Genomic DNA, 56442 nt, shown 5'->3' with positions numbered 1-56442 from the left:
TCCCTTTATCGATTCCATCCGGGCTGAAGATTCCCGAGGACGTCTGCAGTTGCCGCTGCTCGCCGGCAAGCTCCACGGTCAGTGGCTTGCGGGTGAACGGCCCGGCGGGCTGGGCGCTGAAATAGTGTGCAGACTCCATAACTGGCCAGATTAGTTGGCGGTCCGGCGGTATGGGAAACCGGCCCGGACACGCCGGCGACCGGCACAGCCCCGCCGCGCCGTGGCCACCGCACGGTCTGCTAATCTTAAAAACATGATCCTTAACTTCAAGTAACCGGCACGGGCCTTCGATTCGTTGTCGAATGTCCCGTCCCCGCAGCGACGCAGGTAGTTACCTTCCGCTCAGTGCGCCCCCTCCGTGATGCAAATGCCTCACCCGCTGGCGCCAGACCACTTGGAGTCAAGCCTTGAAGCCAAAGGGCTTTAAACCAAAGCAGTGCCCGGCAGCAGTTGCCGCAGTGCTGAACGGACCGTTTCTCCCCGCCACACGGCGCCATCAGACGCCATTCCCCTCCCATATCCACCGCCCCGCTCCCTTGTTTAGCGCTTTGCCAGGGAGCCCCGCCCGGCCAGCGGCGCCGCAGCCGCCAGGCAACCCAGGAGGCACGGATGACCAATAGTCGTCAGCCCAGCGCGAATACCGCGCCACGAAACACCGAACAGCACTATTCTGAAGTTGTAGACCCTTCAAAGGAGACCATGACCAGTCAGCCCAACACCGGACCCGATTCAGCCGCCCAGGACATGAGCCCTGCGGAAATCCAGGCTGTCATCGACCGGATCCTCTCCAAAGACGCCCCTGCCCCGAAGACCGGACGCAGCGCCGACGCCGGGCACCCCGGCGAGTCCAGGGCGGTGTTCGGCAAGGCCCAGGCGATTTCGCGGCTGGATGAGGAACACAGCAGCTACGACGGCGACCAACAGGACCTCGAGGAGCGCCACGCGCTGCGCCGAACCGCAGGCCTGTCGACGGAACTCGAAGATGTCACCGAAGTCGAGTACCGGCAGCTGCGCCTCGAGCGCGTTGTGCTTGCCGGGCTCTGGACAGAAGGCACCCTCGCCGATGCCGAGAACTCCCTGCGCGAACTGGCAGCCCTCGCGGAAACGGCCGGTTCCGAGGTGCTCGACGGGCTCGTCCAGCGCCGCGCCAAGCCCGACCCTGGCACCTTCCTGGGCTCCGGCAAGGCCCAGGAGCTCAAGGACATCGTGATGTCCACCGGCGCCGACACGGTGGTGGTCGACGCCGAACTCGCCCCCTCCCAGCGCCGCAGCCTGGAAGACATCGTCAAGGTCAAAGTCATCGACCGCACGGCCCTGATCCTGGACATCTTCGCCCAGCACGCCAAGAGCCGCGAGGGCAAGGCCCAGGTGGAACTGGCGCAGCTCGAATACCTGCTCCCGCGCCTGCGCGGCTGGGGTGAGTCGATGTCCCGCCAGGCCGGTGGCCAGGTGGGCGGCGCCGGAGCCGGCATGGGTTCGCGCGGCCCCGGTGAAACCAAGATCGAGCTGGACCGCCGCCGGATCCGCACCCGGATGGCCAAGCTGCGGCGCGAAATCGCCGCGATGAAGCCGGCCCGGGAAACGAAGCGGGCCAACCGGCGTCGTAATGCCGTGCCGTCGGTGGCGATCGCCGGCTACACCAACGCCGGTAAGTCCTCGCTGCTGAACCGCCTGACCGACGCCGGCGTCCTGGTGGAGAACGCCCTGTTCGCCACCCTGGACCCGACGGTCCGCAAGGCCGAAACCTCGGACGGCCTGGGGTACACCCTCGCCGACACCGTGGGCTTTGTCCGCTCGCTGCCGACCCAGCTCGTGGAGGCCTTCCGCTCCACCCTGGAGGAGGTCGCCGACTCGGACCTGATCCTGCACGTCGTCGACGTCTCCCACCCAGATCCGGAAGGCCAGATTGCGGCCGTCCGCAAGGTGTTCAGCGAAGTCGACGCCCGCAAGGTGCCGGAAATCATCGTCCTGAACAAGGCCGACGCCGCCGACCCGTTCGTGATCGAACGGCTCAAGCAGCGCGAGCCGCGCCACGTTGTGGTCTCGGCCCGCACCGGGGAAGGCATCCCGGAGCTGCTCAAGGCCATCAGCGAGGGCATTCCGCGGCCCAGCGTCAAGATGGAACTGATGATCCCGTACAACCGCGGGGACCTGCTCAGCAAGCTGCACGAGACCGACGCCGAGATCATCAGCCTCGACCACGAGGAGACCGGCACCCGAGCCGTGGTGATGGTGCGCGAGGGGCTCGCGGCCGAACTGGATTCCTTCGTCAGCAATGACTGAACCAGCGGTGGCCGAGGGGGCGGCCGCGCCGTCCGAAAGCGCGCCGTCCGGAAGCGGCCCGGCTAAAGGCAAGGCTAAAAGCGGTCCGTCCGGCGAGCAGTTCGTGGTTGAACTGCTCGACCGGGCGGTCGCCGGCATGGGCGGCCAGAGCCGCGACGGCCAGCACGAAATGGCACGGCAGGTGGCGCGCGCGATCGAGACCGGCGACCACCTGCTGGTCCAGGCCGGCACCGGCACCGGCAAATCCCTGGCCTACCTGATTCCGCTGATCGCCCACTCGCTGGTCAGCGACAAGCCCACCCTTGTCTCCACCGCCACCCTGGCACTTCAGACCCAGATTGTCGGCAGGGACCTGCCCCGGCTGCTCAAGACCATCACCCCGGCCCTGGAGCGGCCGGTGAAGGTCGCACTGGTCAAGGGCCGGTCCAACTATGTCTGCCGCCATAAGCTCGAAGGCGGCTTCCCCTCCGAGGAACCGTCCGAGGGCCAACTGTTCTCCCTCGGCGAGGACACCTCGGTGCCGCACTTCGCGGCCGCGATGGGCGGCCCGTCCTCGCAGCTCGGCAAGGAAGTGGTCCGGCTCCGCGAATGGGCCGAGGACACCCAGACCGGGGACCGCGACGAGCTCATGCCGGGCGTGACCGACCGTGCCTGGCGGCAGGTCTCCGTTACCTCCATGGAGTGCCTGGGCGCGCAGAAGTGCCCGCTCGCCGCCGAATGCTTCAGCGAACTCGCCCGCCAGAACGCCGCCGACGCCGATGTGGTGGTTACCAACCACGCCATGCTGGCCGTCAGCGCCTTCGAGGGCCTGGCCGTGCTGCCCGAATACGACGTCGTGGTGGTGGACGAGGCGCACGAACTGCAGGACCGGGTCACGGGCGCCGTGTCCGGCCAGCTGTCCGTGGCCATGGTCCACGCCGCCGCCTCCGGCGCCCGCAAGCACGCCGGGATCACGGTAGATGCGCTCAATAACGCCGCGTCCAACCTTGAGCTCGCCATCGAGGGCGTTCCCAGCGGCCTGATGCCGAACGGACTGAACAGCGAACAGCTCGACTGCGTGGACCAGCTGCGCGACGCCTGCCGCGCCGCGCTCTCCGATTCAAAGGGGGACAGCGCCAACACGGCCGACGGCGGCCGGCAGCTTGCGCGGTCCCGGCTGATGGTGATCCTGGAACTGTGCGAACGGCTTCTGGCCGCCAAGGAGAACCGCGAGGTGGTCTGGTTCTCCCGCAACAGCAGCTTCGACCCGCAACAGGGCTACTCGCAGCCCGATGACTCCGCGCCGGCCCTGATCAACATCGCCCCGCTCAGCGTCGCCGGTCGGCTCCGCGAGGGACTGTTCGCCGACCATACAGTCGTCCTGACATCGGCAACCCTGGCGATCGGTTCGGCTTTCGAGCCGGCGGCCGGAGGGCTCGGCCTGGTGGGCCCGGGCGCACCCAGCTGGACGGGCGTCGACGTCGGTTCGCCCTTCGAATATCCGAAGCAAGGCATCCTCTACGTTGCCAAGCACCTGCCCAAGCCGGGCCGGGGAACATCCCCGGAAGCCCTCGATGAGCTCGAGAAGCTGATCCGTGCCTCCGGCGGCGGCGCCCTGTGTCTCTTCTCTTCCCGGCGCGCCGCCGAGGATGCGGCCGAGGCGATGCGTCCCCGGCTGGGCCTGAGCATTCTCTGCCAAGGCGAGTCGACCATGACCGCGCTCGTGAAGCAGTTCGCCGATGAGCCGGACACCTGTCTCTTTGGCACCATGTCGCTCTGGCAGGGCGTCGACGTGCCCGGGAACTCCTGCCGCCTGGTGGTGATTGACAGGATCCCGTTCCCGCGGCCGGACGATCCATTGATGACCGCCCGCTCCCGGGCTGTGGCCCAGTCCGGCGGCAACGGCTTCATGAGCGTCTCGGCGACCCACGCGGCCATCCGCCTCGCCCAGGGCGCCGGCCGGCTGATCCGTTCGACGTCGGACAAGGGCGTGGTGGCGGTCCTCGATTCCAGGCTGTCCACCGAACGGTACGGAGCGTTCCTCCGGGCCGCCCTGCCCCCCTTCTGGCCCACTACCGACACCTCGGTGGCCTTGGCCGCCCTGGAACGCCTCGCCAAGGAGAGCCCCAAGCAGCCCGCCACGTAACCGGTGAAGCGGCCCGCCACGCAGGCTGCCGTCGGCCGGGGCCGGGCCGGGGGTATGTGGGCCGGCGCTTGCGTTCCCGCCCGCTTTTCCGCGCCCGGGACCGGCACTGCCGGGTCACCGCGGCACCGCGCGGGCGGGCGCGCTGTCAGTGTGCCAAGAACCGGGCGGGAGCGCAGAAGGCCCCGTCCGGAACTGCGGACGGGGCCTTCGAGCTGCCGGGAGATGGGCCGGCCGGAGAGTGGTGTGGCAGGGGCGCTACAGGGAGCGCAGCACCGAGACGACCTTGCCCATAATGACGGCATGGTCGCCGAGGATCGGCTCGTACTGGGTGTTCTGCGGGAGCAGCCAGGTGTGGCCGTCCCGCTGGCGGAACGTCTTGACCGTTGCCTCGTCATCGAGCAGGGCGGCCACGATGTCCCCGTTGACGGCATCGTTCTGACGTCGGACGACGACCCAGTCGCCGTCGCAGATGGCGGCGTCGATCATCGAATCGCCTGCCACCCGGAGCATAAACAGTTCGCCGTGGCCCACCAGTTGGCGCGGCAGGGGCATCACGTCCTCCACCACCTGGTCGGCCAGGATCGGCCCGCCGGCGGCGATACGGCCCACGAACGGCACCATGGCCGTGTCCGTGGCGCTGGCAAGCTCCGAGACGGCGAGGCCGCCGACAGCCCGCAGGCCGCTGGACTTCTCCACGCCGGAAATCCTGGTCGTGCCTTCATCCAGTGTCAGCGGCATGAGGACTTCCATGGCGCGCGGCCGCTTGGGGTCCCGCCGCAGGTAGCCGAGCTTTTCCAGTTGCGAGAGCTGGTGGGTGACGCTGGAGAGGCTGGCGAGCCCGACCGTGTCGCCGATCTCGCGCATCGAGGGCGGGTAACCGTTGTCCGTCACGGAACGCTGGATGGTCTCCAGGATCTTTTTCTGCCGGACGGTCAGGCTTTTCGGCGCCCGGCCGGTTTGGGGGCTGCGCTGGGAAGCCCTCCCGCCGGCGGCTTGTGCTGCCATGTTCGCCATGCCTTTCCATTCCGCCCGGCCGCTGTGGCTACCGGGACCTGCCGAGCTGAAAATGTCAGACCCCGCTGATCAACTGATGTTCATCAACACAAGTGGTTGTCCTGTGATTCAAAAGTAGGCCAGCCGACAAGGTTTTTCAAACATTTGTTCTAGCGAGTCTCGACAATGTTCGTTCATAAGTGCTAAAACAGGAACAGCGAAGTTCGAATATGTGTTCGAAGCTTCACCCTTGGGTCGGTCCGCTGGTTTCGGTTCTGTATTCGAAGTTTCGGGTTTGAGGGTTCGCATTCAAGGGTTTTGCGTTTGAAGGTTAGGCCGGTTGGCGGCAGGTACGAGGAGTACGCCGGGCGGCACAGGTATTTCCAGTGGCACAGACAAGTCCAGGAGGGCTCAGCTCATGTCAGCAGTAAGCGCTATTTCCGGTTCGCTGGTTTCCATCCCCATGGAGGCCGCACCCGCGGCACCAGCCCGGCAGGCTCGGCTGCGGCTGACCCGCCGCGGTCGGTTCGTCTTCTTCGGGCTGCCGCTGGTTCTGTTGGCCGTGCTCGTCCTGTCACTGTCCGGCTTCCTGAATGCTCCGGCCAAAGCCGCCGACTCGGCCGCGGAGCTCTCGCTCACCCCGACGGTCACCGTTACGGTCCAGCCGGGGGAGTCACTCTGGGCCATCGCCGGTGCCGTCGCCCCGGAGCGCGACCCCCGTGACGTGGTCGCCGACATCGTTCAGCTCAACAACCTCGGAGCCGGCCGCGTCCTCCCCGGCCAGCAGCTCTACGTACCCTCCAAGTAAGCCCTACCCGGGCGAGTGGCGCGCCGGGCCATCGGTGCCGCCGGGCGGCCATTCGCGGTCACAGTTTCGGGGCGGGGCCGGGTCTCACTTAAACTGGGCAAGTGACTGACCAGCTAGAGCGCCTCAACCGACTGCCCCTCCGGACCAATCTGCGGGGACTGCGCCCCTACGGTGCGCCCCAACTGGATGTCCCCATCCTGCTGAACGTCAACGAAAACACCCACGGAGTCCCGGCGGACGTCCGCGCCGCCATCGCCGAAGCCGTGACGGAGGCCGCTGCGGGACTGAACCGCTACCCGGACCGCGAGTTCACCGAACTGCGGGAAGCCCTCGCCGAGTATCTCGGCCACGGACTGGACGCCACGAACATCTGGGCAGCAAATGGCTCGAACGAAGTACTGCAGCAAATCCTCCAGGCCTTCGGTGGCCCGGGACGGACCGCGCTCGGCTTCCCTCCCACTTACTCGATGTACCCGCTGCTCGCCGCTGGCACAGACACCGAATACATCGTCGGTGTACGCGCCGAGGACTACGGGCTGAGCGCCGACTCGGCGGCCCGCCAGGTCAGGGAGCTGAAGCCCAACGTCGTCTTCCTCTGTTCGCCGAACAACCCCACCGGCACGGGCCTGGGGCTTGACGTGGTCGAGGCGGTCTACGAGGCCGGAGAAGCAAGCCAGACCATCGTCATCGTCGACGAGGCCTACCACGAGTTCGCCCACGACGGGACGCCGAGCGCCCTGGCGCTGCTGCCCGGCCGGGAGCGGCTGATCGTCTCACGCACCATGAGCAAGGCCTTCGCCCTGGCCGGCGCCCGGCTCGGCTACATGGCGGCGGCGCCGGAGGTGACGGATGCCCTGCGGCTGGTCCGGCTGCCGTATCACCTCTCCGCCATCACCCAGGCGACGGCGCTGGCCGCCCTGCACCACCGCGTCGCGCTGATGGCAGACGTCGAGGACATCAAGCGCCAGCGGGACCGGATCGTGACGGAGTTGACCCGGATGGGCCTCAAGCCGGCCGCTTCGGATTCGAACTACGTTTTCTTTGGCGGCCTCGAGAACCCGCACGAGACCTGGCAGGGTCTGCTCGACGCCGGCGTCCTCATCCGCGACGTCGGCATTCCCGGCCACCTCCGCGTGACCGCCGGAACTGAGACGGAAACCACAGCGTTTCTGGAAGCCCTGGAACGGATCCTGACCGGCCACGAAGTACAGTCCGCCTAGACTTAAGCCAGGACCCACGCACACCGCCCCGTTCGCCGGGCGCCCGCCACATCCAAAGGACACCCACATGAGCAACACCGGATCAGCCGCTGCCCGGACCGCACGCATGGAGCGGACCACTAGCGAATCGTCCGTCCTGGTCGAGATCAACCTGGACGGCACCGGCGTCTCGGACATCAGCACCTCGGTACCGTTCTACGACCACATGCTGACCGCGCTGAGCAAGCACTCGCTGATCGACATGACGGTCAAGGCCACGGGCGACACCCACATCGACGTCCACCACACCGTGGAAGACGTCGCCATCACCTTCGGCGAGGTCCTCCGCACGGCGCTGGGCAATAAGGCCGGCATCCGCCGCTTCGGCGAGGCCACGGTCCCGCTGGATGAGGCGCTCGCGCAGGCCGTCGTCGACGTGTCCGGCCGGCCCTACCTGGTACACGCCGGCGAACCGGCCGGCCAGGAATACCACCTGATCGGCGGACACTTCACCGGGTCCTTGACCCGGCACGTCTTCGAAGCCATCACCCTGCACGCCGGGATCTGCCTGCACATGAATGTCACTGCCGGCCGGGACCCGCACCACATCGTCGAGGCCCAGTTCAAGGCCTTCGCCCGTGCGCTCCGGGCCGCCGTGGAGCCGGATCCCCGCGTCGAGGGCATTCCCTCCACCAAGGGCGCACTGTGACCGGCAAGGTGCTCCGGGACGGCGCCATCATCGACCCCGACGCCGCGAGGAAGCCGGCTTCGCCGGAGGGCAAGCCCACCGTCACCGTGCTCGACTACGGTTCCGGCAACGTCCGCTCGGCCGTCCGCGCCCTGGAACGCGCCGGCGCCGAGGTCATCCTCAGCTCCAAGCCCGAAGACGTGCTCAACGCCGACGGGCTCGTTGTCCCCGGCGTCGGTGCCTTCGAAACCGTCATGAACGAGCTCAAGGCCGTTGATGCCGTACGCATGATCGGCCGCCGCGTCGCCGGCGGCCGGCCCGTGCTCGCGATCTGCGTCGGGCTGCAGGTCCTGTTCGAAGCCGGCGTGGAACACGGCACCGTCGCCGAAGGCATGGGGGAGTGGCCCGGCAAGGTCGAGCTCCTCCCGGCCGAGGTCGTGCCGCACATGGGCTGGAACACGGTCACCGTGCCGGAGGGCTCCCGGCTCTTCGCCGGCGTCGAGAACGAGCGCTTCTACTTCGTGCACTCCTACGGCGTCCAGCACTGGGACTTCGACGTGATCCAGCCGCGCATGGCGGCCCCGCTCGTCACCTGGTCCGAGCACGGCGCCCCGTTTATCGCGGCGGTGGAAAACGGCCCGTTGTGCGCCACCCAGTTCCACCCGGAGAAGTCCGGCGACGCCGGTGCGCGCCTGCTGCGCAACTGGGTCGACAGTCTGCGTGGCGGCGCCAAAGCCCGCACCGGCCAGGCCGGCACCCCGGAACAGACCGCCTAGATGTGGTCCCTAGTCCTGATGGGGCTCGCCGGGCTGCTGGTCGGCGGCGCCTTGTCCTTCCGCCAGCAGAAAAGCCCGCTGTGGGTCCAGATCGTCTTCTACTTCCTGGCCGGGATGTCGCTGCTGGCCGCCTGGCTCTTGACCTTGCCGGGAAACTGACCCCTCCCGGGAAACTGGCCCCAGCCGGAAAACTGACCGGCCCGCAAGCACGCTCCCTATCCCGACCTGCCGCCCCAACACCGTGAGGACCCTACGATGACCACCGAAACCCCGCTGCCGGTACTCGAGCTGCTCCCCGCCGTCGACGTCGTCAGCGGCCAGGCCGTGCGCCTGGTCCAGGGCGAAGCCGGCAGCGAAACCAGCTACGGCACGCCGCTGGAAGCCGCGCTCAACTGGCAGGAACAGGGCGCCGAATGGGTCCACCTCGTTGACCTCGACGCCGCCTTCGGCCGAGGCTCCAACGCCGAACTGCTGCGCGAAGTCGTGGGCCGGCTGGACATCAAGGTCGAGCTCTCCGGCGGCCTGCGCGACGACGAGTCCCTGGAAAAGGCCCTGGAGCTCGGCGTCGCCCGGGTAAACCTGGGCACCGCGGCGCTGGAGAATCCCGAGTGGACGCAGCGGGTGATCGAGCGCTTCGGCGACAAGATCGCCGTCGGCCTCGACGTCCGCGGCACCACCCTCGCCGGCCGCGGCTGGACCAAGGAAGGCGGCGACCTCTGGGAGGTCCTCGGCCGCCTCGAAGAGGCCGGCTGCGCCCGCTACGTCGTCACCGACGTCACCAAGGACGGCACCTTGCAGGGACCCAACGTGGAGCTGCTGCGCCAAATGGTGGAGAAGACCGGCAAACCCGTCGTGGCTTCCGGCGGCATCTCCAGCCTCGAAGACCTCAAGGTCCTGCGCTCCCTCGTGCCGCTCGGCGTCGAGGGCGCCATCGTCGGCAAGGCCCTCTACAACGGGAACTTCACGCTGCCCGAGGCCCTCGACGTCGCCGGCCGCCGCTAGGCACGTCCCAGCCATGGAGCACAGCACCCAGCCCGCCGGGCGGCCGTTGCCCGGGCATATCGCTGCCGCCCTCGCCGGTGCCGGCGGCGCGACGGACTCGGCCGGGCAGCCCTGGGCGGGCCGCAGCCTCAGCGGTGACGACGCCAGGATCCACAACTTCGAGGACGACGACGGCGCCGCCGACGCCGGCTACCTGGCGGCGCTGGCAGCGCTGGCCGCCGGCCAGGGCGACGAGGCATCGGTAGTGGCATCCCTGGCGACCGCACGTGTCTTCGTGCCGATCCTCGCCCGGCTCGCCGAAGAAGGCGAGGCTGTGATCGGCCAGGAAGGCAAGGAACAGTACGGCGGGGAACTGCACGGGGACAAGCAGGCGGATATGGCCCTGGTGACCCTCAAGGCGCCCGACGGCCGGACCGCGCTGCCGGTGTTCACCTCGGCCGAAGCCCTGGCCGCGTGGCACCCCGAGGCCCGGCCCGTGGCGGTGTACGCGGCACGTGCCGCGCTCTCCGCCGTTGCCGAGGGCGGCGAACTGCTGGTGCTGGACCCCGGCTCCGCCGCCACCTTCGTGGTGCGCCGCCCGGCCGTGTGGGCGCTGGCCCGGCAGCACGCCTGGACGCCGAGCTACAGCGATCCGGCAGTGGCGGAAGCGGTCGAAGCGGCCGCGGCCGGTGTTCCGGCGCTCCGGCGCGTGGAAATTCGTCCCGGCGGTGGCGTTGCGTCGKCGCAGGCCGGCGGCAGGCAGCTTCCCGGCGGTGGCGCCGGTCCGGAGCTGCGCGTTGTGCTGTACCTTGAAGACGGACTCGACGCCGCCGCGGTGCAGTCCCTCGTGGCCGGCCTCAACGGAGCCTGGGCCCGGAATGAAACGTTTGCTGAACGGGTTGACTCGATCGAAATCAAGTTGCAGCGCGCAGCTCAATAGCCGACGGCCAGTTCGGAGACATCCCGGGGCTGCCGCAGGCAGTACTCAAAGGAATGCAGTTTCGTGAATTTCGCGCTTTACCGGGACCTGCTTGCCGTGAGGCCCATCAGGAACCTCCTGCTGGTCGGCATGGTCGCCCGCATCCCGCACTCCGCCGCAGGCGTGCTGTTGACCCTTCACATCGTCCTCACCCTGGGCCAGGGCTACGCCGCGGCCGGGGCGGCAGCCGCTGTCATGACGATCGGCATCGCCGTCGGCGCCCCGTGGCGCGGCCGCCGCGTGGATACCGTGGGTCTGCGGAGGGCGCTGATCCCGTCTGTCGTCTCCGAGACCGTCATCTGGTCGATCGTGCCGCACGTCAGCTATCAGCTGCTGCTGCCACTGGTCTTCGTGGGCGGCCTGCTGACGCTGCCGATCTTCAGCGTCGTGCGCCAGTCGCTGGGCATCCTGGCCAGCGGCGAGCAGCGGCGGACAGCTTTCGCCCTGGACGCGATCAGCACCGAACTGGTCTTCATGATCGGCCCCGCCGCAGGGGCCCTCGTCGCCACCGCGGGTTTCTCCGTGTTGGGCCTGACCGTGGTGGGGGTCGCCACTTCCCTGTCCGGCCTGTTCCTGATGTGGATCAACCCGCCCACCCGCAGTGCCGCGCCCGGCGTCGAACCGGATCCGGCCTTCGAAGCGGGCCAGCAGGAGGGTGCGGAGACGGCCCTCGTCGCCGCGGCACCCCATGTCCAGGAGGCTGCAGCGGAACTGGCGCCGCTGGCCGGCGCGGAACAGCGGCGGCAGAGCAGGCCCGGCTTGCGGCACAAGGTCATCCACAACTTCGCCTGGTTCACGGCCGCCRTCGCGGCGGTCTTCGCCGTCGCAGCCGGGGCGGGCATGGTGCTGAGCGGCACCGACGTCGGCATTGTCGCCGCCCTGCAGACGGGTGGCCATCAGGCCGAAATCGGCATCGTGTTCCTGTTCTGGTGCGCGGCATCGGTGCTGGGCGGCCTGGTCTACGGCGCCATGCACCGGCCCGTCTCACCGGTCCTGCTGCTGCTGGGCATGTCCGCACTGACCCTTCCAATGGCGTTCGCCCAGGACACCTGGACGCTCGCACTGCTCTCGCTGCTGCCGGGCCTGCTGTGCGCACCGGTGCTCTCTGCCGCGTCCGAGAAGGTGGCGGAACTGGTTGAGGAGGGCCGCCGAGGCGAGGCGATGGGCTGGTATGGCTCCGCCCTTACCGGCGGGGTGGCACTCGGCGCCCCGCTGGCCGGGCTTTTCATCGACGGCGTGGGCCCTGGCGCGGGCTTCGTCTCGGTGGGGCTGGCCGGCGTCGTGCTGTGCCTCGTGGGCCTGGTGCTGCAGCACCGCCGCCGGCGGCGGCTGGCCGCAGCCTGACCTGCCGCAACCCTGATAACGGAGGGTTAACGACGACGGCGGCGGGGGGCCCGCTGTGGTCCGCCCGCCGCCGTGGTCGTTGCCCGTTGGCCGTGGATGCCCGGCAGGTGCCGGCAAACGGGCCCTGTTGGCGGGCCCTGGTTGACTGGGCCTAGTTGACCGGTCCGGTGTACTTCTCGCCCGGACCCTTGCCCGGGGCGTCCGGAATGGCGGATTCCTCGCGGAAGGCCAGCTGCAGGGACCGCAGTCCGTCGCGCAACGGGCCGGCATGCTGGGAGCCGATCTCCGGGGCCGCGGCGGTGACCAGCCCGGCGAGGGCGGTGATCAGTTTGCGCGCCTCATCCAGGTCCTTGAGTTCCTCGGCGTTCTCCTCGGCGGCCAGGCCGAGCTTCACTGCGGCGGCACTCATCAGGTGCACGGCGGCGGTGGTAATGACTTCGATCGCGGGGACCTCGGAGATGTCGCGGATCTGCTGGGAAACATCGGCCTGGGCATCGGCCGGCTGGTAAACGTGTGAATTACTGTCTGGAGTGCTCATGCTGGTAAGCTTGTCACAGACCAACTGAATGTCGTTATTTCTGCAGAAGTCCACAAACGGAACAGAGACCCGGCGGCGCCACGTGCGTTGAGCCGGTATCTTTCTGTAGAATTGGTTTTCAGTTTGCAAGCGGAGTTCTCTCCCACCCGCGTCAGCCGCGAGTATTCCCTAGGAATCAAGGTTGCCGGGTACCTGGTCGGGCATTTTCTCCGGGCATTTAGCCTGGCGGGTATGCATGCCTCCTCCTCGCGGGGACGGCAGTACCGATCTTTGAGGCCTTCGATTGCTCCGGCAATTGGAGGCCTTCTTCATTTGCCGGCGGAGTACCCCTCACGAACACAGGAGCTTTAACATTAGCGAGCCAAGAATCAATGAGCGTATCCGCGTCCCCGAGGTGCGGCTGGTCGGCCCTGCAGGCGAACAAGTAGGCGTCGTCCGTATTGAGGATGCCCTGCGTTTGGCTGCCGAGTCGGATCTTGATCTCGTTGAAGTTGCACCGCAGGCCAAGCCTCCGGTGTGCAAGCTGATGGACTTTGGCAAGTACAAGTACGAAGCCGCCGTCAAGGCACGCGAAGCCCGGAAGAACCAGACCAACACGGTCCTGAAGGAAATCCGCTTCCGCCTGAAGATCGACACCCACGACTACGAGACGAAGCGCGGCCACGCGCTCCGCTTCCTCGGCGCCGGTGACAAGGTCAAGGCCATGATCCAGTTCCGCGGCCGTGAGCAGCAGCGCCCCGAGATGGGCATCCGCCTGCTCCAGCGCTTCGCTGACGACGTCGCCGAAGTGGGCGTCGTGGAGTCAAGCCCGCGCATCGACGGCCGCAACATGGTCATGGTTGTCGGACCGCTGAAGAACAAGGCAGAAGCCAAGGCAGAGGCCCGCCGTGCAACGCAGCGCGCAGAAGCCAAGGCCGAGAACGAAGCCAAGTCTTCGGGCGGAGGCCGCGTTGACACGTCCGCCCCCGAGGCACCCCTGACGCAGTCGCTTGCCGACCTGCTGCCGGAGGGCTACCAGGTCCGGACTGAGGCGCCCAAGGCTGAGGAAGCCGCGACGGAGGCTCCGGCAACGGAAGCCCCCGCCGCTGAGGCGCCCAAGGCTGAGGAAGCCGCGACGGAGGCTCCGGCGACGGAAGCCCCCGCCCAGGAAGAGCCGAAGCAGGAGGCCCCCAAGGCCCCCAAGGCGGCTGCTCCGAAGCAGGCAGCTCCGAAGGCCGCCGCGAAGCCCGCAGTGACCAAGGCGCCGGCCGCTCCCAAGGCTGCAGCACCGAAGGCACCTGCGGCACCGGCAACGCCGGCGGCCGAGAAGCCTGCGCCGAAGCCGGCTGCGGCACCGAAGCCGGTCGCCCGGCCCGCGGCTCCGAAGCCTGCGGCACGGCCGGCGGCTCCCAAGGCCGCCCCGAAGCCGGGCAGCAAGAAGACCAACTAGTTCACGGCTGCCGGACAGCAATGTCCGGCAGCAAGCAACCAGCACGCCGCCCGCAGGGGTGGCTGCACGAAAGACTGCAGACCCCGTCTGCGGATACGTAAGGAGATCGGTTCCCATGCCGAAGATGAAGACCCACAGCGGTGCTAAGAAGCGCTTCAAGCTGACCGGTAGCGGCAAGCTGCGCCGCCAGCAGGCCAACCGCCGCCACTACCTCGAGCACAAGTCCTCCAGGCTGACCCGCCGCCTCGCCGGCGACAAGATCGTCTTCAAGGGCGACGCCAAGGTCATCCGGAAGATGCTCGGCATCTAAGTTCCAAGTTCTCGGATCGATTGCCACCTGGCAGCGGTCCACTACCAAAAAGGCTTCTCAGGCCAGCCGGGTTTTCCGGCAGTAGATGCTTGGGATCAGAATTCTGAAGGAGTACGCACGTGGCACGTGTGAAGAGGGCGGTCAACGCCCACAAGAAGCGCCGGGTTATCCTCGAACGCGCAAAGGGCTACCGTGGACAGCGTTCACGCCTGTACCGCAAGGCCAAAGAGCAGCTGCTGCACTCGTTTGTGTACAGCTACGGCGACCGCAAGAAGAAGAAGGGCGACTTCCGCCGCCTGTGGATCCAGCGCATCAACGCTGCTTCCCGCGCCAACGGCCTGACCTACAACCGTCTGATCCAGGGCCTCAAGGCCGCTGAGGTCGAGGTTGACCGCCGTATGCTGGCCGAGCTGGCCGTCTCCGACGCCAACGCCTTCGCCGCGCTGGTCAAGGTCGCCAAGGACTCGCTGCCTGCCGACACGTCCGCTCCGGCCGTCCAGGTCGAGGCTGCTGCGGCCCCGAAGGCTGCGAAGAAGCCTGCCGCGAAGAAGCCTGCTGCCAAGAAGGCTGACGCCGAGGCCGCAAAGTAGTTCCTCCCGCCGTCGAAAGACAGCGTCGTTCAAGAACTGCTCGCGAGAGCAACTAAGGTTCTTATATGAACGAAACCGGGCGCCCGCAAGACTTTCCACTTTCCAACCCTCGAGCCGATCGAGTGAGGAAGGTGGCACAGCTTGCCGGGCGCCCGGCCCGTTTAAAGCGCAGCGAGTTCCTGGCGGAGGGGCCGCAGGCCGTCCGGGAAGCCCTGGTCCTGCACCAGAAGAGGGTTGCCGCGGGGGAGCCCGGCATCGTCTACGAGGTCTACGCGAGTGAGGCCTGCCTGGACCGGCACCCGGACCTGGAGGCACTCGCGGAGGGCACCAGCGCGTACCTGGCCACCGACGAAGTGCTGGCCGCGATGGCGGACACGGTCACCCCGCAGGGCATCCTCGCGGTCTGCGGCTTCCTGGACGTCGGCCTCGATCAGGTGCTGGACGCGGACCCGCAACTGGTCGCGGTCCTGTGCCAGGTGCGCGACCCCGGCAACGCCGGAACCGTGCTCCGGGCCGCCGACGCCGCCGGGGCGGACGCCGTCATCCTGACTGCCTCCAGCGTTGATATCTACAACCCCAAAGCTGTGCGCTCTACGGCCGGATCCCTGTTCCACCTGCCCGTGGTGCTCGGCGCCGATGTCGAGGAACTGGTGGCACGCTGCAAGGAACGCGGCATCGGTGTCCTCGCGGCGGACGGCCAGGGCCAGCTGAATCTGGACCGGCTCCAGGACGAGAACGCGGCCCGGCGGCTCGGCGCGTCCGCGGCCGAATCAGAGTACGCCCTGGAACAGCCAACCGCCTGGCTGTTCGGCAACGAGGCCCAGGGGCTCTCCGAAGAGGAACTCGCCCTAGCAGACCACCGTGTCGCCGTGCCGGTCTACGGGGCGGCGGAAAGCCTCAACTTGGGCACCGCGGCAACGGTCTGCCTTTACGCCAGCGCCCGGTCGCAGCAGCGCACTGCTTAGCCGGCAACACCTTTAGAAGAACCAACGACGGCGGGGGCCCACCAATTGGTGAGCCCCCGCCGTCGTGCCTTCACCGCTGCGGCATTGCTGCCGGGCGGTGGCGTGAGAGATTTACGTGGTCCGGTTTCGCCCGGTGATGGCGCCGTAGATGCCTGCTACGACGAGGCCGCCGACTATAGCCAGGATCCAGGAACCCAGGTTCCAGAATTCCATCTTGCCGCCGCCGAACAGCAGGTCGCCGATCCAGCCGCCGACAACGGCCCCGACGACGCCGAGCACGAGGCTGGTGACCCAGCCGCCGCCGACCCTGCCAGGCATGATTGCCTTAACGATTGCACCTACAATGAGTCCGAGAATGATCCAGCCTAGAAAGCCCATGTCTCCTCCTACATATTCGTCGGCATTCACCTTAGGAATCCCGATTATGGCTTCAAGCTAACACAGGCGTGATCGCGTGTCAGCAACATCACACTCAATCGTTACGTACCGCAAACCGGCCCCGCCGCGGTGCGGTGGCGGGGCCTAAACGGGTACGGTGTTCCTTGCGGACACGGGCCCCAAGCGCCTTCCGCACGTTCCCCTGAAAAACCTCCAAAGGAGAAGCTCTCTTGGCTGCAAACGGCGGTACCAAGGCGATTGTCGCGGCGTTGGCCGCCAACCTGACGATCGCCGTCCTCAAGTTCGTCGCATTCATCCTGACGCTGTCCTCGTCGATGCTCGCGGAGGCCATCCACTCGCTCGCCGATTCAGGGAACCAGCTGCTCCTGCTGGTCGGCGGAAAGCGCGCCAAGAAGGAAGCGAGCCCTGAACACCCGTTCGGGTACGGCCGGGAACGGTACATCTACGCGTTCATCGTCTCGATCGTGCTCTTTTCCGTCGGCGGCCTGTTTGCGCTCTACGAGGCCTGGGGCAAGATCCAGCACCCGCACGGCATTGAAGGCGACTTCTGGTGGGTCCCTCTGGCCGTGCTGATCGGCGCCATCGTCGCCGAGTCCTTTTCGTTCCGGACCGCGATCCGGGAGTCCAACCCGCTGCGCGGCAACCAGAGCTGGGTCCACTTCATCCGCAACGCCAAACAGCCCGAGCTGCCCGTGATCCTGCTGGAGGACTTCGGCGCCCTGCTGGGCCTGGCCTTCGCCCTCTTCGGCGTGAGCATGACGCTGGTGACCGGCAACGGCATCTGGGACGCCCTCGGCACCGGGATGATCGGCCTGCTGCTGGTGGCGATCGCCGGGGTGCTGGCGGTGGAAACCAAGTCCCTGCTGCTGGGCGAGTCGGCGACCAAGGCCGACGTCGCAAAGATCCGCGGCGCCATCGAGTCCGACGGCACCAGCATCATCCACATCAAGACCATGCACCTCGGCCCCGAGGAACTGCTGGTGGCGGCCAAGATCGGCGTCGGCGCGGCCGACTCGGGCCGGGACATCGCGGCGGCCATCGACGCCACCGAGGTCCGGATCCGCGAAGCCGTGCCCACCGCACGGGTGATTTACCTGGAACCGGACGTGCAGCGCGTCAGCGCCAGCTAGTTCGCGCGTTCCACCCCGGGGCCGCTGGGCCGGTACCGCATCAATCGGCTACCGGACCAGCGGCTTCCTGCGTTCGACCGCACCGCTGAGGGCGGCGACGCCGAGGCCCAGGATGGCCAGCACCGCCCCCACGAGGGCCGGCGCCACGTAGCCCCAGCCCCACGCGATGACGAGACCGCCGAGGAAAGCGCCCAGGGCGTTCGCCACGTTGAGGGCCGCATGGTTCAGCGAGGACGCCAGCGACGGCGCGCCGGGGGAGGCATCGAGGAGCCGCGTCTGCAGCGCCGGGACGAGCATGGAACCGGCGGCCCCCACGACGAAGACCATCACGTAGGCGGACCAGGGCCAGTGCACGGCCACCGCGTAGACCACGAGCGCCACGGCAACGCCGGGCAGGACCCAGTAGATGGTGCCCATGACGGACTTGTCCGCAATCCGTCCGCCGACGATGTTTCCCACCACCATGCCCACGCCGTAAAGGGCGACGACGAGCGGCAGCCACTCCGAGGGAATGCCCGCCACTGAGGTCATGGTGTGCGCGATGTAGGTGTACGTGGCGAAGAAACCGCCGAAGCCGACCACGCCGATCAGGACGGCGAGCCAGACCTGCAGCCGCTTCAGCGCGCCGAGTTCACGGCGGATGCTCGCGTCGGCGTGGGGTTTCTGGAACGGCACGAACTTCCACAGCATGGCCATGGTGGCGATGCCGATCAGGCCGACCAGCAGGAAGAGCAGCCGCCAGCCAAAGTTCTGGCCCAGCCAGGTCCCGAACGGCACACCGATGACGTTGGAAACGGTGAGGCCCGCCATCACCATCGAGATGGCCCAGCCCCGTTTGGTCGGGGCGACCAGGGACGAGGCAATGACCGCGGCAACCCCGAAGAAGGCGCCGTGCGGCAGACCTGCGGCGAAGCGGGACACCAGCATGGTGCCGTAGTCCGGGGCGATGAAGGAACTGAGGTTCGCGAGGCTGAAGAACAGCATGAGCCCCAGCGCGAGGTACTTGCGCGGCAGTTTGGCTCCGACGGCGGCCAGCACCGGTGCGCCGACCACCACGCCCAGGGCATAGGCGGAGATCAGGTGCCCGGCCTCCGGGGTGCCGATGCCCAGGCCCTGTTCCACCTCCTGGAGCAGACCCATCATGGTGAACTCTGTGGTGCCGATGCCGAATCCGCCCATCGCAAGGGAAATGATGGCGAGGGCAAGGTGGCGGCTGCCGGTTTTCGGCGTCGCGGGGGCGTCTTTGGTGGTCGTCATTCATCTACTTTTCGGGAATGATCCCGGCTGGAGCCAGGAGAATGCGGCGCAGTGGTTCGGCGTGGAGTCTCTGAGCAGGGAATGCGGGGCGCAGGCTCCGGTATTCCAATATTCCAACGGCGTACGCCAGGTCTCCCATCATTGTCCCCCGGCAACCACGGCCGCGGCGCCCCTAGACTGGTGGACGTGACTGAACTCATCAACGTCGTCGGCGGCGCAGTAGTGGATTCCCTGGCCGACCCCCGGACCCTCCTGGTGGCGAGGCGGACCGCACCACCCCAGTTTGCCGGCATGTGGGAGTTCCCCGGCGGCAAGGTGGACCCGGGTGAGGCTCCGGAGCGTGCACTGCACCGTGAACTGCTGGAGGAACTCGGGGTGGAAGTCCGGCTGGGGCCGGAGCTGCCCGCTGAGGCACCGGCCGGCTGGCCGCTCAACGACCGGGCCGCGATGCGAGTCTGGTTCGCCGAGCTGGCGGCCGGCACGCCGCAGCCACTTCAGGACCATGACGAACTCCGCTGGGTGGCGCTGACGGACCCGCAGGAAGTCCTGGAGCTGCCCTGGATCCCGGCCGACCTGCCGATCGTGGAAGCACTCCTGGCGGCGGTCGCGGCGGAACCCTCGCCAAACTAGGCGCTGTGTGCCTACGCTGGGGCGAACCGAGAGGAGCTTGGCGTGCAGGTGGGGGTCAGACGGGAACAGCGTGCGGGGGAACGCCGGGTTGCGGCCACCCCTGAGACGGTGCGGCAGCTCACGGGCCTCGGCTTGTCGCTGCTGGTGGAATGCGGTGCCGGCGTCGAATCCGGCTACGGCGACGCCGACTATGAGGCGGCCGGGGCCAGCCTCACACCGGAGCTCCCGCTGGACGCCGTGGATGTCCTGTTGCACGTCCGCCCGCTCTCCCCGGAAACAGCCGGCGCGCTGCGGCCCGGCACCGTCACCATCGGTTTCGCCTCACCGGCTTCGGAACTTCCGGCCGTGGGCGCCCTCGCCGCCGCCGGCGTGACGTCCTTTGCCTTGGAACTCGTGCCCCGGATCTCCCGTGCCCAGTCTATGGACGCGCTCAGCTCCCAGTCCCTGGTCGCCGGCTACCGCGCCGTGCTGGAGGCGGCCCTGCGCTACCCGAGGTTCTTTCCGCTGTACATGACCGCCGCCGGGACCATCCCGCCGGCGCGGGTGCTGGTGCTCGGCGCCGGCGTCGCAGGCCTGCAGGCGATCGGCACCGCGAAACGGCTCGGCGCGCGGGTCTCGGCCAACGACATCCGCGCCGCCTCCGCCGACGAGGTCGCTTCGATGGGCGGCACCTTCATTAACCTGGAGCTCGATACCGGAGCTGCGAACGCGTCCGCTGAGGGCAGCGGCGGCTACGCCCGTGAACTCGCGGAGGACCGCGCGGCCCGGCAGCGTGCCTTGCTGGCGCCACACGTCGCCGCGGCGGATGTGCTGATTACGACGGCGGCGATTCCGGGCCGGGCCGCCCCGCTGCTCGTCACCGCCGACATGGTGGCCGGGATGCGGGCCGGATCGGTCGTCGTGGATCTTGCCGCCGAATCCGGCGGCAACGTCGAGGGAGTCATCGCCGGCCGGGACATTTTGGTTCCGGTCCCGGGCGGCGCCGTGACGCTGGTCGGGATGCAGGACGCGGCGTCTGCCGTAGCTTCCGACGCGTCCCGGCTGTACGCCAAGAACGTCGCCAACCTCCTGGCCCTGATGACCCTGGACGGCAAGGTGGTCCCGGACTTCGACGATGACGTCGTCGCCGGGGCCTGTCTGACCCACGACGGCGCCGTACGGCACGCCGGCACGGCGGCAGCGATGGAGGCCCACAACTAATGGATGCTGTCACGTTACTCACGGTGGTGGTGCTCGCCGTCTTCGTCGGCTTTGAAGTCGTCTCCAAAGTCACCAGCAAGCTGCATACCCCGCTGATGTCCGGCGCCAACGCCATCCACGGCATCATCCTGGTCGGCGCGGTCATCGTGGCAGGCCAGGCCGACGACCCCTGGCTGCTCGCCGTCGCCTTGCTCGCGGTGGTCCTCGCGACCGTCAACCTGGTGGGCGGTTTTGTCGTCACGGACCGGATGCTGGAGATGTTCGGCCCGCGGAAGGCCGCGCGTCCCGGTGCCACTACGGTATCCGGCCCGTCTGCCGGCGCCGGTGCGGCGCGGGAGGAGGGCAAATGAGCGTCCTCGCCCCGGGCTGGACCGCGCTGTTCTACCTCGTGGCGGCCGTCTGCTTCATTCTCGCCCTGAAGGGCCTCAGCTCGCCCCGGACCGCCCGTCGTGGCAACGCCATCGGCGCGGCCGGTGCTGCGGTGGCCGTGGTGACCGTGTTCCTCTCCGCGCGGCTGGAGAACATTCCGCTGATCCTGGCCGCCATCGCCGTCGGCACCGCACTGGCCGTACCGGTGGCCCGGCGGGTGCAGATGACCCAGATGCCGCAATTGGTGGCCCTGTTCAACGGGGTGGGCGGCGGCGCGGCGGCGCTGGTAGCGGTGCTGGAACTCGGCCACAGCGCCGACTCCTGGGTGCGGCTGGCCGTCGTGTTCACCATGCTGGTCGGCGCGGTGTCCTTCGCCGGTTCGGCCGTCACGGTCGGGAAACTGCAGGAGCTGATCAGCACCCGACCATTGCTCTTCCCGGGTATGCCTGCCGTAATGGTGCTCGTCCTGGCGGGCGCCCTGACCGCGGGTGGACTCGTTGTGCTGACGGGGTCGGCGGCCTGGGCCGGGGCGCTGCTGGTGCTGGGCCTGGCCGCGGGGCTACTGCTGGTGCTCCCGGTCGGCGGGGCCGACGTGCCGATCGTGATCTCGTTGCTGAACGCCTTCACCGGCCTCGCCGTCGCGGCGTCCGGGATCGTGCTCGGCAACGTGCTGCTGCTCGTCGCCGGGACACTTGTGGGCGCCAGCGGCACCATCCTGACCAAGGTGATGGCCTCGGCCATGGGGCGCGGGGTGGCCGGCATCATGTTTGGCGCCTTCCGGGGCGGATCCACAGCGGGTTCGACCGCCCTCAGCGACCGGCCGGTGCGCTCCTCCTCGGCCGAGGACGTCGCCGTCCAGCTCGGCTATGCCCAGCGCGTCGTGATCGTGCCGGGCTACGGCCTCGCCGTCGCCCAGGGCCAGCACACGGTAGCCGAGCTTGCCACCGCCCTCACCGCCAGGGGAGTCGACGTCGTCTTCGCCATCCACCCGGTCGCGGGCCGGATGCCCGGGCACATGAACGTGCTGCTGGCGGAGGCAAACGTGCCGTACGAGTCGCTCCGGGAACTCGAGGAGGTCAACCCGGAGTTCGCCAACGCGGACATCGCCCTGGTGGTGGGCGCGAACGACGTCGTCAACCCGGCCGCGAAGTCGTCCCCGGGGTCGCCGATCTACGGGATGCCGATCCTTGAGGTAGTCCAGGCGCAGCAGGTGGTGTTCCTGAAGCGCTCGATGCGGCCGGGCTTCGCCGGCATCGAGAACGAGCTCCTGCATGACCCCAAAACCACCCTGCTGTTCGGCGACGCCAAGGATTCGCTCTCCAAGGTCCTCGGAGCGGTCAAAATCCTCTAGGCGCCGGACTAGGCACCGGCGTCGGGAAGGCGCCCTGCCGGAGAACAGGAAGAGGACGCGCCGGTCAGAAGAGCGTGGGCTGCGCTGTTCCGGCGTTGACGCCGGCACTGTAGGCCGCCGCTCCCGGTCCGGGGATGCTGCCCGCCGGGTACTGGGCTTCCTCCTCCCGCGGATCATCGTTGAGGTCCCGGTGGCTGAACCCCGAGGATCCCAGGAAGCCGTGCCGGGACTTGAAATACCGGATGCGGCCCGCCAGCCACGCGCGGTATTCCTTGGAAGCGTAGGAACCGCTGCCATAGAGGCGGCGGTATTTTCCGGCGAGCTGGGGGTGCTCACGGGCGATCCACTGCATGAACCACTCCCGGGTGCCGGGCTTGAGGTAGAGCGCCCCTGCCGTGACGCCTGTGGCGCCAGCCGCTGCGAGCGAGCCGAAGAGCGAGTCCAACGCTTCGTCGGAGTCCGAGAGCCAGGGCAGGATGGGCATGGCCATCACGCCGCAGGGAAGCCCCGCGTCGCGCAGCCGGGAGACCAGCTTCAATCTGGCCCGCGGGCCCGGCGTTCCGGGTTCCACCGCCTCGGCGAGCCGCTCGTCGGTCATGGCCAGCGAGATCCCAACGCCCACCGGGACCTGGGCGGCGGCGTGCTTGAGCAGCGGGATGTCCCGGGCCAGCAGCGTGCCCTTGGTGAGGATGGACAGCGGAGTGCCGGAGTCGGCCAGGGCGCCGATGATGCCGGGCATCAGCTGGTAGCGGCCTTCGGCGCGCTGGTACGGGTCCGTGTTGGTGCCCAGGGCGACGTGGTGGCGCTGCCAGGAGGGCTTGGCGAGTTCCTTGCGCAGCACCTCGGCGGCGTTGATCTTGACTACTACCTGGCTGTCGAAGTCGAGGCCGGAGTCGAAGTCGAGGTAGGTGTGGCTCTTGCGGGCGAAGCAGTAGACGCAGGCGTGGCTGCAGCCGCGGTAGGGATTGACCGTCCACTCGAACGGCATGCGGGAACCGGCGGCCACCTTGTTGAGCACCGATTTGGCGGTGACCTCATGAAAAGTGACCCCGGCAAACTCAGGGGTGGAGACGGACCGCACGAGTCCGGCCAGCGGCAGCAGGGCCGGCGAGGCGGGCCCTGCGGCGGACCCTGCAGGGAGAGCTTCGCCGCTTGGCTTCAGTGCTTGCGCGTCCCATCTCATGGATACATTCGAATATATGTTCGATCTTAAGTCAAGGACCCGGGGCCAAAGAAACAGCGCCGGCACGGATCATAGCGTTGCTAGGCTGGGCGCATGATTCTCCTGACTGGCTTCGAACCGTTTGGCGGCGAAAGCACCAACCCGTCCTGGACCGCGGCGCGCGGTGCGGCGGCCCTGCTCGAAGCCGAAGGCCATGAGGTGACGGCGATCGAACTTCCCTGCGTCTTCGGGGAGGCCATCACGGTGCTGCACGCGGCCCTGTCGGAGCACCGCCCCGACCTCGTGGTCTGCGCAGGACAGGCCGGCGGCAAGGCACGCATTTCGCTGGAGCGGATCGCGATCAACTGCGATGACGCGCGAATCCCTGACAACGCGGGCAACGCCCCGGTCGACGAGCCTGTGGTGCCCGGCGCTCCAGCGGCCTACTTCAGCACGCTGCCGGTAAAGGCGGCGCTGGCGGCGCTGGGAGCGGCGGGCATTCCCGCCGAGGTGTCACAGACGGCCGGGACCTACGTCTGCAACCACGTCTTTTACGGCCTGATGCACGCCCTGCGGCTCACCCAGGGGGCGCGCGGCGGCTTTGTCCATGTACCGTACGGGCCGGACCAGGTCCCGCCGGGAAGCGGACTGGCCTCACTCCCGCAGGAGCAGATGGTGCAGGCGCTCGCCGTCGTCGTACGGACCGCGCTGGCGACGACGGCTGACCTCAAGCTCGCCGCGGGCGCCACCCACTAGCCCCGCCCCGCACGAAGTCCCGCCCGTCCGGCGAGCTCAGTCGAGCAGCTCCCAGACGACGTCGACAGTCGCCGTGACGCTCGAACCGCCCGCCTCGACGGTCAGCGGCTCGGATGCCGCCACGCGCTGCATCTTGGCCAGCGGGATGGGTGAGGCGGTCCCGGACTGCTGCGTTACCGAGAGTGTCCTGCCTAGCCGGGCGCCCGCCAGCGCGGCGAAGTGCTCGGCCGCGGTGCGGGCGTCGTTCCAGGCCGCCTCCCGGGCGCGCACCTCGACCGCCGACGGATCGGTAAAGCCGAGCTCCAGCCCGTTGAGGCGCACATCGTCCCCGCCTGCCGCGACCGCCGCGGCGATGAGCGCCGACGCGGCCGCCGGCTCGCGGAGCCGGACACTCAGCATGCTGGAGGCCAGGTAGCCGGAGACGAGCTGCCCGCGGCCCTCCTGCCAGCTGACCTCGGCCCGGACGTTCAGCCCCGACGTCGTGATGTCCGCGTCCGGCACGCCGTGCCTCCTGAGCACGGCCGTGATCGCGGACGAGGCGAGGGCGGCGTCGCTATACGCCGCCTCCACGCCGGGCCGGCGGCATTCGACGCCGATGCCGAGGGTCAGCAGGTCCGGCGCGGCTTCCGCGGTGCCGGATCCGGTGACCGCAATGGATCGGGGAGTTTCCGTCATGTCATGCCTCGTTCCGCTCGGGGGGCCTTGCTGGCCGGTTTTCCTGGGGCGCCTTTTCCTGGGGGCCGTCGTCGGGAAGCGCTTGGGGACGGCAGGAGGGGGTAACCGCCGGCGCGGAGCCCGGCGTGCCGTTCAAAGGGGTTGGCCGATCCGGGATTGCCCGTCCGCCACAGGGACCAGGCAGCGGACAGGAAGTACAGCGGCAGGAACGGCATGCCCAGGCACCAGGCGTACTGGGTGCTGTGGCGTTCCTCGTGTCCCAGCAGCACCGGGTTGCCCAGGGCTTCGGCGGGACCGGCCCGGAACAGCACCACGTTGCCCACGGTGAACGCCGCCGCGAACGGCAGCCGCCAGCGGTAGCCGGTGGCGAGGATCAGGCCGCGGGGGCCGCGACGGACCCTGGTTCGGGCGCAGGCTGCCAGCAGCAACCCCAGCGGGGTAGATGCATTCAACAGATTGGCAAGCTGCCGCAGCCGCTGTCCGGAGGTCATGAGGCCATGGTAGCGGGGGAGCCGTGCTGCCCGGCGGTCCCTGTCCGTCACGTTCGGGCGCCCGGACGCGTTCAACTAGACTGGACGGGAGCGCCCGCCGGGAAGTTCCGGTGAGCCCTGACCTTTGTCAATGCACCGGTCCCTGCACCCGTTGAGGCCCTGCGTGCGTTGGCATCACCCGACTCGTAGCTAAGAACAGTAGATGACTGAAACTTTGCCGGGCGCCCCCGTCCCGAACCCTCTGGATGAAGCCGCCATCACCGCCGCCGTAGACCAGGCCGTCGCCGCCATTGCCGCCGCCTCGACGCTCGATGAGCTCAAGGCCGTGCGCCTCGCCCACACCGGGGAGAAATCCGCGCTGAGCCTGGCCAACCGTGAGATTGGCGCCCTGCCCAAGGACCAGAAGGCCGCCGCCGGCAAGCTTATGGGAGCCTCCCGCGGACGCGTCAACAAGGCGCTCGCGGACCGCACGGTCGAACTTGAGGCGGAGAACGACGCCCGCATTCTGGTCGAGGAAACCGTGGACGTCACGGCTGCTCCGCGCCGCCGTCGCGCCGGTGCCCGCCACCCGCTGTCCACGCTGCAGGACCGCGTGGCGGACATCTTCGTCGGGATGGGCTGGGAGATCGCCGAGGGCCCCGAGGTCGAGTCGGAGTGGTTCAACTTCGATGCGCTGAACTTCAAGCCGGACCACCCGGCCCGCGAAATGCAGGACACCTTCTTCGTGGAGCCGCCCGAGGCCCACCTGCTGATGCGCACCCACACCTCCCCGGTGCAGGTCCGCTCCATGCTGGAACGCGAGGTGCCGATCTACGTGCTGTGCCCGGGCAAGGTCTTCCGCACCGACGAACTCGACGCCACGCACACCCCGGTCTTCCACCAGTTCGAGGGCCTCGCGATCGACAAGAGCCTGTCCATGGCGGACCTGCGCGGGACCCTGGAGCACTTCGCCCGCCAGATGTTTGGCGACGAGGCCCAGATCCGGTTGCGCCCCAACTACTTCCCGTTCACCGAGCCGTCCGCGGAGCTGGACATCTGGCACCCCGGGGCCAAGGGCGGCCCGCGCTGGATCGAGTGGGGCGGCTGCGGCATGGTCAACCCCAACGTGCTGCGCGCCGCCGGTATCGATCCGGACGTCTATTCAGGTTTTGCCTTCGGCATGGGCATCGAACGCACCCTCATGTTCCGCAATGAGGTCGGCGACATGCGCGACATGATCGAAGGCGATGTACGTTTCAGCGAGCACTTCGGGATGGAGATCTAACAGTGCGTATCCCACTTTCCTGGCTGCGTGAATTCGCAGCGGTACCGGCCGGAGCGACGGCCGAAGACGTGATGGCCGATCTGGTCAAGGTCGGTTTTGAAGAGGAAGCGGTCCACCGCCCCACCGATGCGCTCCAGGGCCCCATCGTGGTGGGCCAGGTCCTGAGCCTGGTCAAGGAGCCGCAGTCCAACGGCAAGACCATCAACTGGTGCCAGGTCCGTGTGGTCCCCGAAGGCCAGGAGCAGACGCTCACCGGCGACGGCATCGACCCCTCCGGCGTGCAGGGCATCATCTGCGGCGCCCACAACTTTGTGGAAGGCGACAAGGTGGTGGTCACGCTTCCGGGCGCTGTCCTGCCCGGCGACTTCCGGATCTCCGCCCGCAAGACCTACGGGCACCTTTCCGCCGGCATGATCGCCTCGGTCCGCGAACTCGGCATCGGCGAGGACCACGACGGCATCCTGGTGCTGTCCCGGATCGGCCTGGACCCGGAACTGGGTACCGACGCCATGGAACTGCTCGGCCTCTACGACCAGGCCGCGGAAATCAACGTCACCCCGGACCGGGGCTATGCCTTCTCGATCCGCGGCGTGGCCCGGGAATACGCGCACGCCACCGGCACGCCCTTCACCGACCCCGCGTCCAAGGTGCAGGCCCCCGCCGCCCTGGCCGGCGGCTACCCGGTCAAGCTCAACGACGACGCACCGATCTACGGCAAGCCCGGCTGCGACCGCTTCGTGGCCCGCACCGTGCACGGTGTGGACGCCACCCGGCCCACCCCGCCCTGGATGTCCGCCCGGCTCCGCCTCGCCGGCATCCGCTCCATCTCGCTGCCGGTGGACATCTCCAACTACGTCATGCTGGAGCTCGGCCAGCCGCTGCACTTCTACGACCAGGACAAGCTTTCCGGCGAGATCGTGGTCCGCCGCGCCGTCTCCGGCGAGAAGCTCAAGACCCTGGACGGCAAGGACCGCGCGCTCGACGCCGAAGACCTCCTGATCACGGACGGCTCCGGCCCGATCGGCGTCGCCGGTGTGATGGGTGGCGCCGCCACCGAAGTCAGCGACGCGACGTCGACCATCCTGATCGAAGCGGCGCACTTTGAGGAAGTCTCGATTGCCCGTTCGCGCCGCCGCCACAAGCTGCCCTCCGAGGCGTCCAAGCGCTTCGAACGCGGCGTGGACTGGCACGTTGCCCACGTGGCCGCCCAGCGGGCCGTCGACCTCCTCGTTGAACTCGCCGGAGGCACCGATGCGGCCGAGGGCACCGACGTTGGCACCGCGCCCGCTCCGGTTACCGTGCAGTTGCCGGCGGCGTTCGCCGCCGAGCGGATCGGCATCGACTTCACCGAGGAACAGATCCTGACCTCGCTCCAGGACCTCGGCGCCGTCGTCGAAAAGACCGGCACCGGCTACAGCGCCACGGCCCCGAGCTGGCGCAACGACCTGGAAACGAAGGAAGACCTTTCCGAGGAAATCGCCCGGCTGGTCGGCTATGACAAGATCCCCGCGACCCTCCCGGTGGCGCCCCCGGGACGCGGCCTTACTCGAGTCCAGCAGCAGCGCCGCCGGCTCGTGCAGGCCCTGGCCGACGCCGGCCTCACCGAGGTGATGGCGTACCCGTTCGTCTCCAAGGCGGCCAACGACACCTTCGGGGTTCCCGTGGCCGGCGCGGAGCGCAAGGCGCTCAAGCTGGCCAACCCGATCAGCGAAGAGCAGGGCTACCTGCGGACCTCCATCCTGCCGGGCCTGATCGAGGTCGCCAAGCGCAACCACTCCCGCGGCTTCCGCGACCTCGCGCTCTTCGAGTCCGGGCTGGTCTTCCTGCCCGGCGACACGCTGGGCACCGCCTCGATTCCGCCGCTGGGTGCCAAGCCCTCCGACGAGGTGCTGGACGGTCTGTACGACGGCGTCCCGGACCAGCCGCTGCATCTCGGCGCCGTGCTGACCGGCCACGATTCCCCGGCTGCGCCGGCACACACGCCCCGCGCCTGGGACTGGGCCGACGCGCTGGACATCGCCCGGCTCGCCGGCGATGTGCTCGGCGTCGAACTCGTTGTCAGCAAGGGCCAGCACCAGGCGTTCCACCCTGGCCGTGCCGCGCAGCTGGCGCTGCGCAGCGGCGAGGTCGTGGGCTACGCCGGCGAACTCCACCCGAAACTGCTCGCAGCGCACGACATGCCGGCCCGCTCGGTGGCGCTGGAGCTGGACGCCGAGGCGCTCTTCGAAGCCGCCGCCGACGTGATCGTCGCCCGGCACATCTCCAGCTACCCCGTGGCGACCCAGGACGTCGCCCTCGTGGTCGCGGCCGACGTTGCGGCGGACGAGGTGCTGGCCGCCCTGCGCGAGGGCGCGGGAGAGCTGCTCGAGGAGGTGTCCCTGTTCGACGTCTACGCCGGCAAGGGCATCGAGGAGGGTAAGAAGTCGCTCGCCTTCAACCTGCGCTTCCGGGCCGACGACCGGACGCTGACCGCGGACGAGGCCTCGGCTGCCCGCGACAGCGCGGTCGCTGCCGCCCACGAGCGTTTCGGCGCCGTGCAGCGCTAGCGGCCCGGAGGGGAGCCCCTGGCGGGAGAGCCTGAAATATAGGAGGGCGGGACCATGGCATCGCAGCTGATTGTGCGGTCGGTCCCGCCCTTTGGCGTACCTGGCGCACCCGGGTTACCGGACGCCGCCGCCCGCGAACAGCTGGACGACGTCGAGCTCGGGCGCGCCCTGGGCCTGGAGCCCGGTCCGCGGGCGGCGTTCCTGGCCGGCCGGCTGGCTCAGCGGCAGCTTGCCGCCGAACTGCTGGACGTGCCGCCGTCGGAGCTCACAGCCGCCTACGACTGTCCGCAGTGCGGTCCCGGAAGCCCGCACGGCAGGCCCGGCTACACCCTGGCCGGCGCGCCGGCTCCGCTTCTGCTCAGCCTGTCCCGCAGCGCGGGCTGGGTCCTGCTGGCCGCCGTGCTGGATCCTGACGCGGGGCTGCGCCTTGGCGTCGACGTGCAGGACCCGGCGGGTGCTGATTTTGACGGCTTCGATCAGGTGGCGCTGGGCCCGGCAGAACGCCAGAGCCTTCGCGGCCTCTCCGGCGCGGAGCTGTTGCACGGACGTGCCCGGCTCTGGGCACGCAAGGAGGCCTGGCTCAAGCTGTGCGGCACCGGGTTGCGGACCGCGCCCGAGACCGTGGAGGTGCTGCACCAGCCCGGCATCCGGGACCTGCCACCCGATGAATCCGGACTGCCCGCGCAGTTCGCTGCCGCCGTCGCCCTTTCCGCGCTCCCGGCCCGGGATTAGCGCGGTCCCGGGGTCAGCTTTCAGGCGGTCAGCTGGCCGGAAGGGGCGGCAGCGCCTCTTGATAAAGCCAGGGGTGCAGCACAGCCTCGGCGTCCATCCCGGTGACGCGGTCCGCCGCCACGATGAAATCCTCGGTGGTGACGGAGCCGTGCCGGTGGCTGCCGGTCCACTCGTGCAGGAGCGCGAAGAAGGCAAGATCGCCGCAGTGGAGGCGGACCGCGTGCAGTGCGAGGGCGCCGCGCTTGTAGACGCGGTCATCGAACATCAATTCCGGCCCCGGGTCACCGACCAGCAGGTCCTGGCCCTCGCGGTTGAGCATCCGCCAGGCCGCCCGGGCGCGGTCGGCCACACTCATGATCCCGGCCTCCTCGGACCAGATCCACTCGGCGTAGCAGGCGAAGCCTTCGTGCAGCCAAATGTCCTTCCACGACGCTGCCGTCAGCGAATTCCCGAACCATTGGTGGGAGAGCTCGTGCGCGATCAGCCGCTGGGATTCCCAGTCCGGCGTCAGGTGGTTGCGCCCGAAAATGGACAGGGACTGGGCCTCCAGCGGGATCTCCAGGACGTCCTCGGTCACCACAACGGTGTAGTCGGCGAACGGATAGGGACCGAAGCGGCTGGTGAAGGTACGCATCATCTGCGGCTGGCGGGCGAGCCCGGCGCGGGCCTCGGCCGACAGTTCGGCTGGCACCGCGGCGGTCTGGGCGACGTCGCCGGCCGTCCGGTCCGGGTTCAGCGGCAGCAGTTCGTACCGGCCGATCTGGACTGTGGCGAGGTAGCTGGCCATGGGTTCGGACTGCTCGTAGACCCAGGTTTCGCGGCTGGAACGGGCCTGGTGCGAGACCAGTACCCCGTTGCAGACGGCCCGGTAGTTGGCGTCGGTGGTGACCGCGATGCGGTAGCTGGCCTTGTCCCGCGGATGGTCGTTGCAGGGAAACCACGACGCCGCGCCGTTGGGCTGCCCGGCGACCAGGACGCCGTCGCTCAGTTCCTCCCAGCCCACCTCTCCCCAGAGCCCGCGGCGGGGCGCCGGGTTGCCCTCATAGCGGATGTCCAGGGTGAATTCGTCACCGGGCAGCAGCGCCGTGTCCGGCACCACGACCAGCCGCTCAGCCCGCTGGTTGAACTTGCGCACCTTCCGGCCGGGCATCAGCACCTTCGTGGCGCGGAGCCCGGTCAGGTCCAGGACAATCGCGGAGCTCTGGCGCCGGGCGACGGCGTGCAGCGTCGCCCGGCCGCCCAGATGGTTGCTGCTGATGCGGTAGTCGAGCTCCAGTTCGTAGCGCGTGACGCGGTAGACGTCGGTGCCATGGCCCGGCATGTACGGATCCGGAGCGGCTGCGGGCGTTGCGGGCGGCAATTCAGCGGGGAATTCCTCGGCAGCGGCTGAGGCGATGGGACTCATGGCACGGCTTTCGGTCGTTGCGGTGGACGGGAGGCGTCTTCCGGGCGGGGAACTACCCGGGCGGGGCTACTTGGGCTTGGGCGCCGGAACATCCGGGCCGACCCACGGGCTGACCGGATTTCCCATCCAGTATGTGGCGGCCGGGACCGTTTCCCCCCGCATCACGAGTGATGCAGGGCCCACCGTCCCGCCGTTGCCGATCCGGGCCCGCGGCAGGATGACTCCGTGCGGACCCATCGTGGCCCCGTCTTCGAGCGTAACAGTGTCGATGCTCATGACCCTGTCGTGGAAGAGATGGGTTTGGACCACGCAGCCGCGGTTGACCGTGGCGCTGCGGCCCAGGGTGACGAGGTCCGCCTCCGGCAGCCAGTAGCTCTCGCACCAGGTGCCAGCCCCGATCTTGGCGCCCAGGGCGCGCAACCACCAGACGAGGGCCGGGGTGCCGGATGCCGCGCGCGCGAACCATGGGGCGCTGACCATCTCGATGAAGGTGTCCACCACTTCGTTCCGCCAGATGAACGAACTCCAGAGCGGGTGCTCACCGGGGCGGATGCGTCCCACCAGGAGCCACTTCGCGACGACGGCGCTGCCGGCAGCGGCCGCGCCGGCCAGCAGGACCACGACGCCGCCCAGGAGGGCGGCTACGGCGTAGTTGAAGGTGCCGGCCAGCCAGTCCAGGGCCACGAGCACGGCCGCGGCGACGGCGACCGTGAGGACCACCGGGACAAAGCGGCAGAGCTCCCACAGGGCGCGGGCCAGTTTGAGCCGCAGGGGCGGCTGGAAGGTGCGGGTGTCATCGGAGGCGATGGCGGTCCTGCGCAGCCGCACCGGCGGGCTGCCCAGCCAGGAGGTCCCTGATTTCGCCTTCGCGGGGGTCGCGGAGAGGACCGCCACGAGGGAGTTCTTGGGCACGCTGCGCCCTGCGGCGGTCATGCCTGAGTTGCCGAGGAAGGAGCGTTTGCCCACCTTTGCCGGCGCGATCCTCATCCAGCCGCCGCCGAGCTCGTAGGACGCGATCAGGGTGTCGTCGGCCAGGAAGGCACCCTCGCCCACTGTCGTCATTTTCGGGATCAGCAGAACCGTGGAGGCCTCCACGTTCCGGCCGACCCTGGCGCCGAGCAGGCGGAGCCAGGCCGGCGTGAAGAGGCTGGCGTAGACCGGGAAGAGCAGGTCGCGGGCCAGGTCGAGGACCCGTTCCGTCGCCCACACCTGCCAGCCGATCCGGCTGCGCACCCGGTAGTAGCCGGGGCGCAGCCCGGCGCCGAGCAGGCGCGTGGTCGCGAGAACCAGGACCAGGTTGGCGCCGAACCACGCGAGCGCGGCCGGCGGGAGTGAGACGGCCAGCTGCGGCAGGGCCGCGGCCAGCGAGTCGCGGCCCTGGATGAAGAGGAACATCACCAGTCCGGCCGCAGCGGCGGACAGGTAGGGGATCAGGGCCAGGAGAGCCGAGGCGGAGGCGAAACCGGCAAACCAGAGCCGGCCGATCAGATGGTGCTCCGGTGGCGTCGCGGGCCAGCCCTGTTTGGCTTTGCCCCGGCGTTCTGCCGGGGAGCCGGCCACCAAATGGCCGGCCTTGACCCGGCCAAGGACGGCCGAACCCGCCTCCACCTGCGCCCCGGCGCCGATGCTGGCACCCGGCATGAGCGTGCTGCGGGCGCCGACGACGGCACCGGCGCCAATCCGGATCGCGCCGATGTGGACGGAGTCGCCGTCGATCCACCAGCCGGAAAGATCGACTTCGGGTTCGATGTTGCAGCCGTTGCCGAGCGTGAGCAGCCCGGTCACCGGCGGCAGCGAATGGAGCTGGACGTTGTTGCCTATCGTGGCGCCCAGAGCCCGGGCGTAGTAGGGCACCCACGGGGCGCTGGCGAGGCTGACGGCCCCGGCCAGGTCCTGGATTTGTTCGGCCAGCCACAGGCGCAAATGCACTCGGCCGGACCGAGGGTAGCTTCCGGGGGAGACATTGCGCAGCAGGAGCCGGGCCGCGGCCACCGAAATAGCCATCCGCCCGGCCGGGCTGACGAACACCAGCCAGGAGGCTCCCACCCACCACCAGGACAGGGTCGGCGCCGCGGTGAACCCGGCGAGGGACGCGAGCAAATTGTTCGCCACCATCAGGTAAGTCAGCCAGCGCATCCCGACGAGGATGTGCAGCGGAACACCCAGCAGCGTCTGGACCCACTGGGCGCGGCGGGACGTGGGACGGACCGAACGCTGGCCGGCCGCCGGGGCCCCGCCTTCCGGGAGGGACTGGCGTGCGGTGTCGATCAGGGCGCCGATCCGGGGCGTGGCGTAGATATCCGCCACCGTGATCGTCGGGTAGCGGACCCGCAGCGCGGAGACCAGCTGGGCCGCGGCCAGCGAGCCGCCGCCGAAGGCAAAGAAATCGGCATCGAGGTCCGAAACGGTCCCGCCCAGGACAGCGCTCCACTGCTCGACGATCCAGCGGGCGTCCTGCGGGAGGTCCATGGGCGCCGGCGCAGTATCCGCCGCCCCCGGGCCGGTCAGCGGCCACGGCAGTGCTTGCCGGTCCACCTTGCCGCTGGTCTTGGTCGGTAAGGCGTCCACGACGGTGAGCAACGGGATCAGCGGGGCGGGCAGGGTGGACGCGAGCAGCAGCCGGGCGGCTGCCAGGTCCAGTTCCCTGCCGTCGGCCGGTGAGAGGTAGCCGACCAGCACCTGGTTCCCGGCCGCCGTCGTCCGCACCGCTGCCGCCGCCCCGGCGACGTCGGGCAGCGACTGGAGGGCGGCGTCGATTTCGCCGAGCTCGATCCGGCGCCCACCCAGTTTGACCTGTTCGTCCGCGCGGCCGACGAAGAGCAGTCCCGCCCGCTCGTAGCGGACCAGATCGCCGGAGCGGTAGGCGCGCGACCAGCCCAGCGCCGGCAGGGGAGCATACTTCTCCGCGTCCTTGGCCGGATCGAGATAGCGGGCTAGCCCGACTCCGCCGATGATCAGCTCACCGATTCCGCCCTCGAAGACCGGCACCCCGTCGGAGTCGACGACAGCGAGGTCCCAGCCGTCGAGCGGTAGCCCGATCCGGACCGGTCCCGGGCCGCCCAGCGGCGCGGCGCAGGCGACGACGGTGGCCTCGGTGGGTCCGTAGGTGTTCCAGACTTCGCGTCCGTCCACGGCCAGCCGCTCGGCGAGTTCGGGCGGGCAGGCTTCGCCGCCGAAGATCAGCAGTCGGACGCTTTCGAGCGACTCCACCGGCCACAGCGCCGCGAGAGTGGGCACCGTGGAGACCACCGTGATGCCGTGGTTGATGAGCCAGGGGCCCAGGTCCATGCCGGTCCGGACCAGGGCGCGCGGCGCCGGGACCAGGCACGCACCGTGCCGCCAGGCGAGCCACATTTCCTCGCAGGAAGCATCGAAGGCCACCGAAAGCCCGGCCAGCACCCGGTCCTGGGGCCCGATCGGTTCGGCCTGGAGGAAGATCCGAGCCTCGGCGTCGGCGAAGGCGGCAGCCGAACGGTGCCGGACGGCGACGCCTTTGGGCGTGCCGGTGGATCCGGAGGTGAAGATGACCCAGGCATCGTCGCCTGGGACCGGCTCCCTGGCGGCCGGGAAGGGCCGGGGACGGCCGGAGTCCGTGACGATCGTCCCGCCGGCACGCAGCACGCCGGCAACGCCGGCCTCGCCGAACACCAGCGAGGCCCGCTCCTCGGGGTCGTCGGCGTCCACCGGAACGTAGGCGGCCCCGACGAACAACACCGCCAGGATGGAGATGTAAAGCTCGTTGGTGCCCGAGGGGATCCGGACGCCGATCTTGTCGCGCGCGCCCAGCCCGGCCAGGTGCAGCTTCCTCGCGGTGGCCCGGACCTCGTCCATCAGCTGGGCATAGCTTAGGGAGCGTCGGCCGTCGTCGAGCGCGGAGGCGTCCGGAAAGCGGTCGGCGGTCTCCCGCAGGACGTCGACCAGGGTCCGCTCCGGCGGCGCCGCGAAGGCGCCCGGCAGCTGCGGCTGATAGGCGGCGCCGGCCGGGCGGCCGCCGCCCAAGGGAACGCCGACGGCCGGCGTTTGCTGCTCAATCACAGGGTGATTCTCCCTGCAGCAGATGAACGGAAGACATCGGTGCCACTCCAGGGCCGATTCAGGGGACCAGGATGACCTTGCCGGTGGTGCGGCGCTGCTCCAGGTCGGTGTGGGCTGCGGCGGCGTCGGCGAGATCGTAGCGGGCGCCGATCCGGACCTTGAGGCTGCCTTCCGCCACTGCGGCGAAGAGTTCGTCGGAGCGCCAGCGGCGTTCCCGCGCGTCGCGGAGGAAGTGCGTGATGGTCGGCCGGGTCAGGTAGAGCGAGCCGCCGGCGTTGAGCCGCTGCGGGTCGAACGGCGGCACCGGACCGGACGCGGCGCCGAAGAGCACAAGGGTGCCGCGGATCCGGAGCGCCGCCAGGGAATCGTCGAAGGTGTCTTTTCCGACGCCGTCGTACACCACGTGCGCGCCGGCGCCGTCCGTCAGCTCGCGCACCTTTGCGGCGAAGCCGTCATAGCGCAGCACGTGGTCCGCGCCGGCGCCGCGGGCCAGCGCCTCCTTCTCATCGGTGGAGACGGTGGTGATGACGTTCGCGCCCTTGGCCTTGAGCAACTGGATCAGCAGCAGGCCGACGCCGCCGGCGCCGGCGTGCAGCAGCACGGTATGGCCCTCTTCCACCTTGAAGGAGGAGTTGATCAGGTAGTGCGCGGTGATGCCCTGCAGGGGGAGGGCAGCGGCGGTGTAGTCGTCGACGCCGCGGGGCACCGGCAGCGCCTTGTCCGCGTCCACGAGGGCGTACCCGGCGTAGCAGTTGACACCCTCGGCGGTCGCGACCCGGTCGCCGGCGGAGAAGTTGCTCACGCCGTCGCCCAGCTCCTCCACGGTCCCGGAGGCCTCGGAGCCCGGAGTGAAGGGGTACTGCACCTTGTAGACGCCGCTGCGCTTGTAGGTGTCGATGAAGTTCACGCCCGCGGCGGCGACCTTGATCAGCAGCTGGCCGGGCCCCGGAACCGGCCGGTCGACTTGTGCCAGCTCGAGGACCTCCGGTCCGCCGGCCTGCCGGGCGAGGATTGCGTGCGTCATGTGTCTCCTTCTGAAGTGTCAGGGCCTTTTGAAGCGCCAGCGCTCCGGGCGAGGAAGCTTCCTCGGCGCGGATCCTGAGACCATCCTAGGGACACCGGCGCGCCGGGCGCAGTATGCCCCGCGTGCCGCTAGTAACGGCGGGTAACGGTGGCCATTGGGCACTCGAAGTGGCGGCCCGCGGCGAGGCCGACGTCGTTGAGGTAGCGCACGATGATGCCGTAGGACTGCAGCAGGGTGGTTTCGGTGTACGGGACCTGGTGCTTGGCGCAGAACTCGCGGACGATCACGGCGGCCTTGTCCAGATGGGGGCGTGCCATGTCCGGGAAGAGGTGGTGCTCGGCCTGGCGGTTGAGGCCGCCGAGCAGGATGTCCATGAAGCGGCCGCCGGAGATGTTCCGGGACGTGAGGACCTGGCGGCTGAAGAAGTCCACCCGGCTGTCAGCCGGCAGCACGGGCATGCCCTTGTGGTTCGGTGCGAAGGAGGCGCCCATGTAGAAGCCGAAGACGGCGAGCTGCACGCCGATAAACGCCAGTGCCATGCCCCAGGGCAGGAACGCGAAGGCGAGCACGGGCAGCAGGCTCAGCCGGGCCGCGAGGATGGGGATCTCCACCCAGCGGTGCGTGACCTTGGCGCGGCGGACGATGAACCTGACCGAATCGATCTGCAGGCCCAGGCCCACGAGGAACAGCAGCGGGAAGAAGAACCAGCCCTGCTTGCGGGTCAGGAAGGAGAACCGTCCCTGCCGGGTCGCCGCGGCTTCGGGGAAGAAGGCGATCGCGCCGGTGGCGATGTCCGGATCCTTGGAAATCACGTTCGGGTGGTTGTGGTGCGCGCCGTGCTTCTGCTCCCACCAGGAGTAGCTGATGCCGGCCACCGACGTGGCCAGCAGCCGTGCGGCCCAGTCGTTGGCGCGGCGGGAGGCGAAGATCTGGCGGTGCCCGGCCTCGTGGGCCAGGAAGCTCAACTGGGTGCAGAGGATACCCAGGGCTGCCGCGATGAGGAGCTGGAACCAGCTGTCCCCGATCAGCGCGAAGCCGAACCAGGTGGCGGCCATCAGCAGGGCCAGGATGGAAAACACCGTCACGTAGAACCCGGTGCGGCGTTCCAGCAGGCCTTCGGCCTTGACGCGCTTCAGCAGTTCCGAATAGCTCAGGACGACGGCGTTGGGCTGCCGGACCCGCGGCTGCGGGTGCGCCGGGGAGTCGGCGGAAAGTGTGGTGGAGGGGGTCATGAAACGCATGCCTCGTAACTGTTACGGGCAACGCTGCAGCCGACATTTGCGGCCGCACGGTCTGGATCACCCTCTACCCAGCATACGCTGACGGTTTCGTCCGCGTCCGGACACGGCCTTGGGCATGGCCGCGCGCATGCATAAATATCGGGCTCTATGCATAGTCTTGCTGTACACTCGGTGCTATGACTATTTCTGTTGCCGTCTCCGGCGCAAGCGGCTACGCCGGCGGCGAGGTATTGAGGCTCCTGGCCGGTCATCCCGACGTCACCATCGGGGCCATTACCGCGCACAGCAACGCCGGTTCCAGACTAGGGGAATTGCAGCCGCATCTCCATGGCCTGGCGGACCGCATCCTCGAAGACACCACCGTGGAAAACCTGGCCGGACATGACGTCGTGTTCCTTGCCCTCCCGCACGGGGCGTCCGCCGAGATCGCGGCGCAACTGCCCGCCGGCACGGTCGTGATCGACGCCGGCGCGGACCACCGGCTGGAGGATCCGGCGGCGTGGGAGAAGTTCTACGGATCGCCGCACGCCGGCACCTGGCCCTACGGGCTGCCCGAGCTGCCGGGCCAGCGCGAGGCACTGCGCGGCGCCACCCGAATCGCCGTGCCCGGCTGCTACCCGACGTCGGCCCTGCTGGCCCTCACCCCGGGCTTCAGCAACCACCTGCTACAGGCCGACGACGTCGTGATCGTTTCCGCTTCCGGTACGTCCGGGGCCGGCAAGGCCGCGAAGGTGAACCTGATCGGCGCCGAGGTGATGGGTTCGATGAGTCCCTACGGCGTCGGCGGCGGGCACCGGCACACCCCGGAGATCGAGCAGGGGCTGTCCAAGGCGCTGAACGCGCCGGTGACGGTGTCCTTTACCCCCACGCTGGCCCCGATGAGCCGCGGCATCCTCACCACGGCCACCGCGAAAGTCCGGCCGGGCGTGACTGCTGAGGAACTGCGCCGCGCCTGGGCCGAGGCGTACGACGAGGAGCCGTTCGTGCACCTGCTGCCGGAAGGCCAGTGGCCCTCCACCAAGTCCGTGCAGGGCTCCAACCACGCCGTGATGCAGCTGGCCCTCGACGGACACACCGGCCGCGTGATCGTCACCTGCGCCATCGACAACCTCACCAAGGGGACCGCCGGCGGCGCCGTGCAGTCCATGAACATTGCCCTCGGCCTGGCGGAAACCGCCGGCCTCGACCTCCAGGGAGTCGCACCGTGAGCATCACCGCCCCCAAGGGATTCCGCGCTGCCGGGGTCAAGGCCGGCCTCAAGGCCTCCGGAAACCCGGACCTGGCCCTCGTGGTCAACGACGGCCCCAACAAAGCCGCCGCCGCCGTCTTCACCTCGAACCGGGTGGCCGCCGCGCCCGTGCACTGGTCCCGCGAAGTCATCAAGGACGGCCGGGTGGACGCCGTGATCCTCAACTCCGGCGGCGCCAACGCCTGCACCGGCCCGCAAGGCTTCCAGAACACCCACACCACCGCCGAAAAGACCGCCGAGGCACTCGGGGCCTCAGCGACGGACATCTTCGTCTGTTCCACCGGCCTGATCGGCGAACAGCTTCCGATGGACAAGCTCGTCCCCGCGATCGGCGTCGCAGCCGCGGAATTGAACGCCGACGGCGGCCCGGCAGCGGCTGCCGCAATCATGACCACCGACTCGGTGTCCAAGCAGGCGGTCTTCACCGGCGCCGACGCCGAGGGCCGGGAATTCACCATCGGCGGCATGGCCAAGGGAGCCGGCATGCTTGCCCCGGGCCTGGCCACGATGCTCGTGGTCCTCACCACGGACGCGGAGGTCCAGCCCGAACTGCTCGACGTCGTGCTCCGCGACGCCACCCGCGTCACCTTCGACCGGGCCGATTCGGACGGCTGCATGTCCACCAATGACACCGTGGTGCTGCTCGCCTCCGGCGCCACGGGCGCCGTGCCCTCCGCCGTCGACTTCGGCAAGGGGCTCACCCAGGTGTGCGCGGAACTGGCCCGCAAACTGATCGGCGACGCCGAGGGTGCCAGCCACGACATCGCCATCCGTACCTTCAACGCCGCGAGCGAGAAGGACGCCGAAGTGGTCAGCCGGGCCGTGGCCCGCTCCAACCTCTTCAAGACGGCGATCTTCGGCAAGGACCCGAACTGGGGCCGCGTGCTGTCCGCCGTGGGCACCACGGACGCGGCCTTCGAACCGGACCAGCTGAATGTCTCGATGAACGGTGTGCAGATCTGCCGCAACGGCAGCATCGGCGAGGACCGCGGCCTGGTGGACCTGGAGCCGCGCGAAGTCCTGGTCGAGATCGACCTGCAGGCTGGCGCCGCCGAGGCCACGATCTGGACCAACGACCTGACGCACGAGTACGTCCACGAAAACAGCGCCTACTCCAGCTAAGGGAATGACGAACGACATGAGCACCCAGACCCGCGAGACCACTTCCATGGCCGACGCGCAGGGCAAGGCCGGCACCCTGATCGAGGCGCTGCCCTGGATCCAGCGCTTCGCCGGAACCACCATGGTGATCAAGTACGGCGGCAACGCCATGGTCAACGACGAACTCCGCCGCGCCTTCGCCGAGGACGTCGTCTTCCTGCACCACGTCGGCATCCACCCCGTCGTGGTGCACGGCGGCGGCCCGCAGATCAACGCCATGCTCAGCCGGCTCGGCATCGAATCCGAGTTCAAGGGCGGCCTGCGCGTCACCACCCCCGAGGCCATGGACGTGGTCCGGATGGTCCTTACCGGCCAGGTGGGCCGCGAGCTCGTGGGCCTAATCAACTCGCACGGGCCCTACGCCGTCGGGATGTCCGGCGAAGACGGCGGACTGCTGCGCGCCGTCCGCACCGGCACCGTGGTGGACGGCGAAGAGGTGGACCTGGGCCTCGTCGGCGAAGTCGTCGGGGTGAACCCGGAAGGCATCCTGGACATCGTGGCGGCCGGCCGGATCCCGGTGATCTCGACCGTCGCGCCGGAGATCTCCCCGGACGGGTCCACCACCGGGCAGGTACTCAACGTCAACGCGGACACGGCTGCGGCGGCGGTCGCGTCGGCCCTGGGTGCCTCCAAGCTGGTCATCCTGACCGATGTCGAGGGCCTCTACGCCAACTGGCCGGACAGGTCATCGCTCATCTCGTCGCTGACGGCGTCGGAGCTGCGCGAGATGCTCCCGCGTCTTGAATCCGGCATGATCCCGAAGATGGCGGCCTGCCTGAAAGCGATTGACGACGGCGTCGAGCGCGCGCACATCGTGGACGGCCGGCTGCCGCACTCGATGCTGCTGGAAACCTTCACGACCGCCGGCATCGGCACCCAGGTCGTCCCGGACGAGGAAGTGAACGCATGAACGAAACTGTAGGCGCGAGCCCGACCGGCGATGGGGCCCCCGCCCGCTTCGCGGTGCCCGACCACACCCGGGCCCCCATCGCCGGCCGGGCTCCGACAGCTTCCGTTATGACTGGCGAAAGTAGCGGCGCGCAGTGGCTGTCCCGCTACTCGTCCTCGCTGCTTGGCGTCTTCGGCACCCCGCAGCGCGTACTGGTCCGCGGCGCCGGCTGCCTCGTCTGGGACGCGGACGGCAAGGAATACCTGGACCTGCTTGGCGGCATCGCGGTCAACGCGCTGGGCCACGCCCACCCCTTCGTCACCTCGGTGATCTCCAGCCAGTTGGCCACCCTGGGCCACGTCTCCAATTTCTTCACCAGCCCCACCCAGATTGCCTTGGCGGAGAAGCTGCTGGAAATTTCCAAGGCACCGGCCGGGTCCAAGGTGTTCTTCGCCAATTCCGGCACCGAGGCCGTCGAAGCGGCGTTCAAGCTGGCCAGGCGCAATGCTGGCGTCAGCCAGACAGACACGGACGCGCAGCCGCGGACCAAGATCATCGCCCTCGAAGGCGCCTTCCACGGCCGCACCATGGGCGCCCTGGCCCTCACCTCGAAGGAAGCCTACCGGGCGCCGTTCGCGCCGCTGCCCGGCGGCGTCGTCCACGTCCCCTTCGGTGACATCGACGCCCTCCGCGCCGAGATCGACGACTCCACCGCCGCGGTCTTCCTCGAACCCATCCAGGGCGAGGCGGGCGTCCGCCCGCTGCCCGCCGGCTACCTCCGGGCCGCCCGCGAAGCCACCAGCGCCGCCGGCGCCCTGCTGATCCTGGACGAGGTCCAGACCGGCATCGGCCGCACCGGCAAGTGGCTGGCCAGCGAAGACGCCGGAATCGTTCCCGACGCCGTGACCCTCGCCAAGGGCCTGGGCGGCGGGTTCCCGATCGGCGCCCTGCTCACCTTCGGCCCCGAGGTGTCCGCACTGCTGTCCGCCGGCCAGCACGGGACGACATTTGGCGGCAACCCGGTCGCCACCGCGGCCGCCCTGGCCACCCTGCACGTGCTGGAGAACCAGCAGGTGCTCGCCCACGTCCGGGAGGTGGGGGAGCACCTGCGCACCGGGCTCGCCGGAATCGCCGGCGTCACCGAAGTCCGCGGCGAAGGCCTGCTGATCGGCTTCGACCTCGACGCCGACGTCGCCCCCGCCGTCGTCACCGCCGGACTCGACGCCGGATTCATCGTCAACAGCCCCGGCCCGCACACCATCCGGCTCGCGCCGCCGCTGATCCTCACCGAGGCCCAGGCCGACCGCTTCCTCGCCGCCCTGCCGGCCCTCCTCCAGACCGCAAAGGACGCCCAGTGACCGCCTCCATGACCGCATCCGTGCCGACCCGCCACTTCCTCAAGGACACGGACCTCACCCCGGCCGAGCAGGCCGAGGTCCTGGACCTCGCCCTCCGGATGAAGGCGGCCCCGTACAGTGTCCAGCCCTTCGCCGCGGAAGGCAGCGGCCGCAAGACCGTGGCCGTGATCTTCGACAAGACCTCCACCCGGACCCGTGTCTCCTTCGCCACCGGCATCGCGGACATGGGCGGCAACGCCCTCATCATCAACCCGGGCGAAGCCCAGATCGGCCACAAGGAGTCGGTTGAGGACACCGCCAGGGTCCTCGAACGCATGGTTTCCACCGTCGTGTGGCGGACCGGGGCGCACGCCGGCCTCGTCGCGATGGCCGAACACTCGCGCGTCCCGGTGATCAACGCCCTGTGCGACGACTACCACCCCTGCCAGCTCCTGGCCGACCTGCTGACCGTCAAGGAGCACAAGGGCACGCTGGCCGGCCTCACCATGAGCTACCTCGGCGACTCGGCCAACAACATGGCCAACTCCTACCTGCTGGCCGGCGTCACCGCTGGCATGCACGTGCGCATCTCCGGCCCGGAGGGCTACCTGCCCGCAGCGGAGATCGTCGCCGCCGCGGAGGAGCGCGCCGCGGAGACCGGCGGCTCGGTGCTGGTCACCGTGGACGCCGCCGAGGCGCTCCGCGGAGCCGACGTCGTCGCCACCGACACCTGGGTGTCGATGGGCCAGGAGGACGAGAAGGAGGCCCGGCTGCAGCTGTTCCGCGACTACTCCGTGGACGAGGACGCGATGACGCTTGCCGCGCCGGACGCCGTCGTGCTGCACTGCCTCCCGGCCTACCGCGGCTACGAAATCTCCGCCGGCGTGATCGACGGCCCGCAGTCCGTGGTCTGGGATGAGGCCGAGAACCGGTTGCACGCGCAGAAAGCCCTGATGGCCTGGCTCATGCACCGCTCCGGCCTGGCAGTTGTTGACGGGCTCGCGCCGGTTGACGGGCTGGGCTGATGTCCGTCCAGCCCGCCGCCCAGGGAGCCAGCCCGGCCACCAAGACGGCCCGGCAGGCGCGGATCACCGCCATCCTGACCGGCGAATCCGTCCGCTCGCAGGCCGAGCTGGCGGCCCTGCTCGCGGACGACGGCGTCCAGGTCACCCAGGCCACGCTGTCCCGCGACCTCGTGGAGCTCGGCGCCGTCCGGGTCCGCGGCAAGGAAGGCGTGCTCGTGTACGCCGTGCCGGGGGAGGGCGGGGAACGCGCGGCCAAAAGCGGCGTGACGCAGGAGATCCTCGACGCCCGGCTGGCGCGGCTCTGCGGGGAACTGCTCGTCACGGCCGAGGCCTCCGCGAACCTTGTGGTGCTTCGCACCCCGCCGGGCGCCGCGAACTTCCTGGCCCTCGCGATCGACCACTCGGTGATGCCCTCGATCCTCGGCACCATCGCCGGGGACGACACCGTGCTGCTGGTCACCCGCGACCCGGCCGGCGGCGCCGCGGTCGCCGCCCGTTTCCTGTCACTGGCCGAAGAGGCCGGCCAATGACCCCCACCCGTGAACTTTCACCAGAGACCCCAAGAACCCAACAACTAAGGAGCATTTGAAGTGACTGAGCGTATTGTGCTGGCCTACTCCGGTGGCCTGGATACTTCCGTAGCCATCGGCTGGATCGGAGAAGCGACCGGCGCCGAGGTCATTGCCGTGGCGGTCGACGTCGGACAGGGCGGCGAGTCGCTGGAGACCATCCGCCAGCGTGCCCTCGGCTGCGGCGCCGTCGAAGCCTACGTGGCCGACGCGTCCGACGAGTTCGCGAACGAGTACTGCATGCCCACCCTGAAGGCGAACGCCCTCTACCAGGGCCACTACCCGCTGGTCTCCGCAATCTCCCGCCCGGTGATCGTCAAGCACCTGGTCAAGGCCGCCCGCGAATTCGGCGCCACCACTGTGGCCCACGGCTGCACCGGCAAGGGCAACGACCAGGTTCGTTTCGAGGTCGGCATCCAGACCCTCGGCCCGGACCTGAAGTGCATCGCCCCGGTCCGCGACCTCGCCCTGACCCGCGACAAGGCCATCGCCTTCGCCGAGGAGAAGGGACTGCCGATCGAGACCACCAAGAAGAACCCGTACTCGATCGACCAGAACGTCTGGGGCCGCGCCGTCGAGACCGGCTACCTTGAGGACATCTGGAACGCCCCCACCAAGGACATCTACGACTACACCGCCACCCCGGAGTTCCCGCCGGCCCCGGATGAAGTCACCATCTCCTTCGAAGCCGGCGTGCCGGTCGCAATCGACGGCGTCAAGGTCACCCCGCTGCAGGCCATCAAGGAACTGAACCGTCGCGCCGGCGCCCAGGGCGTCGGCCGGATCGACGTCGTCGAGGACCGCCTGGTCGGCATCAAGTCCCGCGAAATCTACGAGGCCCCCGGCGCGATGGCGCTGATCACCGCGCACAAGCACCTCGAGGACATCACGATCGAACGCGAGCAGGCCCGCTTCAAGGCCACGGTCGGCCAGCGCTGGTCCGAGCTGGTCTACGACGGCCAGTGGTTCTCCCCGCTCAAGCGCTCCTTGGACGCCTTCATCGAAGACACCCAGCGCTACGTCTCCGGCGACATCCGCATGGTGCTGCACGGCGGCCAGGCGATCGTCAACGGACGCCGCTCCGAGACCTCGCTCTACGACTTCGACCTCGCCACCTACGACACCGGCGACACCTTCGACCAGTCGATGGCCCGCGGCTTCATCGAGCTGTGGGGCATGTCCGCCAAGGTTGCCTCCGGCCGCGACATCCGCGTCGCAGGAAAGTAGCCCCTGTGGCTGAGTCGGAATCCACCAAGTCCGAGGCTACGAACACGGGTGCGTTGTGGGGCGGCCGGTTCGCCGGCGGCCCCGCCGACGCCCTCGCGGCGTTGAGCAAGTCCACACACTTTGACTGGCGGCTGGCCCGCTACGACATTGCCGGGTCGCAGGCGCACGCCCGCGTGCTGCACAAGGCCGGGCTGCTGGACGACGCCGAGCTTGAAGGCATGCTGGACGCCCTGGGCCGGCTGGATGCGGACGTCGCCTCCGGCGCCTACACCCCGGCCGAGTCCGACGAGGATGTGCACGGTTCGCTGGAACGCGGCCTGATCGAGCGTGCCGGCAGCCAGCTGGGCGGCAAGCTCCGCGCCGGCCGGTCCCGCAACGATCAGGTGGCCACGCTGGGCCGGATGTTCCTGCGCGACCACGCCCGGATCATCGCCCGCGGCGTCCTCGCCACCATCGACGCGCTGATCGGCCAGGCCAAGGAACACCGCGGGGTGGCCATGCCCGGCCGCACCCACCTCCAGCACGCCCAGCCGGTCCTGCTCAGCCACCACCTGTTGGCCCACGCCTGGGCGCTGCTGCGCGATGTGCAGCGGCTGGCCGACTGGGACAAGCGCGCTGGGGTCTCGCCCTACGGCTCCGGCGCCCTCGCCGGTTCCTCGCTGGGCCTGGACCCGGAGGCCGTCGCGGCGGACCTTGGCTTCAACTCGGCCACGCACAACTCGATCGACGGCACCGCCTCCCGCGACGTCTTTGCCGAGTTCGCGTGGGTGTCGGCGATGATCGGCGTGGACCTGTCCCGGGTCTCGGAGGAAGTGATCCTGTGGGCCACCAAGGAGTTCTCCTTCGTGACCCTGCACGACTCCTACTCCACCGGCTCCTCGATCATGCCGCAGAAGAAGAACCCTGACGTGGCCGAACTGGCCCGCGGCAAGGCCGGCCGGCTGATCGGCGACCTGACCGGGCTGCTCGCCACGCTCAAGGGCCTGCCGCTCGCGTACAACCGCGACCTGCAGGAGGACAAGGAACCGGTCTTCGACGCCGCCGACACCCTGGAGCTGCTGCTCCCGGCCGTGTCCGGCATGATCGCGACCCTGAAGTTCAACACCGAACGGATGGAAGCGCTGGCACCCCAAGGCTTCGCACTGGCCACGGACATTGCCGAATGGCTGGTCCGGCAGGGAGTTCCGTTCCGCGAGGCGCACGAGCTCTCCGGCGCCGCCGTGAAGCAGGCCGAAAGCCGCGACGTGGAACTCTGGGACCTGACGGACGAGGAATACGCCGCCATCTCGGAGCATTTGACCCCGGAGGTCCGCACGGTGCTGTCAACCGAGGGCTCGCTCAACAGCCGCAACTCGCAGGGCGGCACCGCGCCGGCCGCCGTCGAACGCCAGCTGCTGGCGCTCGAGGCGGAGCTCGACGGCGTGCGCGCGTACGCGGGGTAGCACTTCGACACCCGCGAGATGGGGGCCCACACCCGCAGGGTCCCCTGACCGAGCTTGCGAGGTTAGGGGGCGGGTGGGGACACTTCGCGGCAATGTTTTTCGTAAACACTGCCGCGAAGTGTCATCTCGTGGCGCTTAAGGTGGGTGCATGAGCGAATCGTTCCGCCAGTTCCTGCGTGCCCTGCCCGACTTCCCGGACGTGCTCCCGGACTTCGACCCGGCGACGGCACCCGAGGACCCGGGGGAACTGTTCCGGCAGTGGCTCGCCGAAGCCCTGGCGGCCGGAGTTCCGCAGCCCAACGCCTGCAGCCTGGCCACCGCCGACGCACTCGGACGTCCGTCCTCGCGGATGCTGATCCTCAAGGACATCGACGACGACGGCTGGCACTTCGCGACGTCCCGCCAGTCGCGCAAGGGCCGGGAACTGGCAGAGAACCCGAGCGCTGCGCTGAACTTTTTCTGGCAGCAGCAGGGCCGCCAGGTCCGTGTGGCCGGCCAGGTTGTGGCGCTCTCCGCGGAAGCCTCCGCCGCCGACTGGCACGATCGGCCCGGCGCCGACGGCAGCGAGAACCCCAGCTGGCAGCTCTACGCGCTCCGGCCCCGCGAACTCGAATTCTGGCAGGCCCGGCATGACCGGCGGCACATCCGGCACCGCTACGGGGCGCGCTGAGACGGCTCAGCCCAGTTAATCACCGTTAATCCGGAGGCTCCGTTAGGATGGGCGCCATGACCTCAATCACCCCTGAAAACCTGCTGGAGGAACTCCGCCGCGCCGCGGACGTCGTGACCGGAATCGCCGCCAAACTCAACGACCAGGACGTCCTGGCCGCGTCCGAACTCCCTGGCTGGACCCGCGGGCACGTGCTGGCCCACCTGGCCGGAATCGCCAACGCGATGGCCCGCCAGGTTGAGTACGCCGGCCGCGGCGAAAGCATCGAACTCTACGACGGCGGCTTCGAGGGACGCACCCGCGCCATCGAACTGGCGGCCGGCCACAGCGCTGAGCAGCACCGGGCCGCGCTGGCCGCGGCCTTCGAGCGTGCCCTGGGCGCCTTCGGTGCGCTGGAGGCGGCGGGCTGGCGGGAGCCGATCAGTTACCGCGGCGGCGTTGTGTTCGACGGCGGCCTGGCGCTCTGGCGCGAACTCACCATCCACGCCACGGACCTGGGCACCGGCCGCGGCCCCGAAACGTGGAGCAAGCCGTTCTGCGAGCATCTCTTCGAGTTCCTGGCCGCCCGGGTGCCTGAGGGCGAGCGTTTTGTGCTCCAGCCGCTCGGCCTGCCCTCCGTCGCGATCGGCGCCGCCGGCGGACGCTCCACCGCGATCAACGGCATGCTCACCGACATCGCGGCGTGGCTGGCCGGCCGCACCTCCACCCTGGGGAGCCTGCGCGCCACGGCAGCGGCCGACGGCGTCGAGCTGCCCGCGCTGTTGCCGTGGCCCGCGGGCGTTCCAGTGACGAACTAGGCCCGCACGGCCAGGGCCAGCTGCCGTTCGCGGTCCAGCAGGCTCTTTTTGATGGCGAGTCCCCAGCGGAACCCGCCCAGGCTCCCGTCGGTGCGGATCACCCGGTGGCATGGCACGAACAGAGCGGCCGCGTTGAAGGCGCAGGCGCTGGCCGCCGCCCGGACGGCCTTCGCGTTGCCGGACAGTTCCGCGTACTCGGTGTACGTCACCGGATGCCCCGGCGCCACGGTCCGCAGCATGTCCCAGGCATGGCTGCGGAAGGGGCCCGATTTCTGCAGCACCGGGACTTCCATCGCGGCTCGCGGGTTGCCGGCGTAGAACTCCTCGACGGCGGCCGAGATGCCGCGCAGTTCCGACACCGGTTCGTAGCCGCCGGGCAGCAGGTCCGGGTGGATCTGGCCCGTGAGTTCGCCGGGCACCGCGGTCCAGCCCGAGGCCAGCACCGCGCCGTCCCGGGCAATGATGGTGAACGGACCGTCCGGGGTGGAGATGGTCAAAAGCTGGGCTTTCATGTCGTCACTTTCTTCGAAGCTGCTGTCTTGGGCCGGGCTGCCATGGTCCGCGCTGCGGACTGGGCCGCTGCGGCCGCACGCCAGAGGTGCATGGTGGCGTAGGAGCGCCAGGGACTGACCTCCCGAAAATCGGGAGAGAGCGAATCGGGGGCGATCGGGTCGGCGGGCAGGCCATCCGCAGCCGCGGCGGCGCCACCGGCGTTATCGTCTGACGCCTGCGCCAGCGAGCGGATACCATTGCGGACCGCGGCGTCGTTGGCCAGGAAAACGTCCGGGGCGCCGATCACGCGCATTGCGACATAGCCCACAGTCCAGGGCCCGACGCCGGCCAGCGGCAAGAGCTTGGCCTGCAGGCCGGCGAGGTCGTCGCCGTAGCCAAAATCCAGGTCACCGGCGGCCATTGCCGCGGCGGCGGCACGGACCGAGTCGATGCGGCGCTGAGGTCCGCGCAGCAACTGGAACCCGGTGTCCGCGATGTCCGCCGCCGTCGGGAAGAGCCGGTGCAGGCCGTCCGCCGGAACCAGGCTCTCGCTGCCGCACGCGGAAAGCTGGACCAGGGCCGTCCTCGCAGCCGCCACGGTGATCTGTTGGCCGATCATGGCGCGAATCAGCAGCTCCTGCGGATCCACGGCCCCGGGCATCCGCATGCCGGGGGCGGCGGCAACGCTGGCCGCCAGCCGCGGATCGGCGGCGAGGGAGGTATCGATCGCGACCGGGTCGGCGTCGAGATCCAGCAGGCGCCGCACCCGGCTGAGCAGCGAGGCCAGGTCCCGCAGGTCCACGGCCCCAATCGTCAGCCTCAGGGGCCGGCCCGGGGAGCCGGCGTCGTAGTCCACCCGGAAGCGGGCATCCCCGTGCGCCAACCGCAGGGTGCGGGCGTAGGAGGTGGAGCTTCCTTCCTCGATGCCCGGAATGGCTCGGACGGCCAGGAATGCGAACACCCCAGGATCGAACGGCTCCCGGTACGGCAGGTTCAACGTAAGCGCCGTGGAGGCCACCGCCGTCCGGGCCGTCGCCTGCTGGTGCCGCGCCGTGGCCCGCAGCGCCGAGGGGGTCATGGCAAAGACCTCGGTGATGGTCTCGTTGAACTGCCGGACGCTGCTGAAGCCCGAGGCGAATGCGATGTCGGCGGCCTTCATTGAGGTGGAGACCAGCAGGGTCCGGGCGGTCTGCGCACGGCTGGCCCTCGCCAGCGAGAGCGGGCCGGCACCGAGTTCGTGGCTGAGGATGCGGTTGAGCTGGCGCGAGGAGTAGCCGAGCCGCGAGGCGAGCCCTTCCACGCCGTCGCGGTTGATCACGCCGTCGTTGATCAGGCGCATGGCCCGGCCGGCGATGTCCGAGCGGACATTCCACGCCGGGGTGCCCGGCACGGCTTCGGGGAGGCAGCGTTTGCATGCCCGGTAGCCTGCGTCATGCGCGGCGGCGGACGTCTCGTAAAAGGTGACATTGCCGGCCTTCGGGGTCCGCGCCGGGCAGGAGGGCCGGCAGTAGATGCCGGTGGTGCGGACAGCGGTATAGAACTGCCCGTCGAAACGGGGGTCCCGGGCATCGATTGCCCGGTAGCGCTGCCAAAAGTCCATGGCTCCATCCTGCCAGCTTCCGGCGGACCTCTGCTAGCGGAAATCGGACACGGCCGTGAGGGGCCGCTATGCCGCGATTCAGGGGTTTGTTAAAGTCGGAGGATGGATTCCAGCCTGACGCCAGACGCCCTGCGCGGGCTGCTGTCCGCCGACGCCCGAACCGTGGCCCCGCTGCTGCTCGGCGCAGTGCTGACGCACAGCAGCCATGGTGGGCCGGTAGCGGTGCGGATCACCGAGGTCGAGGCCTATCTGGGGCCGGAGGACTCGCTGCACCCTGATCCCGGCTCGCACACTTTCCGCGGCCAGACCCGGCGGAACGCCCCGATGTTCGGCCCGGCGGGGCACCTCTACGTCTACTTCACCTACGGGATGCACCATTGCGCCAACATCGTCTGCGGCCCCGAGGGAGTGGCCTCCGCCCTGCTCCTGCGCGCCGGTGAAGTCGTGGTCGGGGAGGAACTGGCCCAGGCGCGGCGGCCGACGTCGAAAGCCCCGAAGGACCTCGCCAGCGGTCCGGCCCGCTTCGCCACCGCCCTGGGACTGACGACGGCGGACAGCGGCCGCGACGCGCTCAGTGCACCGTTCCGGCTCGAGCTCCCGGCCGTGCCGGCGGCCGCGATCAGTTCCGGGCCGCGGGTGGGCGTCTCCGGCGCCGGCGGCACCGACGACTACCCGTGGCGCTTCTGGCTCAGCGGCGACCCGACTGTATCCCGTTACAAGGCCGCGAAGGTCCGAACGGCTTAGCCGGCAATCATGGGCGAAGGCAAGCGCGGGAAGCCAGGCAGCGAGCTCGAACGGCTGGTGATCTTCGAGCAGCTCGCCGCCGAGTACTTCCGGATGGTGGCGCTGTTCCAAGCCGACGCGGAGCCGCCGGCGGTGCCCTCCAGCGCGGGTGGGACAGAGGGGGAGCGCCGGCATTGGATCGAGCTTTTTCGGGCCGCACTGCTGCGCAAATTCATCGTGCGCGATGAACACGTTTCACTCAAGCTGGTGGTGAGGGCACTCCGCCTCTGCAACTACTCGGCGGACCGACACCTGACGGAAGGCACGGAACACGTGGTTGAGCTGTTCACCGCGGAGATGGTCCAGGGACGTCAACGTGTGCTGCCAGGGCCCGGCCATGACGAAGTGCCGGCCCCGGATGAAGGGCCGGACCGCTTCGAAGACGTTCTCTATGGACGGCTTTTGCACGGCGACGCCGACCGCTTCCGCCGGTCCGGTTGGGCAAACGACTACGCCCGCCTCAGCGCCGCAGCGGACAGCCGGTTCGACGCGGAGCACGCGCTCGCCAAGGCGCTGGAACTCGTCAGGTACGGATTTGCCCATGACCTCTTGCGGTCCCCGGAAGCAGCGGGTGACGCGGCCGGGCCCCCGACGGCCGGAGGGTAGGCCGGTAGCCCGCGGCCGGAACGGCCGTTTGCTACCAGCCAGTAAGATTGATGGGTGAAACAAAGCGAGCAGGCCCAGCCCCAGACCAGCAACGCAATCCCGGTGGACGAGCTGATCGCCAGCCTGTGCGCCACCGTCCCTGACTACCCCAAGCCGGGAATCATCTTCAGGGATCTGACCCCGGTCTTCGCCGACGGGGCCGCCCTCAAAGCTGTGGTCGATGCGCTGGTGGCGCCCTTCCACGGCCAGTTCGACGCCGTCGCCGGGGTGGAAGCCCGGGGCTTCCTGTTGGCTGCGGCCGCCGCCTACGCCACGGACACCGGCGTCGTCACCGTCCGCAAGGCCGGCAAGCTGCCGCGCGAAGTGGTCTCCGAGGACTACTCGCTGGAATACGGCACCGCCACCCTGGAACTGCACAGCTCGGACCTGGCGCCGGGTACCCGGGTGCTCATCCTCGATGACGTCCTCGCCACCGGCGGCACTTTGGGCGCAGCCTCCCGGCTGTTCGAACGCTGCGGCGTCGAGGTGGCTGGCGTCGGCGTCGTGATGGAGCTCGGCGACTTGAACGGCCGCGCGGCCCTGGCCGGCCACCGCATCCACTCCCTGCTGAACCTCTAGCGGCCAGCAAACGCCTCGGTAGAATGCCTGCAAAAAGTCCAGTCTGATGAAAACTGACATATTTCGGGAGCGAACACCGAAATGGTTGTAGAATGGTTGGTCTGTCTTTTTCGATAGGGGAACGTTCGATGCACGACGCTGATTTGGCCCATGAACGCGACTATGTAGCCGGACTGTATGCCCGGCTGGATGAGCTGCGGGCGGAGAAGCGCGCCCAGCTCGCCCAGGTTCGCCGCGCCGGTGCCGTGGGCACCATGCAGAACGTCTCCGAGCGGGATGCGTTCGCCGCACTCTACGAGGACCGCCTCGCACAGCTCGACGCCGTCGACGACCGCCTCGTGTTCGGCCGCCTCGACCTCGACTCCGGGGAAGCCCAGTACATCGGCCGCATCGGCCTGACCACCGAGGACCTGCAGCGGCTGATGGTGGACTGGCGGGCGCCCGAAGCCGGCCACTTCTACCAGGCCACCGCCTTCGACCGTCAAGGTGTACGCCGACGCCGGCACCTGATCCTGCAGGGCCGCGAAGTCAAGGCCATCGAGGATGACGTGCTCGACGCCGACATGCTGGCCGACAACGCCTCCCTGCAGGGCGAAGGCGCGCTGCTCGCGGCCCTGAACTCCAAGCGCACGGGCCGGATGTCGGACATCGTGGGCACCATCCAGTCCGAGCAGGACCGGATCATCCGTTCGTCCATCTCCGGTGCCCTCGTGGTCCAGGGCGGACCGGGTACCGGCAAGACCGCCGTCGCCCTGCACCGCGCCGCCTACCTGCTCTACACCCACCGGGACCGGCTCAAGACCGCCGGCGTGCTGCTGGTGGGCCCGTCGTCGTCGTTCATGAACTACATCGAACGGGTGCTGCCGTCCCTGGGCGAGACCGGCGTCGTGATGGCCAGCCTGGGCCGGCTGATGCCCGGCATCCACGCCGTTGCCGAAGACGATTCAGACGTCGCGGCGATCAAGGGCCGGCTCGACATGGCCGAGGTCGTCGCCAACGCGGTCGCCAACCGGCAGCGGATCCCGGCCGAAAACCGTGTCCTCGAAGTGGACGGCCGCAAGCTGGTGCTGACGCCGAGGCAGGTCCGCCGTGCCCGCGAAAAGGCGCGCGCCACCGGGAAGCCGCACAATGAGGCCAGGGTCTCCTTCGTCAAGATCCTGCTGCGCGAACTGACCGAGCAGATGACCGAACTGGTCGAGGCCAGCAGCATCGGCAACAACGCCGACCGTTCCTACCTCGCGGAGGACGTCCGTTCGGCGCGTGACGTGCGTGTGGCCCTGAACCTGTGCTGGATGCCGATGACCCCGGAGAAGCTGGTGGGCGAGTTGCTGAGCAAGCCCGCCATCCTCGAGGCCTGCACCCCGAACCTCAGCGCGGCCGAACGCGCCCGACTGCTCCGGCCGGCCGGTTCGCCGTGGACCGAGGCCGACGTGCCGCTGCTGGACGAGGCCGCCGAACTGCTCGGCGAACTGGATCCGGCTGCTGGCCGTGGCCTGGCCCAGCAGGAGCACGACCGGGCCCGCGATCTCGCCAACGCCAAGCAGACCCTGGTCAACATGGAAACGGCCGGGGTGGATGTCCTCATCTCAGCCGAAGAACTTGTGGACCAGAACCAGGAACGCGAGGCGCGGCTGACCGCGGCGGAGCGGGCCACGAGCGACCGCAGCTGGGCGTTCGGGCACATTGTGGTGGACGAGGCGCAGGAGCTCTCGCCCATGCAGTGGCGGCTGCTGGTCCGCCGCTGCCCGCTGAAGTCCTTCACGATTGTCGGCGACATCGCCCAGACGAGTTCGGTGGCCGGGGCGAAGTCCTGGCAGAGCGCGCTGGCCCCGATGTTCGGGGACCGCTGGCAGCTTGAGGAACTCACCGTCAACTACCGCACCCCGTCGCAGATTGCCGAGGCGGCGGCCCGGATGGCCAATGCCGCCGGACTCGTCGTCTCCGCGCCAAAGGCAGTCCGCGAGGGACGCTGGTCGCCGGTGATTGATCGCGTCGAGCCCGGGGCGATCGTGGACCGGCTCCTTGAGGTGCTCCCCGAGGAACTGGATGCGCTCGACGGCGGCCTGCTGGCCGTGATCGCCGACGGCGGGCTCTTGCCGGAGGCCACCGCCGCGTTGCGCGCAGCGTACGGCCGCCGCGTCGGCACGGGCGCCGGCAGCTACGAGCAGGACATCGTGGTGATCAGCCCCCGCGAGGCCAAGGGCCTGGAGTTCGACGGCGTCGTGGTGCTGGAACCGTCTGCCATGCTCAACCACGAGCACGGCCGGGTAGGCGATCTGTACGTCGCGATGACCCGCCCCACCCAGCGCTTACGGCTCATCGCGGCTGCTCCCGTACCGGCAGGCATCGAAGACTGAGGCTCCCCTCCCCGGTGGCGGCGGCCTGGGTTGCCGCCCCGGACGCTGCGGCTGTGCCGGGCCCGTCACGACGGCGCCGTCGCGCCCGGCGCCGTCACGAGCTGGAGCGGGGCCGTCCGGCCCTGTCGATCCTGCTAACTTAGATTCCGTGTCCCAGCTAAATGATCTTCAGTCCCAGCAGAACGACCCCGGCTTCGCCAACATCTGGCAGGAGCTGAAATGGCGCGGCCTTGTGCACGTTTCGACGGACGAGGCGGAGCTGGAGAAACTGCTCGCCGGCGCCCCCGCAACGTACTACTGCGGCTTCGACCCCACCGCGCCAAGCCTGCACCTGGGCAACCTCGTGCAACTGCTGCTGATGCGCCGGCTCCAGCTGGCCGGGCACAAGCCCCTCGGGTTGGTGGGAGGTTCCACCGGACTGATCGGTGACCCCCGGCAGACCGCCGAGCGGGTGCTCAACACTCCGGAGACCGTGGCGGAATGGGTCGGCCGGCTGCAGGGCCAGGTCCAGCGCTTCCTCAGCTTCGAGGGCGATAACGCGGCCCGGATGGTCAACAATCTCGACTGGACCGCCCCGCTGAGTGCCATTGATTTCCTGCGCGGCATCGGGAAGCACTTCCGCGTCGGCACGATGATCAAGAAGGACATCGTTGCCACCCGCCTGAACTCGGATGAGGGGATCAGCTACACCGAGTTCAGCTACCAGATCCTGCAGGGCATGGACTACCTGCAGCTGTTCCGCGACTACGGTTGCGTGCTGCAGACCGGCGGCTCGGACCAGTGGGGCAACCTCACCAGCGGCACGGACCTGATCCGCAAGGTGGAGGGCAAGCACGTCCACGCGCTGGGCACGCCGCTGATCACCAACTCGGACGGCACCAAGTTCGGCAAGAGCGAGGGCAACGCGATCTGGCTGGACGCGGAGATGTGCAGCCCGTACGCCTTCTACCAGTTCTGGCTCAACACCGCCGACGCCGACGTCGCGGCCCGCCTCAAGGTCTTCACCTTCCTCAGCCGCGCCGAAATCGAAGCCCTCGAAACCTCGGTTGCCGAGCGCCCGTTCGCACGTGTTGGCCAGCGGAAGCTTGCCTACGAGGTGACCTCGCTGGTGCACGGCGTCGAGGCCACCGAAAAGGTCATTGCCGCCTCGGCAGCCGTGTTCGGCGGCGGGGACCTGACCGCACTGGACGCAGAGAGCCTCAAGGCCGCGACGGCGGAACTGCCCTCCGCCACCGTGGACGGCTCCGGGCTCGGCATCATTGACCTGCTGGTGGCTACCGGGCTCTCCGAAAGCAAGTCCGCGGCCCGGCGTACCGTGGGGGAGGGCGGGGCTTACGTGAATAACACCAAGATCTCCGACCCCGACGCCGTCATCACGGCCGACGAACTGCTGCACGGGCGCTACCTGTTGCTGCGCCGCGGCAAGAAGAACCTGGCAACCGTGGAGGTTTCGGGAGCCTAGCCGGCACTGCACGGCTAAGCAGCGGTTCAGCCTCATGCACGCTCCCCTCCGGCCGATTTGCACGGCCGCAGGGGAGCGTGTATTGTTTTCTGAGTCGCCGCCGTTGAGCGGTGACCAACCCCCAACAAAAAAGAAGCAATTCTTCCTGCGCAAGATGTGGGAAAGCGAAATTGCTTCGAATTTTGCTGGGCGGATTCGCTTCTTCGGAGTGAATTTCGGAAGAACTTCCGGGTTTGCAAAGTGGAAATGAATGAAATAAGCTAAATACATCGCAGCGAAGAAATGCGGAACAAAAAGAAATTCACTGAGTGAATTGTTTCGAGAAGTATTCGAATGTGTCTGTTGTTTGAGAACTCAATAGTGTGCCAAGTTTGTTGATACCAATTTTGTATTGAATTGGTTGATTGTGCCGGGCCTGCCACCCCGTGGTTGGGTCCGGTGTTTTTAGCTGGTTTCAAATTTTGTGCATTGTGTTTATCCCGT

At 68.9% G+C, this 56442-nt stretch carries 52 protein-coding genes (1 of these 52 only partly in view); 38 read left to right on the top strand and 14 right to left on the bottom strand.

Translation table 11 applies throughout. The features are described 5' to 3' along the window. Window positions 1–139, bottom strand: partial view of a class I SAM-dependent methyltransferase gene (locus tag AC1DGE_RS14200; protein ID WP_441419404.1) — the beginning only. 476 nt of this gene lie to the left of the window's left edge; 139 of the gene's 615 nt are visible here — the first part of the coding sequence; its start codon is at window positions 137–139; its stop codon lies beyond the left edge, outside the window. A 560-nt stretch (window positions 140–699) separates the two neighbouring features. Here AC1DGE_RS14200 and hflX point away from each other — a divergent pair. Then, complete coding sequence (gene hflX / locus AC1DGE_RS14195; protein WP_476893588.1) at window positions 700–2283, top strand: GTPase HflX; 1584 nt, start codon at window positions 700–702, stop codon at window positions 2281–2283. Next, complete coding sequence (locus AC1DGE_RS14190; RefSeq protein ID WP_476893587.1) at window positions 2276–4408, top strand: ATP-dependent DNA helicase; 2133 nt, start codon at window positions 2276–2278, stop codon at window positions 4406–4408. The genes hflX and AC1DGE_RS14190 overlap by 8 nt, the downstream gene beginning before the upstream one ends. 255 nt (window positions 4409–4663) lie before the next feature. Here the strand turns inward: AC1DGE_RS14190 and lexA are convergent, their stop codons facing one another. After that, complete coding sequence (gene lexA / locus AC1DGE_RS14185; RefSeq protein ID WP_175323240.1) at window positions 4664–5413, bottom strand: transcriptional repressor LexA; 750 nt, start codon at window positions 5411–5413, stop codon at window positions 4664–4666. Window positions 5414–5864: 451 nt separating this feature from the next. On the opposite strand from lexA, the gene AC1DGE_RS14180 reads away from it, so the two are divergent. From AC1DGE_RS14180 to AC1DGE_RS14145, 8 genes are all read left to right on the top strand, one after another. Next, a complete protein-coding gene (locus AC1DGE_RS14180; RefSeq protein WP_476893622.1) occupies window positions 5865–6209 on the top strand; it encodes a LysM peptidoglycan-binding domain-containing protein in 345 nt (114 codons plus the stop codon). A 101-nt stretch (window positions 6210–6310) separates the two neighbouring features. Next, a complete protein-coding gene (locus tag AC1DGE_RS14175) occupies window positions 6311–7429 on the top strand; it encodes a histidinol-phosphate transaminase (RefSeq protein WP_441419407.1) in 1119 nt (372 codons plus the stop codon). A gap of 67 nt (window positions 7430–7496) precedes the next feature. Continuing rightward, window positions 7497–8117 (top strand): imidazoleglycerol-phosphate dehydratase HisB, encoded by a 621-nt coding sequence (gene hisB, locus AC1DGE_RS14170; RefSeq protein WP_175323243.1) that lies wholly within the window; start codon window positions 7497–7499, stop codon window positions 8115–8117. Beyond that, window positions 8114–8872, top strand: a complete 759-nt coding sequence (hisH, locus tag AC1DGE_RS14165) for an imidazole glycerol phosphate synthase subunit HisH (RefSeq protein ID WP_441419408.1) — start codon at window positions 8114–8116, stop codon at window positions 8870–8872. The genes hisB and hisH overlap by 4 nt, the downstream gene beginning before the upstream one ends. Beyond that, window positions 8873–9031 (top strand): hypothetical protein, encoded by a 159-nt coding sequence (locus AC1DGE_RS14160; RefSeq protein ID WP_441419409.1) that lies wholly within the window; start codon window positions 8873–8875, stop codon window positions 9029–9031. It abuts the gene before it with no gap. A 96-nt stretch (window positions 9032–9127) separates the two neighbouring features. Further along, the gene (gene priA / locus AC1DGE_RS14155; protein WP_476893586.1) at window positions 9128–9874 is read left to right on the top strand and encodes a bifunctional 1-(5-phosphoribosyl)-5-((5-phosphoribosylamino)methylideneamino)imidazole-4-carboxamide isomerase/phosphoribosylanthranilate isomerase PriA; all 747 of its coding nucleotides are present in this window, start codon (window positions 9128–9130) and stop codon (window positions 9872–9874) included. Window positions 9875–9887: 13 nt separating this feature from the next. Then, a complete protein-coding gene (locus tag AC1DGE_RS14150) occupies window positions 9888–10793 on the top strand; it encodes an SseB family protein (RefSeq protein ID WP_476917652.1) in 906 nt (301 codons plus the stop codon). 63 nt (window positions 10794–10856) lie between these two features. Beyond that, on the top strand, window positions 10857–12176 hold the full coding sequence (locus tag AC1DGE_RS14145; RefSeq protein WP_476917651.1) for an MFS transporter: 1320 nt from the start codon (window positions 10857–10859) through the stop codon (window positions 12174–12176). A gap of 151 nt (window positions 12177–12327) precedes the next feature. Here the strand turns inward: AC1DGE_RS14145 and AC1DGE_RS14140 are convergent, their stop codons facing one another. Then, window positions 12328–12714 (bottom strand): DUF1844 domain-containing protein, encoded by a 387-nt coding sequence (locus AC1DGE_RS14140; protein ID WP_476893583.1) that lies wholly within the window; start codon window positions 12712–12714, stop codon window positions 12328–12330. Window positions 12715–13108: 394 nt separating this feature from the next. Between AC1DGE_RS14140 and infC the strand changes: the two genes are divergently transcribed. The 4 genes from infC to AC1DGE_RS14120 all read left to right on the top strand — a co-directional run bounded on the left by infC (window position 13109) and on the right by AC1DGE_RS14120 (window position 16008). Further along, the gene (gene infC / locus AC1DGE_RS14135) at window positions 13109–14143 is read left to right on the top strand and encodes a translation initiation factor IF-3 (protein ID WP_441419414.1); all 1035 of its coding nucleotides are present in this window, start codon (window positions 13109–13111) and stop codon (window positions 14141–14143) included. A gap of 115 nt (window positions 14144–14258) precedes the next feature. After that, on the top strand, window positions 14259–14453 hold the full coding sequence (gene rpmI, locus AC1DGE_RS14130; protein WP_009358635.1) for a 50S ribosomal protein L35: 195 nt from the start codon (window positions 14259–14261) through the stop codon (window positions 14451–14453). A gap of 119 nt (window positions 14454–14572) precedes the next feature. Beyond that, entirely contained in the window at window positions 14573–15043 is a 471-nt protein-coding gene (gene rplT, locus AC1DGE_RS14125; RefSeq protein ID WP_175323251.1) for a 50S ribosomal protein L20, read from the top strand. Window positions 15044–15108: 65 nt separating this feature from the next. Next, a complete protein-coding gene (locus AC1DGE_RS14120; protein ID WP_441419415.1) occupies window positions 15109–16008 on the top strand; it encodes a TrmH family RNA methyltransferase in 900 nt (299 codons plus the stop codon). 111 nt (window positions 16009–16119) lie between these two features. Here AC1DGE_RS14120 and AC1DGE_RS14115 read toward each other — a convergent pair whose 3' ends face one another. Beyond that, the gene (locus AC1DGE_RS14115; protein WP_441419416.1) at window positions 16120–16386 is read right to left on the bottom strand and encodes a GlsB/YeaQ/YmgE family stress response membrane protein; all 267 of its coding nucleotides are present in this window, start codon (window positions 16384–16386) and stop codon (window positions 16120–16122) included. A 230-nt stretch (window positions 16387–16616) separates the two neighbouring features. Here AC1DGE_RS14115 and AC1DGE_RS14110 point away from each other — a divergent pair, with 230 nt between their 5' ends. After that, window positions 16617–17537: a cation diffusion facilitator family transporter gene (locus AC1DGE_RS14110; protein WP_441419417.1), complete on the top strand. Its 921-nt coding sequence runs from the start codon at window positions 16617–16619 to the stop codon at window positions 17535–17537. A gap of 48 nt (window positions 17538–17585) precedes the next feature. On the opposite strand, the gene AC1DGE_RS14105 is transcribed toward AC1DGE_RS14110, so the two are convergent. Beyond that, a complete protein-coding gene (locus tag AC1DGE_RS14105; RefSeq protein WP_476893582.1) occupies window positions 17586–18794 on the bottom strand; it encodes an MFS transporter in 1209 nt (402 codons plus the stop codon). Between the two features lie 186 nt (window positions 18795–18980). On the opposite strand from AC1DGE_RS14105, the gene AC1DGE_RS14100 reads away from it, so the two are divergent. The 4 genes from AC1DGE_RS14100 to AC1DGE_RS14085 are packed head-to-tail and all read left to right on the top strand — an operon-like array spanning window position 18981 to window position 22344. Next, window positions 18981–19424 carry a (deoxy)nucleoside triphosphate pyrophosphohydrolase gene (locus AC1DGE_RS14100; RefSeq protein ID WP_441419419.1) on the top strand — a complete coding sequence of 148 codons (444 nt, stop codon included), beginning with the start codon at window positions 18981–18983 and terminating at the stop codon, window positions 19422–19424. Window positions 19425–19466: 42 nt separating this feature from the next. Then, a complete protein-coding gene (locus tag AC1DGE_RS14095) occupies window positions 19467–20624 on the top strand; it encodes an NAD(P) transhydrogenase subunit alpha (protein WP_476893581.1) in 1158 nt (385 codons plus the stop codon). Continuing rightward, window positions 20624–20974: an NAD(P) transhydrogenase subunit alpha part 2 gene (locus tag AC1DGE_RS14090; protein ID WP_476909744.1), complete on the top strand. Its 351-nt coding sequence runs from the start codon at window positions 20624–20626 to the stop codon at window positions 20972–20974. The genes AC1DGE_RS14095 and AC1DGE_RS14090 overlap by 1 nt, the downstream gene beginning before the upstream one ends. After that, the gene (locus tag AC1DGE_RS14085) at window positions 20971–22344 is read left to right on the top strand and encodes an NAD(P)(+) transhydrogenase (Re/Si-specific) subunit beta (protein ID WP_476893580.1); all 1374 of its coding nucleotides are present in this window, start codon (window positions 20971–20973) and stop codon (window positions 22342–22344) included. The genes AC1DGE_RS14090 and AC1DGE_RS14085 overlap by 4 nt, the downstream gene beginning before the upstream one ends. Window positions 22345–22408: 64 nt before the next feature. Here the strand turns inward: AC1DGE_RS14085 and AC1DGE_RS14080 are convergent, their stop codons facing one another. Continuing rightward, window positions 22409–23527, bottom strand: coding sequence for an Rv2578c family radical SAM protein (locus AC1DGE_RS14080; protein ID WP_476893579.1), 1119 nt, complete (start codon window positions 23525–23527; stop codon window positions 22409–22411). A 93-nt stretch (window positions 23528–23620) separates the two neighbouring features. Between AC1DGE_RS14080 and pcp the strand changes: the two genes are divergently transcribed. After that, window positions 23621–24262 carry a pyroglutamyl-peptidase I gene (gene pcp, locus AC1DGE_RS14075; protein ID WP_476893578.1) on the top strand — a complete coding sequence of 214 codons (642 nt, stop codon included), beginning with the start codon at window positions 23621–23623 and terminating at the stop codon, window positions 24260–24262. A 36-nt stretch (window positions 24263–24298) separates the two neighbouring features. Here the strand turns inward: pcp and AC1DGE_RS14070 are convergent, their stop codons facing one another. Continuing rightward, complete coding sequence (locus AC1DGE_RS14070) at window positions 24299–24937, bottom strand: SIMPL domain-containing protein (RefSeq protein ID WP_476917650.1); 639 nt, start codon at window positions 24935–24937, stop codon at window positions 24299–24301. After that, the gene (locus AC1DGE_RS14065) at window positions 24934–25428 is read right to left on the bottom strand and encodes a hypothetical protein (RefSeq protein ID WP_441419426.1); all 495 of its coding nucleotides are present in this window, start codon (window positions 25426–25428) and stop codon (window positions 24934–24936) included. Before AC1DGE_RS14065 ends, AC1DGE_RS14070 begins: the two co-directional genes overlap by 4 nt. A gap of 202 nt (window positions 25429–25630) precedes the next feature. On the opposite strand from AC1DGE_RS14065, the gene pheS reads away from it, so the two are divergent. The 3 genes from pheS to AC1DGE_RS14050 are packed head-to-tail and all read left to right on the top strand — an operon-like array spanning window position 25631 to window position 29970. Next, window positions 25631–26692, top strand: coding sequence for a phenylalanine--tRNA ligase subunit alpha (gene pheS / locus AC1DGE_RS14060; RefSeq protein ID WP_476893576.1), 1062 nt, complete (start codon window positions 25631–25633; stop codon window positions 26690–26692). Between the two features lie 2 nt (window positions 26693–26694). Beyond that, entirely contained in the window at window positions 26695–29238 is a 2544-nt protein-coding gene (pheT, locus tag AC1DGE_RS14055) for a phenylalanine--tRNA ligase subunit beta (RefSeq protein ID WP_476893575.1), read from the top strand. 54 nt (window positions 29239–29292) lie between these two features. After that, entirely contained in the window at window positions 29293–29970 is a 678-nt protein-coding gene (locus AC1DGE_RS14050) for a 4'-phosphopantetheinyl transferase family protein (RefSeq protein ID WP_476893574.1), read from the top strand. A 28-nt stretch (window positions 29971–29998) separates the two neighbouring features. Here AC1DGE_RS14050 and AC1DGE_RS14045 read toward each other — a convergent pair whose 3' ends face one another. From AC1DGE_RS14045 to AC1DGE_RS14030, 4 genes are all read right to left on the bottom strand, one after another. Next, on the bottom strand, window positions 29999–31375 hold the full coding sequence (locus AC1DGE_RS14045) for a M1 family metallopeptidase (RefSeq protein ID WP_476893573.1): 1377 nt from the start codon (window positions 31373–31375) through the stop codon (window positions 29999–30001). A gap of 66 nt (window positions 31376–31441) precedes the next feature. Continuing rightward, window positions 31442–35374, bottom strand: coding sequence for a Pls/PosA family non-ribosomal peptide synthetase (locus AC1DGE_RS14040; RefSeq protein WP_476893621.1), 3933 nt, complete (start codon window positions 35372–35374; stop codon window positions 31442–31444). Window positions 35375–35468: 94 nt separating this feature from the next. Next, window positions 35469–36434, bottom strand: a complete 966-nt coding sequence (locus tag AC1DGE_RS14035) for a quinone oxidoreductase family protein (protein WP_476917649.1) — start codon at window positions 36432–36434, stop codon at window positions 35469–35471. Window positions 36435–36562: 128 nt separating this feature from the next. Beyond that, window positions 36563–37666, bottom strand: a complete 1104-nt coding sequence (locus tag AC1DGE_RS14030) for a fatty acid desaturase family protein (RefSeq protein ID WP_441419455.1) — start codon at window positions 37664–37666, stop codon at window positions 36563–36565. A gap of 185 nt (window positions 37667–37851) precedes the next feature. On the opposite strand from AC1DGE_RS14030, the gene argC reads away from it, so the two are divergent. From argC to AC1DGE_RS13980, 10 genes are all read left to right on the top strand, one after another. Continuing rightward, on the top strand, window positions 37852–38883 hold the full coding sequence (gene argC, locus AC1DGE_RS14025; RefSeq protein ID WP_476917648.1) for an N-acetyl-gamma-glutamyl-phosphate reductase: 1032 nt from the start codon (window positions 37852–37854) through the stop codon (window positions 38881–38883). Beyond that, on the top strand, window positions 38880–40046 hold the full coding sequence (gene argJ / locus AC1DGE_RS14020) for a bifunctional glutamate N-acetyltransferase/amino-acid acetyltransferase ArgJ (protein ID WP_441419433.1): 1167 nt from the start codon (window positions 38880–38882) through the stop codon (window positions 40044–40046). Before argC ends, argJ begins: the two co-directional genes overlap by 4 nt. Window positions 40047–40062: 16 nt before the next feature. Next, the gene (gene argB, locus AC1DGE_RS14015) at window positions 40063–40995 is read left to right on the top strand and encodes an acetylglutamate kinase (RefSeq protein ID WP_441419434.1); all 933 of its coding nucleotides are present in this window, start codon (window positions 40063–40065) and stop codon (window positions 40993–40995) included. A 107-nt stretch (window positions 40996–41102) separates the two neighbouring features. Further along, a complete protein-coding gene (locus tag AC1DGE_RS14010) occupies window positions 41103–42332 on the top strand; it encodes an acetylornithine transaminase (protein ID WP_441419435.1) in 1230 nt (409 codons plus the stop codon). A gap of 8 nt (window positions 42333–42340) precedes the next feature. After that, window positions 42341–43336 (top strand): ornithine carbamoyltransferase, encoded by a 996-nt coding sequence (gene argF / locus AC1DGE_RS14005; protein WP_441419456.1) that lies wholly within the window; start codon window positions 42341–42343, stop codon window positions 43334–43336. Then, window positions 43336–43866, top strand: a complete 531-nt coding sequence (locus AC1DGE_RS14000; protein WP_441419436.1) for an arginine repressor — start codon at window positions 43336–43338, stop codon at window positions 43864–43866. Before argF ends, AC1DGE_RS14000 begins: the two co-directional genes overlap by 1 nt. A 60-nt stretch (window positions 43867–43926) precedes the next feature. After that, window positions 43927–45132, top strand: a complete 1206-nt coding sequence (locus tag AC1DGE_RS13995) for an argininosuccinate synthase (RefSeq protein WP_175323273.1) — start codon at window positions 43927–43929, stop codon at window positions 45130–45132. Window positions 45133–45137: 5 nt separating this feature from the next. Next, window positions 45138–46574, top strand: a complete 1437-nt coding sequence (gene argH, locus AC1DGE_RS13990) for an argininosuccinate lyase (protein WP_441419437.1) — start codon at window positions 45138–45140, stop codon at window positions 46572–46574. Between the two features lie 148 nt (window positions 46575–46722). After that, the gene (locus AC1DGE_RS13985; protein ID WP_441419438.1) at window positions 46723–47244 is read left to right on the top strand and encodes a pyridoxine/pyridoxamine 5'-phosphate oxidase; all 522 of its coding nucleotides are present in this window, start codon (window positions 46723–46725) and stop codon (window positions 47242–47244) included. 56 nt (window positions 47245–47300) lie between these two features. Next, window positions 47301–48041 carry a maleylpyruvate isomerase family mycothiol-dependent enzyme gene (locus tag AC1DGE_RS13980; protein ID WP_476917647.1) on the top strand — a complete coding sequence of 247 codons (741 nt, stop codon included), beginning with the start codon at window positions 47301–47303 and terminating at the stop codon, window positions 48039–48041. On the opposite strand, the gene AC1DGE_RS13975 is transcribed toward AC1DGE_RS13980, so the two are convergent. Continuing rightward, window positions 48038–48553 carry a methylated-DNA--[protein]-cysteine S-methyltransferase gene (locus AC1DGE_RS13975; RefSeq protein ID WP_441419440.1) on the bottom strand — a complete coding sequence of 172 codons (516 nt, stop codon included), beginning with the start codon at window positions 48551–48553 and terminating at the stop codon, window positions 48038–48040. The genes AC1DGE_RS13980 and AC1DGE_RS13975 overlap by 4 nt on opposite strands. Further along, window positions 48550–50133, bottom strand: a complete 1584-nt coding sequence (locus AC1DGE_RS13970; protein WP_441419441.1) for a DNA-3-methyladenine glycosylase 2 family protein — start codon at window positions 50131–50133, stop codon at window positions 48550–48552. Before AC1DGE_RS13970 ends, AC1DGE_RS13975 begins: the two co-directional genes overlap by 4 nt. Before the next feature lie 102 nt (window positions 50134–50235). On the opposite strand from AC1DGE_RS13970, the gene AC1DGE_RS13965 reads away from it, so the two are divergent. The 5 genes from AC1DGE_RS13965 (at window position 50236) to tyrS (ending at window position 55959) form a co-directional block, all read left to right on the top strand. Then, complete coding sequence (locus AC1DGE_RS13965; RefSeq protein WP_441419442.1) at window positions 50236–50877, top strand: DNA-3-methyladenine glycosylase; 642 nt, start codon at window positions 50236–50238, stop codon at window positions 50875–50877. Window positions 50878–50886: 9 nt separating this feature from the next. Further along, window positions 50887–51522, top strand: a complete 636-nt coding sequence (locus AC1DGE_RS13960; protein WP_441419443.1) for a hypothetical protein — start codon at window positions 50887–50889, stop codon at window positions 51520–51522. A 54-nt stretch (window positions 51523–51576) separates the two neighbouring features. Continuing rightward, the gene (locus tag AC1DGE_RS13955; RefSeq protein ID WP_441419444.1) at window positions 51577–52140 is read left to right on the top strand and encodes an adenine phosphoribosyltransferase; all 564 of its coding nucleotides are present in this window, start codon (window positions 51577–51579) and stop codon (window positions 52138–52140) included. A gap of 128 nt (window positions 52141–52268) precedes the next feature. Then, a complete protein-coding gene (locus tag AC1DGE_RS13950) occupies window positions 52269–54497 on the top strand; it encodes a HelD family protein (protein ID WP_441419445.1) in 2229 nt (742 codons plus the stop codon). A gap of 148 nt (window positions 54498–54645) precedes the next feature. Beyond that, on the top strand, window positions 54646–55959 hold the full coding sequence (gene tyrS, locus AC1DGE_RS13945) for a tyrosine--tRNA ligase (protein WP_441419446.1): 1314 nt from the start codon (window positions 54646–54648) through the stop codon (window positions 55957–55959). Window positions 55960–56442: the final 483 nt, after the last annotated feature.

It is taken from the genome of Arthrobacter sp. 05N425 (assembly GCF_056397125.1).
The sequence above is the reverse complement of the archived record's forward strand: the minus strand, read 5'-3'. Positions and strand labels throughout refer to the sequence as shown.

Coding starts and splice junctions, on each gene's coding strand:
- hflX (WP_476893588.1), top strand. CDS start 700: ATGACCAGTCAGCCCAACACCGGACCCGATTCAGCCGCCCAGGACATG.
- AC1DGE_RS14190 (WP_476893587.1), top strand. CDS start 2,276: ATGACTGAACCAGCGGTGGCCGAGGGGGCGGCCGCGCCGTCCGAAAGC.
- lexA (WP_175323240.1), bottom strand. CDS start 5,413: ATGGCAGCACAAGCCGCCGGCGGGAGGGCTTCCCAGCGCAGCCCCCAA.
- AC1DGE_RS14180 (WP_476893622.1), top strand. CDS start 5,865: ATGGAGGCCGCACCCGCGGCACCAGCCCGGCAGGCTCGGCTGCGGCTG.
- hisB (WP_175323243.1), top strand. CDS start 7,497: ATGAGCAACACCGGATCAGCCGCTGCCCGGACCGCACGCATGGAGCGG.
- AC1DGE_RS14160 (WP_441419409.1), top strand. CDS start 8,873: ATGTGGTCCCTAGTCCTGATGGGGCTCGCCGGGCTGCTGGTCGGCGGC.
- priA (WP_476893586.1), top strand. CDS start 9,128: ATGACCACCGAAACCCCGCTGCCGGTACTCGAGCTGCTCCCCGCCGTC.
- AC1DGE_RS14140 (WP_476893583.1), bottom strand. CDS start 12,714: ATGAGCACTCCAGACAGTAATTCACACGTTTACCAGCCGGCCGATGCC.
- rpmI (WP_009358635.1), top strand. CDS start 14,259: ATGCCGAAGATGAAGACCCACAGCGGTGCTAAGAAGCGCTTCAAGCTG.
- AC1DGE_RS14120 (WP_441419415.1), top strand. CDS start 15,109: ATGAACGAAACCGGGCGCCCGCAAGACTTTCCACTTTCCAACCCTCGA.
- AC1DGE_RS14115 (WP_441419416.1), bottom strand. CDS start 16,386: ATGGGCTTTCTAGGCTGGATCATTCTCGGACTCATTGTAGGTGCAATC.
- AC1DGE_RS14105 (WP_476893582.1), bottom strand. CDS start 18,794: ATGACGACCACCAAAGACGCCCCCGCGACGCCGAAAACCGGCAGCCGC.
- AC1DGE_RS14090 (WP_476909744.1), top strand. CDS start 20,624: ATGGATGCTGTCACGTTACTCACGGTGGTGGTGCTCGCCGTCTTCGTC.
- AC1DGE_RS14085 (WP_476893580.1), top strand. CDS start 20,971: ATGAGCGTCCTCGCCCCGGGCTGGACCGCGCTGTTCTACCTCGTGGCG.
- AC1DGE_RS14080 (WP_476893579.1), bottom strand. CDS start 23,527: ATGAGATGGGACGCGCAAGCACTGAAGCCAAGCGGCGAAGCTCTCCCT.
- pcp (WP_476893578.1), top strand. CDS start 23,621: ATGATTCTCCTGACTGGCTTCGAACCGTTTGGCGGCGAAAGCACCAAC.
- AC1DGE_RS14070 (WP_476917650.1), bottom strand. CDS start 24,937: ATGACGGAAACTCCCCGATCCATTGCGGTCACCGGATCCGGCACCGCG.
- AC1DGE_RS14065 (WP_441419426.1), bottom strand. CDS start 25,428: ATGACCTCCGGACAGCGGCTGCGGCAGCTTGCCAATCTGTTGAATGCA.
- pheS (WP_476893576.1), top strand. CDS start 25,631: ATGACTGAAACTTTGCCGGGCGCCCCCGTCCCGAACCCTCTGGATGAA.
- AC1DGE_RS14050 (WP_476893574.1), top strand. CDS start 29,293: ATGGCATCGCAGCTGATTGTGCGGTCGGTCCCGCCCTTTGGCGTACCT.
- AC1DGE_RS14045 (WP_476893573.1), bottom strand. CDS start 31,375: ATGAGTCCCATCGCCTCAGCCGCTGCCGAGGAATTCCCCGCTGAATTG.
- AC1DGE_RS14035 (WP_476917649.1), bottom strand. CDS start 36,434: ATGACGCACGCAATCCTCGCCCGGCAGGCCGGCGGACCGGAGGTCCTC.
- AC1DGE_RS14030 (WP_441419455.1), bottom strand. CDS start 37,666: ATGACCCCCTCCACCACACTTTCCGCCGACTCCCCGGCGCACCCGCAG.
- argC (WP_476917648.1), top strand. CDS start 37,852: ATGACTATTTCTGTTGCCGTCTCCGGCGCAAGCGGCTACGCCGGCGGC.
- argB (WP_441419434.1), top strand. CDS start 40,063: ATGAGCACCCAGACCCGCGAGACCACTTCCATGGCCGACGCGCAGGGC.
- AC1DGE_RS14010 (WP_441419435.1), top strand. CDS start 41,103: ATGACTGGCGAAAGTAGCGGCGCGCAGTGGCTGTCCCGCTACTCGTCC.
- argF (WP_441419456.1), top strand. CDS start 42,341: ATGACCGCATCCGTGCCGACCCGCCACTTCCTCAAGGACACGGACCTC.
- AC1DGE_RS14000 (WP_441419436.1), top strand. CDS start 43,336: ATGTCCGTCCAGCCCGCCGCCCAGGGAGCCAGCCCGGCCACCAAGACG.
- AC1DGE_RS13985 (WP_441419438.1), top strand. CDS start 46,723: ATGAGCGAATCGTTCCGCCAGTTCCTGCGTGCCCTGCCCGACTTCCCG.
- AC1DGE_RS13980 (WP_476917647.1), top strand. CDS start 47,301: ATGACCTCAATCACCCCTGAAAACCTGCTGGAGGAACTCCGCCGCGCC.
- AC1DGE_RS13975 (WP_441419440.1), bottom strand. CDS start 48,553: ATGAAAGCCCAGCTTTTGACCATCTCCACCCCGGACGGTCCGTTCACC.
- AC1DGE_RS13970 (WP_441419441.1), bottom strand. CDS start 50,133: ATGGACTTTTGGCAGCGCTACCGGGCAATCGATGCCCGGGACCCCCGT.
- AC1DGE_RS13965 (WP_441419442.1), top strand. CDS start 50,236: ATGGATTCCAGCCTGACGCCAGACGCCCTGCGCGGGCTGCTGTCCGCC.
- AC1DGE_RS13960 (WP_441419443.1), top strand. CDS start 50,887: ATGGGCGAAGGCAAGCGCGGGAAGCCAGGCAGCGAGCTCGAACGGCTG.
- AC1DGE_RS13950 (WP_441419445.1), top strand. CDS start 52,269: ATGCACGACGCTGATTTGGCCCATGAACGCGACTATGTAGCCGGACTG.